This window comes from Lysinibacillus sp. NPDC097231, assembly GCF_044761885.1.
In the GTDB taxonomy this organism is placed as follows: Bacteria; Bacillota; Bacilli; order Bacillales_A; family Planococcaceae; genus Lysinibacillus.
Genome location: NZ_JBIWDH010000022.1, coordinates 1 through 57,671, shown reverse-complemented (window position 1 = coordinate 57,671; position 57,671 = coordinate 1). Strand labels below are relative to the sequence as shown.

The following is a 57,671-nucleotide window of genomic DNA, read 5'->3' as shown; positions in this document are numbered from 1 at the left end:
GGATTTCCATTTCTACTAATTCTAATAATTCTTCGTCATCAACCATATCACATTTGTTCATGAATACTACTAAGTATGGAACACCTACTTGACGAGATAAAAGGATATGTTCACGAGTTTGTGGCATTGGGCCGTCAGCAGCAGATACTACTAAGATACCGCCGTCCATTTGTGCAGCACCAGTGATCATGTTTTTAACATAGTCAGCGTGTCCTGGGCAGTCAACGTGTGCATAGTGACGAGTATCTGTTTCATATTCTACGTGAGAAGTATTGATTGTGATACCACGTTCTTTTTCTTCTGGAGCGTTGTCGATATCAGCATATGACTTAGCTTCCCCACCCATTTTTTTAGAAAGAACTGTTGCGATAGCAGCAGTTAAAGTTGTTTTACCATGGTCAACGTGTCCGATTGTACCAATGTTAGCATGCGTTTTAGAACGGTCGAATTTTTCTTTAGCCATTAGAGATAGCCTCCTCAAAATTGTATAATTATATTTTTTTAAAAATTTTATAGAATGAATGCTGATGGTAGACGGGCCCATCCACCATCTTGCAATCATAGCTTACAAAATTAGTTATACTTTATGCAAGATGAAAATTCAATTATTCACCTTTATTTTTTTTGATAATTTCTGCTGCAATTGATTTTGGTACTTCTTCATAATGATCAAATGTCATTGAGAATACACCGCGACCTTGTGTAGCAGAACGTAAAGTTGTAGCATATCCGAACATTTCAGATAGTGGAACCATAGAACGTACTACTTGTGAGTTACCGCGAGCATCCATACCCTCAACGCGTCCGCGACGAGAAGTAATGTTACCCATGATATCACCAAGATATTCTTCTGGAATTACAACTTCAACTTTCATCATTGGTTCTAAGATAACAGCGTCACATTGTTTCGCAGCTTCTTTAAGAGCCATAGATGCAGCAATTTTAAACGCCATCTCATTCGAGTCAACGTCATGGTAAGAACCGAATACTAATTTCGCTTTAATGTCGATTAGTGGGTATCCAGCAACTACACCGCGCTCAAGAGAGTCACGAAGACCAGCTTCTACTGCAGGAATGTATTCACGAGGAACTACACCACCAACGATAGCGTTTTCGAATTCAAAGCCTTTACCTTCTTCATTTGGAGAGAACTCAATAGTTACGTCTCCGTATTGTCCACGACCACCAGATTGGCGAGTGAATTTACCTTGAACTTTTGCAGAGCTACGGAATGTTTCACGGTAAGATACCATTGGAGCACCTACGTTAGCTTCTACTTTAAATTCACGGCGCATACGGTCAACTAAGATATCAAGGTGAAGTTCACCCATACCAGAGATGATTGTTTGACCAGTTTCAGTGTCAGTATGAGCACGGAAAGTTGGATCTTCTTCTTGTAGTTTTGCTAAAGCTTGACCCATTTTATCTTGGTCTGCTTTAGATTTTGGTTCTACAGAAAGAGAGATTACTGGTTCAGGGAATTCCATTGATTCAAGAATAACTAGGTTTTTCTCGTCACATAGAGTATCACCAGTAGTAGTATCTTTAAGACCTACTGCTGCTGCGATGTCCCCTGCGTATACTTTAGAAATTTCTTCACGAGAGTTAGCATGCATTTGTAGGATACGACCTACGCGTTCACGTTTACCTTTAGAAGAGTTTTGTACGTATGAACCAGATTCTAAAGTACCTGAATACACACGGAAGAAAGTTAATTTACCTACGAATGGGTCAGTCATTACTTTGAATGCAAGAGCTGAGAATGGCTCATCATCTGAAGAATGACGTTCTAATTCCTCGTCACCATCAACATCAGTACCTTTGATTGCTGGTACATCTAATGGAGATGGTAAGTAATCGATAACTGCATCTAACATTGGGCGTACGCCTTTATGTTTGAATGCTGTACCACAGATTACTGGGTAAAATTCTACTGCGATCGTAGCACGACGGATAGCCGCTTTAAGTTCAGCAACAGTAATTTCTTCGCCTTCTAAATATTTTTCCATGATTTCTTCATCAACACTTGCAACAGCATCGATTAATTTTTCACGGTATTCTTCAGCTTGTGCGCGGTGTTCTTCAGGAATTTCTCCTTCAGTTACTGCAGTACCTTTTTCGTCGCCGTAGAAAGTAGCTTTCATTTCAACTAAGTCGATGATTGCAGAAAACTCATCTTCAGCGCCAATAGGTAATTGAACAGGGTGAGCGTTTGCTTGTAAACGTTCATGAAGAGTTCCTACAGAATATAAGAAATCTGCTCCTGTTTTATCCATTTTGTTAATGAATACAATACGTGGAACACCGTATGTTGTAGCTTGACGCCATACAGTTTCAGTTTGAGGCTCAACACCAGATTGAGCATCAAGTACTGTTACAGCACCATCAAGTACGCGTAATGAACGTTCTACTTCAACTGTGAAGTCTACGTGTCCAGGAGTATCGATGATGTTTACACGGTTGCCTTTCCATTGGGCTGTTGTTGCAGCAGAAGTGATTGTAATACCACGTTCTTGCTCTTGCTCCATCCAGTCCATTTGAGAAGCACCTTCATGAGTTTCACCGATTTTGTGAATCTTACCAGTGTAATAAAGGATACGCTCAGTTGTTGTTGTTTTACCAGCATCAATGTGAGCCATGATCCCAATATTACGAGTATTCTCAAGTGAGAATTCGCGTTTCATAGGAAATTTCTCCTTCCATATTGGGGTAACGACTGTATAAAAAACCTTGTGTTAGCCAATTAGCCAACACATAGGTTAAATTACCAGCGGTAGTGAGCAAATGCTTTGTTCGCTTCTGCCATTTTGTGCATATCTTCACGTTTTTTAACTGATGCACCAGTGTTGTTTGAAGCATCTAGGATTTCGTTAGCTAAACGCTCTTCCATAGTTTTTTCACCACGAAGACGAGAATAGTTAACTAGGTAACGAAGACCTAAAGTTGTACGACGTTCTGGACGTACTTCAACCGGTACTTGGTAGTTAGAACCACCAACACGGCGAGCGCGTACTTCAAGAACTGGCATTACGTTATTTAGAGCAGCTTCGAATACTTCAATTGGATTTTCACCAGAACGTTCTTTAACAATTTCGAACGCACCGTATAAAATCTTTTGAGAAGTACCTCTTTTACCATCAACCATCATTTTATTAATTAAACGAGTTACTAGTTTTGAACTATAAATTGGATCTGGTAACACGTCACGTTTGGAAACAGGACCTTTACGAGGCATGTGTTTTCCTCCTTTCGAATAGTTATCGATTATTTTAAATTACCTTGGATATTTATCGCTCAAATTTCAAATCTGCTAGCAAGATTTAAAATTTGTGATAGCTTATCTAAGGCTCATTATTTAGCAACGCTATATAATGTTAAATTATTTTTTTTCTTTAGGGCGTTTTGTTCCGTATTTAGAACGTGATTGTAAACGACCGTTTACACCAGCTGTATCAAGAGCTCCACGTACGATATGGTAACGAACACCCGCTAAGTCTTTTACGCGTCCGCCACGGATAAGAACAACACTGTGCTCTTGTAAGTTGTGGCCTTCACCTGGGATATAAGCTGTAACCTCGATTTGGTTAGTTAAACGTACACGAGCGTATTTACGTAACGCTGAGTTTGGTTTACGAGGTGTCATTGTACCAACACGAGTACAAACACCACGTTTTTGTGGAGATTTAACATCAGTTAAAGATTTTTTAAATGAGTTATATCCTTTATTTAACGCTGGTGATTTTGATTTCGTGATTTTAGATTGACGAGGCTTACGTACTAATTGGTTAATTGTAGGCATCGGTATTTCCTCCCTTCATTTATTCCTTGTTAATACCACACATCCAGGTGGTTCATTTTTTGGGTAAAAACAAAGTCTTTGTGTTTTATACACAAAAACTACTGTACAGCAATAGCAACTACTGCAGCTCCCACATGGATTCCACAGGCCTTGCCTAGTTCCTTTTTGGACTCTACAAGAATAACTGGTATCCCGATTTCTCTCGCGAAAGATATGGCCGAATCGGTTACCCAATTGTCTGCATCGAGTGCCACAAAAAGTTCTTTCACTGAACCAGCTTGCATTGCTTTTACTGCTTGCTTTGTACCTATGATTGTTTGACTAGCCCTTACTTTATCATAAGACATTTTCATATCCTCCGAAGTACAGACAGTTAACTATCAACCTTCAATATATTATCATTACCAATTCTGACTGTCAACTAATATCTTTAAAAAGCCCGAAGAGATGATTAAAACACATCTCTTCGGCACTTATTGTATTGATTATTCAGCTGAAACTAGATCTTCTGTGTCAAGCTCATCTTTTTCAATACGGATTTGACGGTATCTTTGCATACCAGTACCTGCAGGAACAAGTTTACCGATAATTACGTTTTCCTTCAGACCAAGAAGTTCATCACGTTTACCTTTAATAGCTGCATCCGTTAACACACGAGTTGTTTCTTGGAATGATGCAGCAGATAAGAATGATTCTGTTTCAAGAGAAGCTTTTGTAATACCTAGGATAACAGGACGGCAAGTTGCAGGGTTTTTGCCATTTAATACAGCATCTGCATTCGCTTCTGAGAATTGGTGGATATCTAGTAATGAACCCGGTAATAATTCTGTATCACCAGCTTCAATTACACGTACTTTACGAAGCATTTGGCGAACCATTACCTCGATATGTTTATCTCCAATTTCTACCCCTTGCATACGGTATACTTTTTGTACTTCTTTTAACAGATATTCTTGAACTGTTGAAACGTCTTTAACTTTTAATAATTGTTTTGGATCGATAGAACCTTCTGTCAATACCTGACCACGTTCTACAAAGTCGCCTTCTTGTACTTTCAGACGTGCATTGTAAGGTGCCGCGTATTTACGTGTTTCTACTTCACCCTCAATTGTAATTTCTTTTAGACCTTCACGGATTTCAGTGATGTCTGAAACTGTACCTGCGATATCAGAAATAACTGATTGACCTTTAGGATTACGAGCTTCAAAAATCTCTTGGATACGTGGAAGACCTTGTGTAATATCATCCCCGGCAACCCCACCTGTATGGAATGTACGCATCGTTAACTGTGTACCTGGTTCACCGATTGATTGAGCCGCAATAATACCAACTGCTTCCCCAACTTCAACCTCTTCACCTGTTGCTAAGTTCATGCCGTAACATTTTTTACATACGCCATGTTTTGTATTACATGTAAATGCAGATCGAATTGTTACTTCTTCAATACCTAACTCAGTAATGATACGAGCGATATCTTGGTCGATTAAACCGTCTTTTGCTAAAATCACTTCGCCTGTTTCTGGATGAGAGATAGTTTTCTTCGTATGACGACCAACAATACGTTCATCTAACGCTTCAATTAACTCTGTACCTTCCATTAACGCACCGATTGTTAAACCACGGTCAGTTCCACAGTCGTCTTCGCGGACAATTACATCTTGTGCAACGTCTACTAAACGACGAGTTAAGTAACCTGAATCGGCAGTTTTTAGGGCTGTATCGGCAAGACCTTTACGAGCACCATGCGTAGAGATGAAGTATTCCAATACTGTTAAACCTTCACGGAATGAAGATTTAATTGGAAGTTCGATGATACGACCAGCCGGGTTGGCCATCAGACCACGCATACCTGCTAACTGTGTAAAGTTAGATGCGTTACCACGGGCACCTGAGTCAGACATCATAAAGATTGGGTTTGTTTTCTCAAGCGATTTCATAAGCTTTGATTGAATTTCATCTTTCGCAGCACTCCAGCTTGAGATAACTCGATCATAACGCTCATCTTCAGTGATGAAACCACGACGGAATTGCGCTTGAACTTTATCTACTTTTTCTTGAGCTTCAGCTAAGATTTCACCTTTATCTGGTAATACGACGATGTCAGATACACCTACAGTAATACCAGCGCGTGTTGAATATTTGAATCCTAGGTTTTTCATACGGTCAAGCATTTTAGATGTTTCAGTAATGTGGAAACGTTTAAATACTTCAGCAATGATATTTCCTAAGAATTTCTTACGGAATGGGTTTACAACTGGTACTGATGCAAAGTACTTGCGTAGTACAGCTGTACGTTGTGCATTAATTTTACCTTTTTCATCAAGCCCATTATAAGCCGCATCTGCTTCAAGTTCTTTTAATGTTTCTTCATCAATTGTTAAATTCACAAAGAATTTATCTGGAGTTTCTTGCTCTAAGTTGAAATCAGTTGGCTCATTAATGTATGGGAATGATTTAGGCAAGATTTCGTTAAAGATTACTTTACCAACAGTTGTTAATAGGAACATATTATTTTGTTCTTCCGTAAATGTTGGGTTGTTTAACGAACTTGCTTTAATCGCAATACGAGTATGCAAGTGAACATGACCTGTATCATATGCAATTAATACTTCGTTTGGTCCGTAGAAAATTGTTCCTTCGCCGCGAGCTGCTTCACGCTCAAGTGTTAAGTAGTAGTTTCCTAATACCATATCTTGAGATGGTGTTACAACCGGTTTACCGTCTTTCGGGTTCAGGATATTTTGTGCAGCAAGCATTAGAAGACGAGCTTCTGCTTGCGCTTCTGCTGATAATGGTACGTGAACCGCCATTTGGTCACCATCGAAGTCAGCGTTATAAGCTGTACATACTAATGGGTGAAGACGAATAGCACGGCCTTCAACTAGTGTTGGTTCAAACGCTTGAATACCAAGACGGTGAAGCGTTGGTGCACGGTTTAGTAGTACTGGATGCTCACGAATTACGTCTTCTAAAACGTCCCATACGTCGTTGTTTAAACGCTCGATTTTACGTTTAGCAGATTTAATGTTATGAGCAAGACCACGTTCAACTAACTCTTTCATTACAAATGGCTTGAATAACTCAATTGCCATTTCTTTTGGTAGCCCACATTGGTACATTTTTAAGTTTGGACCTACTACGATAACCGAACGACCAGAGTAGTCAACACGTTTACCTAATAAGTTTTGACGGAAACGACCTTGTTTACCTTTCAGCATGTGTGAAAGTGATTTTAATGGACGATTACCAGGACCTGTTACAGGACGACCACGACGACCGTTATCGATTAATGCATCAACAGCTTCTTGTAACATACGTTTTTCGTTTTGAACGATGATGCTTGGAGCACCAAGGTCTAGTAAACGTTTTAAACGGTTGTTACGGTTGATTACACGACGATATAAATCATTTAAGTCAGAAGTTGCAAAACGACCACCATCTAATTGCACCATCGGACGAAGCTCTGGTGGAATAACTGGTAGTACATCTAAAATCATCCATTCAGGAGAGTTACCAGAGTTACGGAATGATTCAACAACTTCAAGACGTTTAATTGCACGTGTACGACGTTGACCTTGTGCTGATTTCAATTCTTCTTTTAAAGAATGAGTTTCATCTTCAAGATCAATTTTGCCTAGCAATTTCTTAATTGCTTCCGCACCCATAGAAGCTTCGAATGTGTTTCCGAATTTTTCACGATACGCACGGTACTCTTTTTCAGAAAGCAGTTGCTTACTTTCTAAGTTTGTAGCACCTGGCTCGATTACAACGTACGATGCGAAATAAATTACTTCTTCTAATGCACGTGGGGACATATCTAAAATAAGACCCATACGACTAGGAATACCTTTGAAGTACCAGATATGAGAAACTGGTGCTGCTAATTCGATGTGGCCCATACGTTCACGACGAACTTTAGCGCGTGTTACTTCAACACCACAACGATCACAAACTACGCCTTTGTAGCGTACACGTTTGTATTTACCACAATGACATTCCCAGTCCTTTGTTGGACCGAAAATACGCTCACAGAATAAACCATCTTTTTCTGGTTTTAATGTACGATAGTTAATTGTTTCAGGTTTTTTGACTTCACCGTATGACCAAGAACGAATCTTGTCAGGAGAAGCTAAACCGATTTTCATATATTCAAATTCATTAACGTCTATCAAGGAGCCTACCTCCCTTTAGTATAGGTCTTTATAAAGACTCTTTACGCAGCTCGATAATCGTTTTGCAAAGATCATATCTCTTTGGAAAAAGATTAAAATAGAATAAATTATTGAAAAGAAAAACCGGACAGGGCGTTGAATCCTGCCCGGCTAATTTGAAAAATAAATTTGACCATATTCACAAAGAATGTGAACAAACGTTATCCATTATTCAAAAGACTCTACTGGCTCTTCTACTGTATCTGGCTGTGGTGCAATGTTAAGCGCATCAGCTGGTTGAAGATCTTCTTCTTCATCTAAGTCGCGAAGCTCTACTTCTTCATCATTGACTGTTAACATTTTCACATCCATACCAAGAGATTGTAGTTCTTTAATCAATACTTTGAATGATTCAGGAACGCCTGGCTCTGGTACACTTTCACCTTTAACGATTGCTTCGTATGTTTTCACACGACCAACAACGTCATCGGATTTAACTGTTAAGATTTCTTGAAGTGTGTAAGCAGCACCATATGCTTCAAGTGCCCATACCTCCATCTCACCAAAGCGTTGTCCACCGAACTGTGCTTTACCACCAAGTGGTTGTTGAGTAACAAGTGAGTAAGGACCTGTTGAACGTGCGTGTAGTTTATCATCAACCATGTGAGCAAGTTTGATCATATACATGATCCCTACTGATACACGGTTATCGAATGGTTCACCTGAGCGTCCATCATACAGGATTGTTTTACCATCACGGTTCATACCTGCTTCTTCCATCGTTTCCCAAACATCTTCCTCATTGGCACCATCAAATACTGGTGTTGCCATATGAACACCTAAGTAACGAGAAGCCATACCTAAGTGTAGCTCTAAAACTTGTCCGATGTTCATACGAGAAGGTACGCCAAGTGGGTTTAACATGATATCAACAGGAGTACCGTCTGGCATGAATGGCATATCCTCTTCCGGTAAGATACGAGAGATAACCCCTTTGTTACCATGGCGTCCGGCCATTTTGTCCCCAACGCGAATTTTACGTTTTTGTACAATGTAAGCACGAACTAATTGGTTAACACCTGGTGGTAATTCATCGCCATCTTCACGATTAAATACCTTCACGTCAAGAATAATACCGCCGGCACCATGTGGTACACGTAATGAAGTATCACGAACTTCACGAGCTTTTTCACCGAAGATAGCATGTAATAGGCGTTCTTCAGCAGTTAATTCTGTAACCCCTTTAGGTGTTACTTTACCTACAAGAATATCTCCATCGCGTACTTCTGCACCAATGCGGATGATACCACGTTCGTCTAAATTACGAAGTGCATCTTCCCCAACGTTTGGAATATCACGAGTGATTTCTTCAGGTCCTAATTTTGTATCACGAGACTCTGATTCATACTCTTCAATATGAACAGATGTATAAACATCGTCTTTAACAAGGCGTTCACTCATGATAACAGCATCCTCATAGTTAAAGCCATTCCAAGTCATGAACGCAACAAGTACGTTACGCCCAAGAGCAAGTTCACCTTTTTCCATAGAAGGACCATCTGCTAAAATGTCACGAGGTTTCACACGTTCGCCAACCTTTACAAGTGGACGTTGGTTGTATGAAGTACCTTGGTTAGAACGAATGAATTTTTGTAATTTATATTTTGTTAAATCGCCTTTAACCTCTTTACCGTCAACGACTTCAATACGACGAACATGGATCGAGCGAGCTTCAACATGCTCAACAATACCATGATATTTTGCCACTACAGCCGCACCTGAGTCACGCGCATCAACATGTTCCATACCAGTACCAACGAATGGTGCTTCTGGGTTAAGAAGAGGAACCGCTTGACGTTGCATGTTGGCACCCATAAGTGCACGGTTAGAGTCATCGTTTTCTAAGAACGGGATACATGCAGTCGCAGCCGAAACGACTTGTTTTGGTGAAACGTCCATGTAGTCCATTTGAGCCTTATTGAATACTGTATTATCCCCACGGAAACGACCTACTACTTCGTCCTTAGCAAATGTACCATCAGGATTTAACAGTGAGTTCGCTTGTGCTACATAGTAGTTATCTTCTTCGTCAGCTGTTAAATAATCAATCTGTTCCGTTACTGCACCTGTTTCGTGGTCAATACGACGATAAGGTGTTTCAATGAATCCAAATTTATTAACTTTGGCAAATGAAGATAATGAGTTAATTAAACCGATGTTCGGACCCTCTGGTGTCTCGATTGGACACATACGTCCATAGTGAGAATAGTGAACGTCACGTACTTCGAAGCCAGCACGCTCACGTGTTAAACCACCAGGCCCTAATGCAGAAAGACGACGTTTATGCGTTAACTCTGCTAATGGGTTTGTTTGGTCCATGAATTGTGATAACTGAGAGCTACCAAAGAACTCTTTAATTGACGCAATCACTGGACGAATATTAATTAATTGTTGTGGTACGATAGCAGCCGTATCGTTAATAGACATACGCTCACGTACTACACGTTCCATACGAGATAAACCGATACGGAATTGGTTTTGTAACAACTCACCAACAGAGCGTAGACGACGGTTACCTAAGTGGTCGATATCATCTGTTGCCCCTACTTGGTAAAGTAAGTTGAAGAAATAACTTACTGAAGATAAAACATCAGCAGGTGTAATATTCTTCACTTCTTCATCAATGTACGCATTACCAATAATATTGATTTCTTTTTGCGCTTCATCTTTTGGTGCATAAATTTTAATAGATTGGATTGTTACATCATCCTCAAGCACCCCACCTATTTGTGATAAAGTGCGGTAACCGAGTCCTTTTGATGAATCTTCAAGGTACGGTAAGATTTTATCTAAAGTACGGCGATCAAGGACTGTACCTTTTTCTACTAAAATTTCGCCTGTTTCTGGGTCTACAAGCGTTTCAGCAATCGTTTGGTTAAATAAACGATTTTTGATGTGAAGCTTTTTATTCATTTTATAGCGACCAACATTCGCTAAATCATAGCGTTTCGCATCAAAGAAACGAGAGTATAATAAACTCTTCGCACTTTCAACTGTTGGTGGCTCACCTGGACGTAAACGTTCATAGATTTCTAAAAGTGCTTTTTCTGTACTTTCAGAGTTATCCTTTTCTAACGTATTACGTAGATACTCGTTGTCACCGATAATATCGATAATTTCTTGGTCAGAACCGAAACCTAATGCACGAAGTAACACTGTTACTGGTAGCTTACGAGTACGATCAATACGTACATATACTACATCTTTGGCGTCAGTTTCATATTCTAGCCACGCACCGCGGTTTGGAATAACTGTAGCTCCGAAACCTTTTTTACCGTTTTTATCAGTTTTATCATGGAAATACACACTTGGCGAACGAACTAATTGTGAAACGATAACACGTTCAGCACCATTGATAATGAACGTACCTGTCTCTGTCATTAACGGGAAATCACCCATAAAGACATCCTGTTCTTTCACTTCGTCTGTTTCTTTGTTGTAAAGACGTACTTTCACACGTAATGGAGCTGCGTAAGTAACATCTCGCTCTTTACACTCATCGACATCATACTTAGGATCACCTAATGAATAATCGATGAATTCTAATGAAAGATTACCTGTAAAGTCCTCGATCGGCGAAATGTCACGGAACATTTCACGTAAACCTTCTTCAAGGAACCACTCGTAAGACGCCGTTTGAATCTCAATCAGATTTGGAAGCTCAAGCACCTCTTTAATACGCGCAAAGCTTCTACGCTGGCGGTGTTGTCCATACTGAACTAGTTGACCTGTCAACTCATTCACCCCTCAATAAAGCGATATTAGGTCTTTGCAAAATCATACAAATAGTGTATGATTTCGAAAGACAAAAAGAAAACGAGTCTTCAAAAAGATCTCATTTTCGGTTAACTAAACTATCTTGGCAAGTGTACCCATATTAAAACAAACATATACAAAAAGGGCACACGACCTCAAAATAATATTTTTGCATTGTATCATATTATCATAGCCGATTTGTCAAGTCAATATTTTATACATATTTCATTTATTTTTTTGCACGTATGATCCAATATCCTTTTTTCTTCTCGACAACATCGACTTCTAAAAACTTCTCTTCTAAGTAACTTACCGTTGATGGAGCACCCTGCTTCTTCTGAATCACTACCCACAGCTCTCCAGATGTCACTAGTTTATCGTAAGCACCATCGTAAAAACGGAAAATTGTATCTTTTCCTGCACGAATCGGAGGGTTGGTTAAAATAGCCGCAGCCTTCGCATCATTATCCACCATCGATAGTCCGTCACTTACAAATATTCGTACATTTTGAACTCCGTTTACTTGCGCATTCTTTTGCGAAAGCGCAACTGCACGTTCGTTAATATCCATCATAAAAACAGTACGTTCTGGATTTGCTTTGGCAATAGACAATCCAATCGGCCCGTAGCCACAACCCACATCAAAAATTGCACCGTCAATTTTAGGCATTTCAAACGTATCTATTAATACACGGGATCCAAAATCTACTTCGCTTTTACTAAATACACCCGCATCCGTTTCAAAAGAAAACGTATGCCCAAGTAACTTAAATGTCCAGTGACGAGGTTTACTCTCAGCTTGAGGTTTATTTGTATAATAGTGATCTGACATTTTCATGCCTCCTCAGAATGAAGAAAAAGCTCGCCACAAATGACGAGCTTTCTTTTTGTATGAAAGTAATACGAGATTACTTAACTTCTACAGATGCGCCAACTTCTTCAAGTTTAGCTTTGATTTGTTCAGCTTCATCTTTAGAAACGCCTTCTTTAAGAGCTTTAGGAGCGTTATCTACAACTTCTTTAGCTTCTTTAAGACCTAAACCAGTGATTTCACGAACCACTTTGATTACTTTGATTTTTTCTGCACCAGCAGATGCTAATACTACGTCAAATTCTGTTTTTTCTTCAGCTGCAGCAGCACCGCCAGCAACTACTGCTACTGGAGCAGCAGCTGTTACACCGAATTCTTCTTCGATAGCTTTTACTAAATCGTTTAATTCAAGAACTGTCATAGCTTTGATAGCTTCTAAGATTTGCTCTTTATTCATTATAATTTCCTCCTAATTGGATAACGTTTTGTTTTTGCGGGTCAGGCCGCAGAAGTTATAGTACGTAAGGAATTACGCACCTTGTTCTTCTTTTTGTTCTGCAACAGCTTTTGTTGCAAGTGCGAAGTTACGCACTGGAGCTTGAAGTACAGATAAAAGCATAGAAAGAAGACCTTCGCGCGATGGAAGTTCTGCAAGTGCTTTAACATCTTCAACAGAAGAAACTGTACCTTCGATAATACCTGCTTTAATTTCTAAAGCTTCATTTTTCTTAGCGAACTCGTTGATGATTTTAGCAGGAGCTACAACATCTTCATTTGAGAACGCAATGGCGTTAGGACCAACTAATACGTCGTTGATTCCTTCAAGGCCAACAGCTTCAGTAGCACGACGAGTTAATGTGTTTTTGTAAACTTTGAACTCAACGCCAGCTTCACGAAGTTGTTTACGAAGCTCTGTCACTTGCGCAACATTAAGACCACGGTAATCCACAACTACTACAGAAGCAGCATTTTGGAATTTTTCAGTAATCTCTTGAACTTGTACTTGTTTGTTTTCGATTGCTTTGCTCATGATGACACCTCCTATAAGAATGGGTCATTTATACCGACAAAAGAAAAGCCTCTGGGTCAAAATAGACACAGAGGCTGAAAGTCATCATCTTTAAATAAGAATCCGAATTCCGCTGTCCTCGGTAGGAACATTAAGTGACAAGTCACTCCTACTGTCTACGGTACAAATGGATGATTCACAACAGCAACCATCATATCATAGATACTAATTGCCGTCAATAAATAAATTTATATAAAAAATTTAATTATTTTACTACTACGTTTGAAGCGTCAATTTTAACAGCTGGACCCATTGTAGTTGTAATGTTTACAGATTTCATGTAAGTACCTTTAGCTGCAGCAGGTTTTGCTTTTTGCACTACCTCAAATACAGTTAAGAAGTTTTCCACTAATTTTTCTGCAGGGAAAGAAACTTTACCGATAGGAGCGTGGATGATACCAGCTTTATCAGCGCGGTATTCTACTTTACCAGCTTTAATTTCTTCGATAGCTTTTGTTACATCGAAAGTAACTGTACCAGTTTTAGGGTTTGGCATTAAACCTTTAGGTCCTAATACACGACCAAGTTTACCAACTTCACCCATCATGTCAGGAGTTGCTACGATTACATCGAAATCAAACCAACCTTGTTGGATTTTTTGGATGTATTCTGCATCGCCTACATAGTCAGCACCAGCTGCTTCAGCTTCTTTAAGTTTTTCACCTTTAGCGAATACTAATACGCGTTGAGTTTTACCAGTACCGTTTGGTAGCACTACTGCACCACGGATTTGTTGGTCGTTTTTACGAGTATCGATTCCTAAACGGAAAGCAACTTCTACAGTAGCGTCGAAGTTCACTGTACTAGTTTTTTGAGCAAGTTCGATTGCTTCTTGTGCACCGTATAGTGTGTTACGGTCGATTAATTTTGCTGCATCTTGCAGTTTTTTACCTTTTTTAGCCATTATATATTTCCTCCTTGATTGTGGTTATAACGGATTTTACCTCCCACGAATAAAGGTTGCGCGTTCACAAAGAAACTCCGCAACCTTCCAAAAAACAATACATCATCAAGTAACTGGGATTAGTCTTCGATAACAATACCCATGCTTCGTGCAGTACCTTCAACCATTAACATAGCAGCTTCCACTGAAGCAGCGTTAAGGTCTGGCATTTTAGTTTCAGCGATTTCGCGAACTTTATCACGTTTAACCGTTGCCACTTTTTTACGGTTTGGTTCACCTGATCCAGATTGGATACCAGCTGCTACTTTAAGTAAAACTGCTGCAGGTGGAGTTTTTGTAATGAAAGTGAATGAACGATCCTCGAATACTGAAATTTCAACCGGAATAATAAGACCAGCTTGATCAGCAGTACGCGCATTGAATTCTTTACAGAATCCCATGATGTTCACACCCGCTTGACCTAATGCAGGACCAACCGGCGGAGCTGGGTTTGCTTTACCAGCAGGAATTTGAAGTTTAACAACTTTAATAACTTTTTTAGCCACGAGACACACCTCCTTAAGTCCGTGATGTGGTAATTGGGTTGCCCCTCCCACTCAATATCTGTCTGTCAGCTAAGTGCCGATAACATTAAAATTATCATTACAGACGTCAAACCAAAGTATGACAGTCTGACCTATGAAATAATACCACTTTTAATTTTTTTAAGCAAGTAGTAATTAACAAAATCTGCGACATACGTCTCAGACATACCATAATTCAGTTACTAGAACTATATTTTCTGCATTTGCTCAAAATCTAGTTCCATAATTGTTTCACGACCGAACATATCGACAGAAACTTTCACTTTTCCTTTTTCCGTGTCAATTTCTTCAACACGTCCTTGGAAGTGAGCAAATGGCCCTTCTAATATTTCTACTGCTTCTCCAACAGAAATATCAACCTCAACAACTTTGTCCGTCATTCCCATTTGTTGTAGTAGACGATCTGCTTCCTCAGGTAATAAAGGTGTAGGTTTTGCACCACCGCCTGATGAACCGATAAAGCCTGTTACACCTGGCGTATTACGCACAACATACCACGAGTCATCTGTCATGATTAGTTCTACTAAAACATAACCTGGGAAGACTTTTCGCATCATCGTACGCTTTTTCCCATCCTTCATTTCTGTTTCCTCGTGTTCAGGCACGATAACACGGAAAATCTTATCCTGCATACCCATTGTTTCAACACGTTTCTCTAGGTTTGCTTTTACACGATTTTCATACCCTGAATAAGTATGAACAACATACCAATTTTTCTCCATAACTACTAGGACTCCTCGTCCGTCCCTCCCTTACAAATAAGAGTGAAAATGAATCACGATATGCTAAACGCATCCTTTACTCTTTTCACAAACTACTCATTAGAAAAACATAGCTTTCGCTAATAGCCTAGCGAAAGCCCGATGATATATACCCAAACTAGCATAGTCATCTATCACTACCCTCATACTATACTTGGTAGCAGACTTATCATAATGAGAATATTTTACTGCTGTTCACTTCATAAAACAAACGAAAAAACCCGTTTATTGTATGGACGGGCTATTTTCAGAAGTATTAACATGCTATTTACTAAATTATAAATCTAAGTACCAGCGGAATAATGATGAAATACCTAAATCTACTAACACAAAAAATAAAGCCATAATTACAACAGTTGAAATTACAACGACTGTATATTTCGTCAGTTCTTTACTTTTTGGCCAGCTTGTTTTGCGCATTTCCGACATTACGTCGCTGAAAAAGCCTTTAATCTTTCCCATTCTAGCCTAACCTCCGAATCAATCATATCTGTCTATTTACAAATTATTTTATAGCGTTTGTTTATGCACTGTATGTTCATTGCAATGCGAGCAATATTTTTTTAATTCGAGGCGCACAGTTGAACCTTCTTTAGCAGGCAACGTGTAGTTTCTCGATCCACATTTTTCGCAATTTAGCACGACTTTCTTTGCCATATAATCACCCTTTTGGCACTTTGTCTTTTAAAGACTAACACCTATATTTGTCAATGTCAACAAGGGCATAAGCGCTAGGACATTTCCTCAAGAACTAAATGTCGCTCTAATTTACGCTTTACTCTTTGCAAAGCATTATCAATAGATTTCACATGGCGATTTAACTTTTCAGAAATTTCATGATAAGACTGTCCATCTAAGTATAGAGCTAACACTTGTAGCTCCAATTCACTTAAAATCTCACCCATCTTTTCTTCTAAATAACCAAACTCTTCCCTATGAATCATTAATTCTTCTGGATCATCCATAATAGCGCCTGTTAACACATCCATTAATGTACGATCTGACTCTTCATCAAATATAGGCTTGTCCAAAGAAACATATGAATTTAACGGTATATGCTTTTGTCTTGTTGCTGTTTTAATAGCCGTAATAATTTGTCTTGTAATACATAGTTCAGCAAAAGCTCGAAAAGATGCTAGCTTATCACCCTTAAAATCACGAATTGCTTTATACAAACCAATCATGCCTTCTTGGACAATATCTTCCTTATCTGCACCAATCAAAAAATACGATCTTGCCTTTGCTCTTACTAATAAACGATATTTCGTAATTAAATAATCCAACGCATCTGTATTACCTTGATGCACCATTTCAATAAGCTCTTCATCATTGAATCGTTCAAAATCTTGTGTCACTTGTACAATACTATTTTTAAACATGGTATCACCTCAGCCACAACAGATAATTAGGAACAGTATAACGGAATTGGAAAATATGCGTCAATCAATCATTTCATGCCACGTCGCCATTTTTCGAATGCTAAAGCAACATCTGGCTTTAACTCTATGCGAGAAGGCGGCTTGCTATCCTGTTTTCGCTTCACATCATGTGTAATATTATGTTGGATAATGCTCATATCAATCTCTAGCTCTCTTGCCGATTTCCGCAGAGCACCATTACCAAAAATAACGCTTTGCTCTGCCATATCGGAGGTTGCTACGTGAATCTGTACATTTCTAGCCTTTAGTTCATGTGTCATTTTTTCAATGCGCTCATCTGCTGTTTCGTTTTTTCGTGTATAAATGACTTGGACATCGTTCTCCATATAAGATTGCTCTACACCTGGCACAAGATGCGCGTCGAAAACGATAATTACGCGCCACCCCATAGCTGCCTTATATTCAGCCATAAGCTCAATTAATCTCCTACGTGCATCTTCAAAATTTGTATCACGTAATGGGCGCAGCTCTTTCCAAGCCCCAATCATATTATAACCGTCAACAAGCAAAATGTTTTTCATGACTAATCATTCGCTTCTTGACGTTTACGATACACTTCATACATTAAGAGTGCAGCAGCTACTGATGCATTAAGCGATGTGACATGCCCAATCATCGGCAAATGATATAAAAAGTCACATTTCTCTTTTAATAAGCGACTCATTCCTTTACCTTCACTACCAATAATAATTGCAAGTGGTAATGTAGCATCCATTTTGCGATAGTCTGCAGAACCCTTAGCATCTGTACCTGCTATCCATACACCTCGTTCTTTTAGCTCATCTACTGTCTGAGCCAAGTTATTAACGCGTACTACTGGTACATGCTCAATTGCTCCAGTTGAAGACTTTGCCACTACAGCTGTCAAACTTACTGAACGACGTTTCGGTATAATAATACCGTGTGCACCGATTGCATCAGCAGTTCGCATAATAGACCCTAAATTATGCGGGTCTTCTAGCTCATCTAAAATTAGGAAAAATGGATCTTCCTGTTTTTTTGCCGAAACTGCAAATAAATCCTCTAGCTCTGCATATTTATATGCTGCAACAGAGGCAACAATTCCTTGGTGATTGGCATTTGATAATTGATCTACCTTTTTTTTCGGGACAAATTGAACAATGACACCACGTTCTCTTGCTAAATCTAGTAGTTCATTAACCCCTGATTTTTTTACACCTTCAGCAATCCATACTTTATTCATATCGCGGCCAGAACGAAGTGCTTCTAACACTGGGTTTTTACCGGCAATAATTTCACCATTTTGCTCTACCATTATTTTGACACTCCTTTTGATTCCTCGATTATTTGAATAGCGTATGCAATAATCTCATAAACGCGTTCTAGTTCATTTAATAAATATAAGCTACCTAGTATTGCCTCAAATCCTGAGCTATTACGGTATGTTTGAACATCTGTATTTTTTGGCACAGAGCCGGATTTGGCATTGCGTCCACGACGAAACACAGCCAATTCCTCCTCTGTTAAAAAGTTTTCATCGATCATTCGATGAACAATCATAGATTGCGCCTTTGCTGACACATAACGTGTCGCTTCTTTATGAAGTGTATTTGGTTTGACACGGCCAGCACGTAGTAAATGCTCTCGCACCTTTTGTTCTAAAACTGCGTCTCCCATATAGGCTAACGCTAGTGCATTCAATTGCTTTACATCTTCGTTGCGGAGTTTATCCAAGTTACTTACCCTCGTTTCCATCTAGTTCCTTGTCGAGTATCTTCTAAAATGATACCTTGCGCTTGCAAATGGTCACGGATTTCATCTGAACGAGCAAAATCACGGTTTTTACGTGCTTCTACGCGTTCCTGTAAAAGTGCTTCAATTTCTTCGTCTAATAGCTCATCTTCTTTAGCAAATTCAATACCTAAGACGTCACCTAACACCTCAAAAATTTCAACAAAACGCAATAATACTTTCTCATCTGTGTTCATTTCATTTAAATAAATATTGGCAATACGCGCCAATTCAAATAATACGGAAATAGCATTGGCTGTATTAAAGTCATCGTCCATTGCTTCTTCAAAAAGAGCTTTTTGTTCAGTAATTTTTTCAAGCCACTCTTCTGAATGATTGCCTAAGCTCGTTGTCGCCGTTAAGCGGTGCTTGACATTGTTGTAGGCTGTTTGAATTCGTTCTAAACCAGATGCAGCTGCATCGACTAAATCTTTTGCAAAGTTAATCGGATGACGATAGTGCACTGAAAGCATAAAGAAGCGTAATATTTGTGGGTCAATTTGTTTGCGAATATCATTGACAAGTATAAAATTACCAAGAGATTTGGACATTTTTTCATTATCAATATTAATATACCCATTGTGCATCCAATAACGCGCAAATGTCTTATCATTATGAGCTTCAGATTGAGCAATTTCATTTTCATGATGCGGGAATGTTAAATCTTGCCCTCCAGCATGAATATCAATAGTATCTCCCAGATGCTCACGCGCCATTACCGAGCATTCAATGTGCCAACCCGGACGACCTTTTCCCCAAGGACTTTCCCAGAAAATCTCACCTGGTTTGACAGCTTTCCATAAAGCAAAATCTAATGCATCATCTTTTTTCTCGCCTGCTTCAATACGAGCACCAATTTTTAAATCATCCACCGATTGATGAGATAATTTACCGTAGCCATTGAATTTACGAGTTCGGTAGTAAACATCACCAGCCGACTCGTAAGCGTAGCCTTTATCGATTAAAATTTGTATAAATTGAATGATATCATCCATATGCTCAGTGACGCGTGGATGTACATCAGCCTTCTTGCAGCCTAGCGCTGTAATATCTTCAAAATAAGCAGCAATAAAGCGCTCTGTTAATTCATGAACTTCTTCTCCAAGCTCGTTAGCAGCCTTAATAATTTTGTCGTCCACATCTGTGAAGTTCGAAACAAACTTCACATCATAGCCTTTGTATTGAAAATAACGACGAACTGTATCATAGACAATTACAGGGCGTGAATTCCCAATATGAATATAGTTATAAACTGTCGGACCGCAAACGTACATTTTTACTTTACCTTCTTCTAGCGGTATGAAGGTTTCCTTTTGTCGTGTTAATGAGTTATAAATTTGAATACTCATTGTGCTTCTCTCTCCTTTTGTAAGCGTTCGACCTGTTGTTGCAATTCTACAATCTGCTTCTCGAAAGCTTGACAACGTTCTTCTACAGGGTCAGGTATATTTTGGTGATCTAGCTTTTTCTCTAGACGAACTCCATCCTTAATCACTATTTTACCAGGAATACCGACAACTGTAGCATTTGGTGGCACTTCTTTTAAAACAACTGAACCTGCACCAATTTTACTATTCTCACCAATTGTAATAGAACCTAGCACCTTTGCACCAGTCGCAACTAGCACATTATCTTCTAATGTCGGATGTCGCTTTCCTTTTTCTTTCCCTGTACCACCTAAAGTTACACCTTGATACAATGTGACATTATCACCAATCTCACAAGTTTCACCAATCACAACGCCCATCCCATGGTCAATAAAGAAACGTCGACCAATTTTCGCGCCAGGATGAATTTCAATTCCAGTAAAGAAGCGACTAATTTGTGAAATGGCACGAGCTATAAAATAAAAACGCTTTTTAAAGAACCAATGTGCAACTCGGTGTGCCCACGTAGCGTGCAGACCTGAGTATGTCAACACAACTTCAAGTACACTACGCGCAGCTGGATCATTCTCAAAAATTGTTTCTACATCTTCCTTCATTCTTTTAAACACGAAAAACTCCTCCTTTCCGGTTTTGATCCGCCTTGATCCTTTGGAACTTTCACACAATCAACAGCATCCTTGGCCTTTGAAATTGTAGCTAACGTTGTTTCGCTTCAGAGTTAACTGAGTAGAATTGATCTATCAATTTCGCCTTGGCGTAATAGCGTCCGGATTTTGAATTGTGCCCAGGCCTGCACGAGGGCCGACACGATGTCGGTCATTTCGGTAAAGCCATAGGACGTGGCGTTCTTAGACTGAGTTCCTCTATTTCAGTAGGTGTTTGGACAGCCACTGAAAAAGTAATTAAAGTCTTCTGTATCTGCGCATGCTTTCGCGATAAAACATTTGCTGAATGAAGATAAAATAAAAAACGCCCCTATCATCCCTAAAAGGAATGACAGAGACGCTAAATTTGCGCGGTTCCACTCTGATTGAAGGCATAGCCCCCCACTCTGGACGTTCTATAACGGGAACGAATCGATAAAGCCTACTATTGTTCAGCTTTATGCTCAAAGGTGCATTTCAGTTTTGCCTAGGCTCAGACCACTTTCAGCCGGTGATGGTCCTCTCTTTAGAGCATGCGCCACTTACTTCTCCTTATCAACGCTTTCTCAATGTAAATACATTTTACAACTAACTAATAAATTGTCAACAAAATTCTATTTATTGTGCAAATCTCCCTACACGGTCAATTGTCTTCTCTTTACCGATTAAGCAAATTGCGTTAGGAAGCTCAGGGCCATGTGTTTCACCCGTTGTCACAACGCGAATTGGCATGAATAAATTCTTACCTTTGTGACCTGTTTCTTTTTGAACAGCTTTAATAGCGGCTTTGACAGCATCCGGTGTAAATTCTTCTAAACCTTCAAGCTGTGCTTTAAATGCTGCCATTACTTCTGGTACCTGTTCACCTGCTAAAACTGCCTTTGCTTCATCATCATATTCAATATGATCATTAAAGAATAGGCTAGATAGTTCTACTATTTCAGCACCGAAGCTCATTTGGTCATGATAAAGTGCAATTAAATCCGTTGCCCATGCATGCTCTTGTGCCGTTAGCTCTGCTGGTAATAAGCCTGCTTTTTGTAGGTGTGGTAAAGATAATGACACAACTTCTTCTAAAGATAGCTTTTTAATGTATTGGTTATTCATCCATGTAAGTTTTTGCTTATCAAACATAGATGGTGATTTTGAAAGACGTTTCTCATCAAAGATTTTAATAAATTCTTCTTTTGAGAAAATCTCTTCTTCCCCTTCAGGAGACCAGCCAAGTAATGCAAAGAAGTTGAACATTGCCTCAGGTAGGTAGCCTAAATCTTTATATTGTGTAATGAATTGAATAATGGATTCATCACGTTTTGATAACTTTTTACGGTTTTCATTAATGATTAATGTCATATGACCGAAGCTTGGATACTCCCAGTCGAATGCATCAAAAATCATCATTTGTTTTGGTGTGTTTGATAAATGCTCTTCACCACGGAATACGTGTGAAATTTCCATGAAGTGATCATCTAATACAACCGCATAGTTATAAGTTGGGATACCGTTTGCTTTAACAATTACCCAGTCACCAATGTCTTTTGATTCAAATGAGACTTGTCCACGTACTAAATCCTCAAACTCATATGTTACATTTTCAGGTACGCGCATACGGATTGTATAAGGTTCACCAGCAGCTTCTTTAGCCGCAACTTCCTCTGCTGATAAATGACGACAAGTGCCATCATACGTTGGGGCTGCTACACCTCGTGCTTTTTGCTCTTCACGAGATGCTTCTAATTTCTCTGAAGAACAGAAACATTTATAAGCTACACCTAGCTCTAAAAGCTTTTCAGCATGCTCTTTATAAATATCAAGACGCTCCATTTGACGATAAGGTGCGTACGGTCCACCGATATCAATAGACTCATCATATTCAATACCTAACCATTTTAAGTTATCTAACTGAGATGCTTCTCCGCCCTCAACATTACGTTCAATATCCGTATCCTCAATACGTACGATAAACTTACCGTTATGATGTTTTGCATATAAATAGTTGAATAACGCTGTACGCGCTCCACCGATATGTAAGTAACCAGTAGGGGATGGCGCGTAACGAACACGAACTTCTTTCGCCATAATTAAAAGCCTCCTAAATTTTCGATCAAAAAATTGACTTTGTTCATTTTACCACTCTGATACAGGAAATAAAAGCGTTGAAAGCCTGCTTTTACTTCTTAATCAAAAGAATTGTAGCCATTGCTGCAATACCTTCCTCGCGACCTGTAAAACCTAAACGCTCAGTTGTTGTTGCCTTGACATTCACTTGTGAAGGCTCTGCATGAAGTAATTCAGCAATACGATTTTGCATTTGCTCAATATATGGTGCCATTTTCGGGCGCTGTGCCATAATCGTACAATCCACATTTCCTAGAACATAGCCTTTATCCTCAACAATTTTCCAAATATGCTCTAATAATTTCGCTGAATCTGCATCCTTAAATGCTGGGTCTGTATCCGGGAAATGTCGGCCGATATCTCCCTCACCAATAGCCCCTAATGCTGCATCTGTCACAGTATGTAATAATACATCTGCGTCTGAATGCCCTACTAATCCTTTTTCATGAGGAATTGTTATACCACCAATAATTAATGGACGTCCTTCTTCAAATGCATGAACGTCAAATCCTTGTCCAACTCGAAACATATGCTATTGAGATTGTCTAATAAGTGAATCAAAACAGAAAAATCCATCAACAATAGGCTCATTACCTTCCTTACTTTTACCATAGATGATGCGCATCTTTACAAAGCTCTATTCAGCTTATAAGGCAGTCTCATTCACCTTCTTTCACTTTTATATTTACTCTATATTATACCCTCACATTTAACATATTTCCTAGGAAATTGAGCCGTTAGTAAATAGTGTGCTTTTTCATTGGCTGAAATGTAAAATCTCATCAGCAATTTATAATGCTGATGAGATTATTAGTTCATTATTATAATGTTTCCAAAGCACGTTTACGTAATATCGCTTCCCCGAAAACTAAATCCTCTTGGGTAGTCATCTTCACATTTTCGTAGCTACTTTCTACGATATGCACTGCATGTCCGAGACGTTCAACTAGCATTGCTTCATCGGTACCAAGGAAGCCCACTTTCTCAGCTACATCCTCTGCCTCCACAATCAAATCGAATTGAAATGCTTGTGGTGTTTGAATCATCCATAAGCTTTCACGATCAACCGTCTCTTCAATAACACCATCACGTACCTTTTTCATCGTATCCTTCGCGCGAACACCCGCAATCGCGGCTCCAAAGTCATGCGCACTTTGTACAAGATTCGCAATAATACCATGAGTAATGAACGGACGCGCCGCATCATGCACAAGCACAATGTCGACCTGCTCCATTTCCTTCATGCACGAATGCACGGAATGCTGTCGCTCAGCACCACCATCAGGCAAGCCTTTAACCTTTGAGATTCCATATTTCCCTAGCATTTCTTGAATAAAGGCCCGTTCCTCTGGTTTCACAGCAAGCCAAATACCTGTACATTGACTATCCTGTTCAAATACCTGCAGTGTATGGATGAGAATCGGTTTCCCTGAAAGATTTAAAAATAACTTATTTTGCCCCGCTCCCATTCGCTTTCCGCTTCCCGCTGCAGGCAATACAACTTCATATTGCATTTTTTTCACTTCCTAGTCATCCTTTGGTTTAGCAAAAATCATACGACCTGCTGATGTTTGCAGAACACTTGTAACGGTCACCGTAATTGCCTGTCCTATATAGCTACGTCCACCTTCAACAACTATCATTGTGCCGTCATCTAAATAAGCCACTCCTTGATTATGCTCTTTCCCATCTTTAATGACCATCACTTGCATATCCTCACCTGGAATAACTACCGGCTTCACTGCATTTGCTAAATCATTAATGTTTAGTACCTTCACTTGGTGTAGCTCACAAACTTTGTTAAGGTTAAAGTCGTTCGTTACAATCTGTGTATCGTTACCCATTTTCTTCGCAAGACGTACTAATTTTAAATCAACCTCTTGCACATCCTCAAAGTCCTCTTCCGTAATCTCAACCTTTGTCATACGTTCATCTTGTAATTTTTTTAAAATATCTAAACCACGACGACCTCTTGTACGTTTTAACGTATCCGAAGAATCTGCAATATGTTGGAGTTCAGTAAGGACAAACTGAGGTACAACTAATATACCTTCTATAAAGCCTGTTTCTGAAATATCTGCAATACGACCATCGATAATAACACTCGTATCTAACAGTTTATAGCTTCCTTGTTCTTCTTGAGTCTCTATACCTTCTGCTTGTTTCTTCTTCGTATGGTTACTACGTAATGTAAATAGCTGAATTAATTCATCCCGCTTTTTAAAACCTACACGGAACCCTAAATAACCGAGTACAAATGACAGGATAATCGGTATAACCCCTGTAATGGCTCCCAATTTAACACTATCAATAGCAAACCCTAAAAAATATGCAACGATCAATCCAATTATAAGACCGAGCGTACCGAATAATAAATCCCCAACAGGTACCTTAAATAGCACCTCTTCCATCCAGCTAATGAGCCTCACAAAATAATCGGAAAAGGCAAACGATAATGTAAACAGTATAATTGCTCCTAAAGCAACTGATACGTAAGGATTATCAAGCCAAGGATTAGATGATAAATGAAGCAATTTGTATAATGGCGGTAAGAAAACAAGGCCTAAAGCTCCTCCAATCAGTAAAAAAGCAATTTGAACAAATTTTTTCATAAGCTGTCACCTCCCATTCTTAAATATAATTATACATAGTTTACTGTAGAAAATCTTTCATGAACCCATCAAATTACCGTTAATTTCCCTTCTTTATTATCGATAATTTTTAGTCATCGAAAGAGTTAAAAATAATTTTGAAGATAAATATCTATCCAAAATAAGAAGCCCCTTTAGTGGCGTCCGATGAGCCATTATACGAGCCTTATTGTCAGACGTTATCTAGGACGCGCATCCCCCTTTTCGAGTTTCCGCCTATAATCCACGAGCTCCTAAATAAAAGTGCATGTCAGAGCATTATCCAACATGCACAAACTTATTTATAGCTCTCTAAAGCAGGCATTTAATGCATCCTTTATCGTTTCTACTCCGACTATCTCAATACCTTGGGGAAAATCCCAACCGCCAATATTAGAAGCTGGAATGAAGGCCCGTTTAAAACCGAGCTTCGCTGCCTCAATCACACGCTGTTCAATACGAGACACACGACGCACCTCTCCTGTCAAACCTACTTCCCCAATAAAACAATCTGTTGCTCTAACGGCTTGGTCCTTAAAGCTTGAAACAATGCTTGTCAGCACGGCCAAGTCAATTGCAGGTTCATCAAGCTTCACACCTCCAGCAACTTTAATATACGCATCCTGTGCCTGTAGCATGAGACCCATTCTCTTTTCAAGGACTGCCATTAACAGTTGCACACGGTTTTGATCGACACCTGTTGCCATACGTTTGGGATAATTAAAGCTTGTAGGTGTTACAAGCGACTGAATTTCAACAAGAATCGGCCGTGTACCTTCCATAGAAGCAACTATCGTTGACCCTGCTGCCCCCTGTGAACGCTCCTGTAAGAACAACTCAGACGGATTTAAAACTTCCTTTAAGCCCCCTTGAAGCATTTCAAATATAGCAATTTCATTTGTAGAACCAAAGCGGTTTTTTTGGCTACGTAAAATACGGTGATTATGGTGTCGTTCCCCTTCAAAATACAACACAGTATCGACCATATGCTCCAAAATACGTGGCCCTGCAATTTGACCCTCTTTCGTTACATGGCCAACTAAAAAAATAGCGATTCCTTTTGTTTTTGCAATTCGCATTAGCTCTGCCGTACATTCACGTACTTGTGATACACTACCAGGCGCACTCGTTACCTCAGGATGAAAAACAGTTTGAATAGAATCGACAATCACAAACTTCGGCTGTACATCATCAATGGTCTGATTTAAAAACTCTAAATTCGTCTCAGAATAGATATAAAGCTCCTGCGATATCACCCCTAAACGCTCAGCACGCAGCTTTGTTTGACGGATTGATTCCTCACCAGAAATATAGAGCACGCGATGCCCCTTATTCGATAGTAACGCTGATACTTGTAGTAATAACGTCGACTTCCCAATTCCAGGATCTCCCCCAATTAATACAAGGGAACCCGGCACGATGCCCCCACCTAGCACCCGATTGAGCTCACTCATTTCAGTTGCAACTCGTGATTCCTCAGCAGCTTCAACCTGTATAATTGGGAGAGCCTTTTGGGTAACTGTAGCAGAATGTTGAAATGCCCCACGAGGCCCTTTAGCTACGACCTCAACTTCCTCAACCATCTTATTCCATTCCCCACATCCTGGGCATCTTCCCATCCACTTTGCAGATTCATAGCCACAGCCTGTGCATACAAATTTCGTTTTCTTCTTAGCCAAATTGAATTCACCTCGAATATTTGTTCTTATATTTATTGTACATAAAAAAAGACAGCTTGGCACTATAGCCTTGCTGTCCTTTTCAAATGAAACGCTATGAAGAATTACTTTGAAGCAGAAACTTCTTCTTTTTTCTTCACAACAAATTCATCATTTACATAATCAATGATCACTTGGTTGCCCTTTTCTACATTACCTTTCAGTAGTTCTTCCGATAAACGGTCTTCTACTTGTTTTTGTAATGCGCGACGTAGTGGGCGAGCACCATATTGAGGATCATAGCCTTCCTCAGCAATTTTCTCAAGTGCTGCATCTGTTAACTCTAACGAGATGTCTTGCTCTTTTAGACGTTTTGTTAAAACATTCGCCATCATCGCTACGATCTCTTTTAAATGTTCTTTTTCTAGTGAGTGGAAGACGATCATTTCGTCGATACGGTTTAAGAATTCTGGACGAAATGCTTTTTTCAATTCTTCCAGCATTGTACCCTTCATATCTTTATACTTCGTATCAGTACCACCTACATTGAAGCCAAGGTTTTTCTGATATTTTAAAGCATCCGCACCAACGTTTGATGTCATAATAACAACCGTGTTGCGGAAATCCACCACTCGACCTTTAGAATCAGTTAAACGGCCATCTTCAAGTACTTGAAGTAAGATATTGAAAACGTCTGGATGAGCTTTCTCAATTTCATCTAGTAATACTACAGAATATGGTTTACGACGAACCTTTTCTGTTAGTTGACCGCCGTCATCAAAGCCTACATAGCCTGGAGGTGAACCAACTAAACGTGAAGTCGAATGTTTTTCCATGTACTCAGACATATCAACACGAATCATTGCGTCCTCATCGCCAAACATAACCTCAGCTAATGCTCTAGCAAGCTCTGTTTTACCAACCCCTGTAGGGCCTAAGAAAATAAATGAACCAATTGGTCGTTTCGGATCTTTCAAGCCAGCTCTTGCTCGGCGAATGGCGCGAGAAATTGCCTCTACTGCTTCTCCTTGACCTACAACTCGTTTGTGTAACTCTTCTTCAAGCTGTAATAGCTTAGATGATTCTTCAGAAGCAATTTTTGAAACTGGAATTCCCGTCCACATAGATACTACCGCTGCTACATCATCCACTGTAACTTTTGATTCGGCTTTACCCTGTTCTTCCTTCCAATTTTTCCTTGTAGTTTCGATTTCATCTTTTAGCTTTTGCTCAGTATCTCTTAATGACGCTGCCTTTTCAAATTCTTGACCTGAAACAGCTGCATTCTTTTCAGAGCGTACATTTTCAAGCTTATCTTCAAGTGCTTTTAAGTTTGGTGGCACCGCGAATGAACGTAAGCGTACTTTAGAACCTGCTTCATCAATCAAATCAATCGCCTTATCTGGTAAGAAGCGATCAGAAATATATCGATCACTCATTTTTGCTGCCGCTTCAATTGCTTCATCTGTAATTTTCACACGATGATGAGCTTCATAACGATCACGTAAGCCATGAATAATTAGAATCGCTTCTTCTACGGTTGGCTCATCAACTTGAATTGGTTGGAATCGGCGCTCTAGAGCTGCATCCTTCTCAATATATTTGCGGTACTCATCTAGTGTTGTCGCACCGATACATTGAAGCTCACCACGAGCTAAGGATGGTTTTAAAATATTTGATGCATCAATGGCACCTTCTGCCCCACCTGCACCGATTAATGTATGCAATTCATCAATAAATAAAATAACATTGCCTGCTTGGCGAATTTCATCCATGACTTTTTTCAAACGATCCTCAAATTCACCACGGTATTTTGTACCTGCAACAACTGTCCCCATATCAAGTGTCATGACACGTTTATCTCGAAGAATTTCTGGTACTTCATTATTGATAATTTGCTGTGCTAAACCTTCAGCAATAGCCGTTTTACCGACACCTGGCTCCCCAATTAATACAGGGTTATTTTTTGTACGGCGTGATAGAACTTCAATCACACGTGTAATTTCCTTGCTTCGGCCTATGACAGGATCTAAAGTACCTTCACGAGCAATTTGCGTTAAATCACGCGCAAGACTATCTAATGTAGGCGTATTAGCAGCCTGTGCAGCTTGTTGACCAGATTGGGCATTGTCATTATTACCCAATAACAATAGTACTTGCTGACGAGCTTTGTTTAACCCTACACCAGCATTATTTAATACTCTAGCCGCTACACCTTCACCTTCACGAATAAGTGCTAATAGTAAGTGCTCTGTTCCAATATAAGAATGACCTAGCTTGCGAGATTCATCGACTGATAACTCAATTACCTTTTTAGCTCTTGGTGTATAGTGAACAATTGGGCCAACATCTTCTTTACCTTTTCCAACTAGTTCTTCAATACCTGCTTCAATCATTTGAGGACTAATATCAATAGCTTCTAACGCTTTTGCAGCAATACCCCCGCCTTCACGAATAAGCCCTAATAGAATATGCTCTGTTCCAATTGATTCGTGTTTCCAACGAATTGCCTCTTCCTGTGCAAGTTGTAATACTTTTTGTGCGCGTTGTGTAAAACGATTAAACATCATATGAATCCTCTCCTTTTCCCCCAATAATAGGCTTACTCATATCTTCACGAAATAATGCTTCTCGAAGCATTTTCGCTCGTACGCGATCACGATCAGCAGGCGGTAAAACCTCTCCTGCATAATGCTGTAAAAATCCAGGTTGCATACTAACTACACATTCGTTTAAAGTTGTCGCTTTAATGCCCTGTATCAATTGTAAATCTACTCCTAAACGTACATTGGATAGGCAGGTAGCGGCCTCTTCGCTCGTTAAAATTCGAGCATGCGTTAAGGTTCCTAAAGCACGGTATACGCGATCTTCTAGAGCAAGCTCTGCCTTTTCCACTAATTTGCCCCTCGCAACCCGTTCTTTTTGAATAATTTTTTCAGCGACGCTTTGAATGTCCGCTAAAATATCATCCTCTGTTTTTCCTAGTGTAATCTGATTCGACACTTGGTAAACATTACCTATATTTTCACTACCTTCGCCGTATATTCCCCTTACTGTCATTCCTAATCGTGTCATTGCATTAATGATTTGATTCATCTGACCTGTTAGCGTAAGGGCTGGTAGGTGCATCATGACAGATGCTCGCAAACCAGTACCAATATTCGTTGGGCAACTTGTTAAATATCCAAAAGTATCACGAAATGCATAGGGCAAAGCTTTTTCTAAGATACGATCAATTTTGTTGGCATGTTCATATGCCTTTAAAAGTTGAAAACTCGCTGTCATACATTGAATGCGTAAATGATCCTCTTCATTCACCATAATACTAACTGATTCATCATCAGATAAAAGCATGGATCCAACTTGCTCTTTTTTTGCCAGCTGAGGACTAATTAAATGTTTTTCTACAAGTATTTGACGTTGTAAAAATGTTAAATCCTTGATAGCAAAATAAGAGTAATTTTCTTGAAGTTTCATGCTGTCCTTTATTGCATGCGTAACAGCCTGTTCTACCTGCAATGCCTCATTTTCTGTAAAGACTAATGGAAAACGATATCCGTCTAAATTTCGAGCAAGGCGAATGCGTGTACTAATGACAATATCCGAATAATCGTCCTCTACGCTCATCCATGTTGGTGTAGCCTGCTCTAAAAACGACTCAATCATCACGACACATCACCACCTTCAAATTGTAACTGCTTCTCAAGTTCCTTTACTTCATCACGAAGTTTTGCTGCCTCTTCAAATTGTTCTTCATCTACAGCAACTTTCATACGTTTACGAATATCTTCAATTTGCTTCTTGATGACATAAACATTGCTTCTGGCCCCAGGCATCTTGCCTATATGCTGAGGACCAGCCTGTATACGATTAAAGAGCTTTGGTAAGTGTTCACTAAAAGTGTCATAGCAGCTAGGGCATCCAAATTTACCTTCTTTTAAAAACTGTTTATACGTAAATCCACATTGTGGACACGTTTGCGGTTGTGGTTGTGCCTGTTGTTTTTCATCCACTTTTTGTTGCCATGAGGGTGAGCCAAACCAATTGGATAGTAATTGTTGAATAGATACCGGCTCTTGTTTAAATTCCGCATGAAATGGATGGAACTGCGAGGCGCAAACGTCACAATAATGGTGCTCGACCTTTTGACCATTTTGAACTTGTGTTACGGTAACTGTCGCATTACGCTGCTTGCAATGTTCGCAAATCATTTCCATCACCTCTCTACTTTTGCTGTTCATATTTAATCGTTGTTAGCATCGCTCGTAATATTCTTGCTCGAATGTTATCCCGTAAAGGGAGCTGCAAATCCAATGTTAAGCGATCAATTGCCGCTAACATTATTTTCGCTTCTCGCTTCGAAATTACCTGCTCATCAATTAGTCGATAAACTAAATCTTCTGCCATGGTTTGCGATGCCCCATCTTCTATTTGCCTGAGAACATCCTCAATTAGGTCAATTTGTGAATTCGCACGGACACGTAAAATTCGAATGTATCCACCACCACCACGTTTGCTTTCAACAAGGTAACCTCGTTCGGCAGTAAATCTTGTATTAATCACATAATTTATTTGTGAGGGTACGCATTGAAATTTATCTGCAATTTCACTACGTTTTATTTCAATATGCCCTTCTCCACCTAATTCAAGTACTTGCTTTAAGTAGCCTTCTATGATGTCTGATATATTACGCACTTTAGGAATACACCTCGCTTACTCCACTGACTTTGACTATCTTTGACTATCTTTGAGTATATTATACAAAACGCTTGAAAATAATTGCAATTATTTCGCACACTGAAAAATTTCGGGATCTACTTATAACGATAATGTACCCTTTTTGGCTATAGAAAAAACGCAAGTATATGCAACTAGCATATACTTGCGTCTATAAATTTTATACCCAACGACCAACAATTGGGTAACGCCAAGGCTCATCAGATAAAGCCTTCACTATACCGATAATTGGTACAACAAATAACATGATCCCGAAAATGATTAAAAACGGTATGCCAATTAAGATAACGCTTAAAGCAGCTGAAATTCCAAATAAAACCCACATCACAACTTGGAACAACAACGCTTGGACGGAAATTGCTTTTACCTCTTCATCCGAACTAATTAAGAAAAATATAATCGGTACTAACCATGGCGCAAAAAATGCACTTGCGTGTATGATTACTTTAGACCATTTAGTTTCCACTTATATCAACCTTTCCTTTTTAATTTTGCTTTTGTTTTATGTACTACTATTTACGGAACTGTACCCTAAATAGTTTCAACATAAATTAGATTTAAAAAAAAATTTTTTTGAAAGGCATGTGATACGTGATGAAATTTAATAACACACTTGCAAGCGAATATGAAAAAGGTATTCGACGCACGCTACCTAGCTACGATGCTATGCTACGGTTAGCACAAACCTTTTACCAAGCTACATTACCCGACAATGCTGATTTTTTAGTGGTTGGCTCAGGCAGTGGCAATGAAATTTTACAGTTTGCCGAGAATAGGCCATACTGGTCATTTGTTGGTATGGATCCCGCTGAAGCCATGCTACAAATTGCCAAAGAGCGTTTAAAATCTTTACCTAATAATATCTCTTTATATCAGGGTACTATACTAGATACTAAGCTACCCTCAGCGAAGTTTGATGCAGCTAGCTGTATTCTAGTGCTTCATTTTATCAATGACGATCAAGAAAAACTTGCAACATTAAAAGAAATAGCAAATAATTTAAAGGCTGGTGCGCCATTTGTTATTGTTTCTAAATACGGGCAACTTGGCTCTGTTGAAACGGAGTTACAATTTGATTTATGGCGGGCTTATTGGCTGCAGCATACTAAGCTATCACCATCGGAGGTAGCAGATATGGAGAACACTATACGTTCCCTTTCATATATGCGCGAAGAGGATATTTTAACACTGCTCCAGCAAGCAGGATTTACAAAACCGTCTAGATTCTTTGCCACTACTTTATTTGGTGGTTGGATATGCTATAAAGAGGATTAACATTTAACTTCTTTCAGCGGATGTCGTTGTTCTAAAGACAAACAGCCTTAAGGATAAAATCAACAGAATTGAGGTGAATGCTGTGATACGCACAATCGGAATTACGAAAGACCAACAACTTTTAAAGGAATTTCCTCTTGAGGACATACACAAAAATCAATTTGAGTGGTTTTGGGTCGATTTTGATTGCCCAACACCTGAGGAAGAACTACAGTTAGATACATTTTTTCATTTCCATCCACTCGCTATAGAAGACTGCTTAATGCGTTTACAGCGGCCAAAACTCGATTTTTATGATGATTTCCATTTCTTTGTTATTCAAAGGGTTAACGAAGAATTAGCAGCAGAGGAAGTTAATATTTTTGTTTCTAATAAATTTATTGTTACATTCCATAAAAATGTTGCACCCGAAATAGATAGAGTGCAACAAATGTTCGAGAAACAGCCAAAGAAATGGGAACGAGGCACAATTTATTTAACGTATCAAATAATCGATAAAATCGTTGATAGCTATTTCCCACTTGTCTATAAGATTGAGGATCATTTGAATGCACTTGAAGATGAGCTTACCTATCAGAGTAACCTTCATGCCATGAAAACTGTGTTCGAATTCCGTAGTGATTTGCTAGACCTACGACGCACCATTTTACCAATGCGGGATCTATTATATCGTATCCTAAACTCTTACCGATTTTCACTAAACAAATCAGAAAGAGCTTACTTCGGTGATATTTACGATCATTTACTTAAGCTGGCTGAAATGATCGAATCCAATCGTGAGCTGACCGCTGACATGCGTGATAGCTATATGGCGATGAGTTCCAGCCGTATGAATGGGATTATGATGACCTTAACAATTGTTTCAACAATCTTTATTCCTCTAACATTTATCGCGGGTGTTTATGGGATGAACTTCGATAATATGCCTGAGCTCCATGGCCAGTATAGCTACTTTATTGTGCTCGCTATTATGATTCTGATCGTTCTATTTATGCTAGCAGTCTTTAAATTTAAAGGCTGGTTCAAATTATTTAAACCTTAAAAGCGATAGTTTATTGACACAATACAAAAAGAATTTGTTAGCTTCCACAATTACTTGATGGAGAACTAACAAACTCTCAGGGATCTTCGATTTCACCATATAACCGGCATCTTAGAAATTTTTCTGGGATGCCTTTTCAATTTCAATAGGGCCCGCGATCATCAATTTTATTTTCACCTTGCTGCGGGAATAAAAAGTATGCAAGTACCCCAGATACTAATGTTGCGCAGATAGTTATTAATAGTTGATCTACGTCTGGCACCTCAGCGTAGTAGTTTTTCAGCATATATACTGAGCCAATTGCTACAATTACCATAACCGGAATGACAAATTTGAAACGCTTCTTTTCCATGCAATACCTCCTCAAAAATAATTTCCGTTCATTTATAAAGCTAAACAGTTCGTATTTTACAGGTTTCCTATTGTAAATTCAATTCACCTATTACCTTTTCAATAGTCTATTTCATGACTTTTACCTTCTTTCAGCGGGTGTCACAGAATCAGAAAGGAGTTCACATAGGATGTTAGCCTAAAATCATCGCATCCATGCGATAACGGCTAACGGACCTGCATCGGTAAAAACTCCACGTCCTGTGGCATTACCGAAATGACCGACATCGTCAGCCCTCGTGCAGGCCTAAGCACAAAGCCGATTCCTGACGCAATTATGCAAAAGGCATAATTGATTCGACAATCATCTGTGGTGCTCATAAAAAAAATATAGAAATAAACTAAAATTTTAACCAAAAATACTGCAAAAAATAGTAGAATAGACTAAATACCATATATTACTCAAATTAACAAACGCATCAATCCAATAATAGGCATTAAGTTTACTTTTATATTTAATATGCATTTATAAAGAATGGAGCAAACAATAATGAGTTGGTTTACAAAAAAGAATGATTCTAGCTACTCAATTACTTTAACGCCTGAAAATTACAAGAACAATGTTCAATTGGATGTTTCCAATCATCCAAAGCTTCAAAAACAATTACAATTATTAGATTTAACACTTGAGGATTTAGCCATCATTAAACAATTGCAACCATTAGCAAAGGATTTAATCCCTGAAATGGTGGATCAATTTTATGCAGCTATTAGTTTGAGCCAAGATTTATTAGATATTATAAACAGAACATCGCAAATCGATCGTTTAAAAGTTACTTTACATAAGCATTTGGGTGATATTTTCGAAAGTCATATTAATGACTCTTACATTAATGAACGGAAAGCAATTGCCGAGGCACATGTTCGAATCGGTCTACAATCGAAGTGGTATATTGCCTCATTCCAGTCATTAACTTCGACATTTACAAACTTTGCAAACAAATTGGATATATCGAAGCATGACGCAATTCGTGCTATCAACGCCTTCTGTAAAATCATTAATTTCGAGCAACAGCTTGTCATCGAGGCCTATGAACGGGAAGAGGAACGTATTCGTACAGCAGCTGATGAAACAAAATATGCTCTTGTTACTACCATTCAGAAAACGGCAGAGGAGCTCAATGCAATTAGTGAAGAAACAGCAGCTTCTTTATTAGTCATCTCCTCTCAGACAGATGATATCGCTGTAGCAACAAAGCAAGGTTTAAGCTTTGTTGCCGATACACAGGAAAAATCAAGACGCGGCCAGCAACAGCTACAACAGCAAAATGATTTAATACAGATCATTTTACAAAGTGTCAACAGTCTCGAAGTTACGATGAACCAATTGCGCACATCTTCCCAAAAGATTTCGGAAATTGTAGGACTTGTAACAGGTATTGCCGATCAAACTAACCTATTGGCACTAAACGCTTCTATTGAGGCTGCTCGTGCTGGTGAGCATGGTAAAGGCTTTGCAGTAGTTGCAGACGAAGTTCGTAAACTTGCAGAAGAGACTAAAAATGCTGTACAAAATGTTTCCCATCTCATAAAAGAAACAGAAAGTAATATTACAACTATGTCGAATTCTGTTTTAAATGTCGATCAAAAAATTCAACATAGTGTAGATACGCAAGAAAGCTTATCCAATTCATTTAATGATATCGCAGATGCGGTTTCTGGAATTCAACAGCAGTATGTAAATACATCAAGAGATATTTCTGCAATTTCTAATTTAATTACCGAGTTGTCACAAGGAGCTACACTTGTTTCTTCTTCATCTGACTCACTTATTAATGTGGTCAATGAATTAAATATGTAGAAACATAAAAGGGAGATTGACTGTACTGTACTACGTCAATCTCCCTTTTCCTTTAATGTGGTAATGCACGTTTTTGTTTTCGATGCTCTCGGCGCGCAGGTCCCGTTTCAAACAGACGCTTTTCTGCATCTGTTTCAGGATAAATTGCGGGAACTGGCTTAGGTTTACCATCGTCATCTACTGCGACCATTGTTACAAAGGATTCCGTGGTTAATTTCTCCTCGCCAGTTTCAATATTCCGTGAAATAACTCGAACATAGACTTCCATAGAAGAACGCCCTGTTGATGAAACAATACTTTCTATTTCTAAAATGTCCCCTACATGTGCTGCTGATAAAAAATCAACTGAATCAATAGAGGCTGTGACCACATGCCCTTTTGCATGCTTCATTGCTGTAATAGCAGCAATTTCATCAATATAAGCTAACACTCTTCCACCAAAAATGGAATTGTGATTATTTGTATCTGGCGGTAATACGAGACGCGTTTGAACAGTACGTGACTGGTTCATTGGTACAGCGTTGTTTGACATAGTTCTTGCAACTTCCCTTCATGAATGTTCTTTCGTCATCGTATCGCAGAAAAAGAATGGATGCAAATTAGAATGATTTTTTCATTGTAATAAACTTCATATCTGTCATTTCCTCGATAGCCCACTTAATGCCTTCACGTCCATAGCCACTCATTTTTACGCCGCCATATGGCATATTATCAACCCTAAATGTCGGAATATCATTAATTATGATAGCGCCAGCCTGTAATTCATCAGCCGCACGTAATGCATCTTCTAACACATTCGTATAAATTCCGGCATTTAATCCAAGTTCCGACTCATTCACTAGTCGAATAGCGTCGTCTAATGTTTCATATGAAACAATTGAGACGATTGGCGCGAAAGTTTCCTGACAAACAATCTTCATATCAGCTGTCACATTCGTCATAACAGTTGGCGTTAAAGTACGTTCTGTGAAAGTCCCTCCTGTTGCGACTACCGCACCTTGTGACTTTGCTTCTTCAATCCATTGACGAATACGATCAACTTCTTTTGAATTTATCATTGCACTAACATCTGTTTTTGAATCTAGTGGGTCACCTACCACTAATTTCTCTGTCTCAGCTACGAACGCTTGTGTAAATTCATCAATAATAGATGCGTGTACATAAATACGTTGTAATGAGATACAGACTTGTCCAGCAAAATTAAAGGCACCTCCAACACAACGAGTGATAATTTTATCAATCGGTGTCGATGGTTCGACAATTACTGCAGCATTGGAACCAAGCTCTAAAGTAACTTTTCGTAAACCTACCTTTTCTTTAATGCCCATTCCAACCTTACCACTTCCAGTGAATGTCACCTTTTTCACAAGTGGATGAGTTACAAGTGTATCGCTTAACTCCCCACCGCTACCTGTAATAATTTGAAGCGCACCATCCGGTAGACCTGCTTGCTGAAAAATTTCAGCCATCACGATAGAACTTAATGGTGTTTGCGTCGCTGGCTTTAATACAACCGTATTACCAACTGCAAAGGCAGGACCTAATTTATGTGCCACTAAATTAAACGGAAAATTAAATGGTGTAATGGCTGATATTACACCTAGCGGTTCACGCTTTGTCCAGCCAATACGATCTCCTGCCCCAGGTGCAGCATCCATCGGAACCGTTTCACCCTTTGGCTGCTTAGCCCCCTCTGCAGCAAATTGATAAGTCGCTATTGTGCGTTCTATTTCGGTTAATCCTGCTGATATTGGTTTTCCTGCCTCTAAGGCCAAAATTTCAGCAAATTCCTCTTTACGTTGTCGCATAATGTCGACTACTTTATATAATATTTCGGCACGTTCGTAGGCTGTTGTTTTTTTAAACGTTTGGAATGCCTCCTGTGCACCTTCTATTGCTCGCTCAACATCTGAAATTGACGCCTTCGCTACTTTTGCGACAACCTCACCACTAAAAGGTGATTTTAACTCATATGTTTCCTTTGCGTCCTGCCACTGGCCATTAATCCAAAGCTTTGTTTCCTTCATCCTTCAATTGCACCTCCAAATAATATGTTCTTCTTTATTTTATCACGAAGAACTTGAATTAGATGCTACAGCAGCTGCAGTCACCGCTCCTATCATCGCGGCCTGTTGTGCTTGAATTAATAATTCAATGGATGACATGATTGTCATTGATAAGGATTGTTGTATTTTCGCCATTTCATGAATAGCAATTTGGATGGCCATAAATAACACAAATTCACGATGCCATTTCAATAGTTTCATACCCTTTAGCTCGTGGTATAAATCCATAATCTGTTGTAGCTGGGCTTGATTCACTTCAAGAATTGCTAAAAAGCCAAGTAATGGATAGTGCATCGTTTTGACCTTAACATCCTGTTTTTTTAATGTATCACGGATTGTCACCACACTCGGTACTAAATTACTATCAAATTGAGGTGATAAGAATGTTAGTATCTGCGATAGCCATTGTAGTTCGTTCCCTGCATTAAAGTTATATGTACGTAATTCCTTATAATAACGATTCATTGTTTCTGCACGGAGAACAACGTCATCAGATGGGCTACTTAACAATACTGCATACGGAATATCGTCGAAGGATGTTAAAAATCGATGATGCTCGCGGATTGCTTCAAATAATGCACGTGCTGCCTGTGCGTGGGCACGCTTCCCACCCTCCTCTTTAGTTAAGAACTGAGCACCTATAAAAGTAAAATTCCCACTCCTAAATTTTGCTTCCTTCATTATCCTTACGTTTGTCAGCAAATTATTTACCGCTTGTTCAGAATCCTCTTGTTGCATCAAATTTGCAGCAATACTATAGCCTACAGCTGTCCTTAATGGGGACATCCATGACGACTGTTTTTTCATTTCTTGTAATACTTCTTTATATTTAACGGTATCAAAGGCTTTTCCTGACGCCACATATGCACTAGCAATTGCTAACACAATTTTACGATCAACCGTCCATCCTACAGCTTTTGAGACCTCTTCTACTGTTTTTGTAAATTGATTTTCAATCATAGCAAAATCCATTGTAAGCACACTCCTTTTTCATATTTACGTAACATACAGTTGTAAAGATTCGCTCTGCTTGTAACAATTAACATAAAAAGTAAACTTAATTTAATGTATGTTACTAGATTTTATATGGTTAAATAGAAATAACTTATACAGAATGGAGGTATTTAAATTGATTGAAAGGACAAGTAGAAAATCTTTATTCGCTGTGACCTTACAAGATCGATTACAGTTATATTTATTTTTACGTAACTCTGCTAGAAATGTAGCCTTACATACACTTTTCCAGAAAAATTAACACATAAAAACAGCGGCAAAAGTATTGCCGCTGTCCCATAAAGCTGATCAATTATGCCTCGGCATAATAGTGTCCGGAGGCTTTGGGCCAACGTGATGTTGGTCACTCAGTCGTTGCCACAGGACGTGGCGTTCTTAGACTGAGTTCTTCTATTTCAGCAGGTGTCTTTTGTACCGAAAGCGTAGCGACAGGTACAGGTGTTGGGACACCCGCTGAAAAGTAATCTAAACCCGCATTGATCGCAACCACCTATAGAGATAGGAGACTTCAGATGAAAGAAGTTAAATTAACTTTAATTCCTTTAATTCCTCTGATGAAAAGGCCCTTGATCTTGTTAAGAATCGTTTACCTTCAACGCCTTCAAGTGAGAACATACCACCTCTACCATCGACAACATCCAAGATTATTTGTGTATGCTTCCAATAATCATATTGATTTTTATGCATATAGAAGGGAGCACCACCAATCTTTCCGAGGCAAACATCTTGATCTCCTAACAGTAAATCGCCTTCTGGATAACACATTGGTGAGGAACCATCGCAGCACCCACCTGACTGATGAAATATAACTGGTCCATGCTTTTCTTTCAATAATTTGATTAGTGCTAGCGCTTCTTCCGTTGCTAAAACACGCTCGACCACGCTCATGCACCTCCCTACTAATTAGAAGAAACCAAGTTTATTTTCGCTGTAGCTAACTAATAAATTTTTCGTTTGCTGATAATGCGATAACATCATCTTATGGTTTTCACGACCAACACCCGACATTTTATAGCCACCAAACGCTGCGTGTGCAGGATAAGCATGGTAGCAGTTTGTCCAAACGCGACCTGCTTCAATACCTCGACCGAAGCGGTAAGCAGTATTCATATCACGTGTCCATACACCTGCACCTAAACCGTATAATGTGTCATTTGCAATTTCTAAAGCTTCCTCTTTTGTTTTAAATGTTGTTACAGCAACAACTGGTCCGAAGATTTCTTCTTGGAAAATACGCATTTTATTGTGCCCCTTGAAGACAGTTGGTTTAATGTAATAGCCCTTTTCAAAGCCTGCTCCTACATTATTCTTCTCTCCTCCAATCAGACATTCCGCACCCTCTTGCTTACCAATATCCAAGTAAGAAAGAATTTTTTCCATTTGTTCACTTGAAGCCTGTGCACCCATCATTGTATTCGGATCAAGCGGATTTCCGACTTTTATTGCTTCTACACGCTGTAATACGCGCTCCATAAATTTATCGTAAATGGATTCTTGAATTAATGCACGAGAAGGACATGTACATACTTCACCTTGGTTTAGAGCGAATAATACAAAGCCCTCAACTGCTTTATCTAAAAAGGCATCGTCTTCATCCATAATATCTTCGAAGAAAATATTTGGTGACTTTCCGCCCAATTCTAATGTAACCGGAATAAGGTTCTGTGAAGCATATTGCATAATTAAGCGACCTGTTGTTGTTTCACCAGTAAAGGCAATCTTACCGATACGTGGATTCGATGCTAGTGGTTTCCCTGCTTCTAAGCCAAAGCCATTAACAACATTAAGCACGCCCGATGGCAATAAATCTTCAATTAATTCAACGAGCACCATAATTGAAGTCGGTGTTTGCTCAGCTGGTTTTAACACTACACAGTTTCCAGCTGCAAGTGCAGGTGCTAACTTCCAAACAGCCATTAGAAGTGGGAAGTTCCAAGGAATAATTTGACCTACTACCCCAATTGGTTCATGGAAGTGATAAGCAACCGTATCATTATCGATTTGGCTTACTGCACCTTCTTGTGCACGTAAAGCCCCGGCAAAATAACGGAAATGATCAATGGCAAGAGGGATATCTGCATTTAATGTCTCACGTACCGCTTTACCGTTTTCCCACGTTTCAGCAACAGCTAGCTTTTCTAAATTTTGTTCAATACGGTCCGCAATTTTAAGTAAAATGTTTGCACGTTCTGTTGCGGATGTTTTTCCCCATGCATCTTTTGCGGCATGTGCTGCATCGAGTGCAAGTTCGATATCCTCAGCAGTTGAACGCGCTACTTGTGTAAAAACTTGTCCAGTAACAGGAGTAACATTGTCAAAGTATTGACCCTTCACTGGGGGTGTCCATTCTCCGCCAATATAATTTTCATATTTCTCTTTGAATTGAACTACCGACCCTTCAGTGTTTGGAAATGCATAAACCATTTTACTTCTCCCCTTTACACAAAATAATGAGAAAACATCTACAAAAATCACTATTTTATATCGAAATAACAGTATTTTTATAGAAACCCTCTTACACAATATATTGTCAGAAACGAAAAATAATATCAACTTTTTTAAAATTTTCTCCAAACAATTTATTTTTGCTAGAAAAGCTTCTAGGATTCACGGTGAGACCAACGATAATGTATACTTAAGAATAATATATATGTATAGGAGAACAGTATGCGGATTAATAAATATTTAAGTGAAACAGGCATCGTATCCCGTCGTGGCGCAGATAAGTGGGTAGCAGAAGGTAAAGTAACGATTAATGGAGAACTCGCTACAGTTGGCAGTCAAGTTGAGGCTGGTGATATGGTTTGCGTTGATGGAAAAGAGGTAAAAAAAGAAGAACAGCTCGTATATATTGCCTTGAACAAACCCGTAGGCATTACAAGCACAACTGAACAACACATAAAAGGAAATGTTGTTGATTTTGTCAATCACCCCCTACGAATTTTTCATATTGGGCGTCTTGATAAGGAATCAGAGGGACTATTATTACTAACAAATGATGGTGATATCGTCAATAAAATATTACGTGCAGAAAATCATCACGAAAAAGAATATATTGTCCAAGTTGATAAACCTATTACAGATCAATTTATAAAAAAAATGGGGGCTGGTGTAGATATTTTAGATACTACGACCTTGCCTTGTTATGTTGAAAAAATATCTGATAAAGTCTTTAAAATAATTTTAGAGCAAGGTTTAAATCGTCAAATACGTCGTATGTGCTCAGCTCTTGGCTATTCCGTTAAGCGTCTACAGCGAATTCGTATTATGAATATTAAGCTTGGGAATTTAAAGGTTGGACAGTGGCGTGATTTAACAGAAAAGGAACGAACAGAACTATTTAGACTACTCAATTACACACCAAAATAAAGCCAATTAAGGGGATAGAACTATGCTTTCAATTCAAAGTACTGAGCAGTTAACAGGAGCACGAATTAGCGGTGATTTTTGGGACTTAGATGAACTCATTAATGCCATTCACAAAATAATAGGTGATGAAAACAAATATTATGATTATCAAGGGGCACGCCAACGGATCCTTAGGATTTGTTATAAACTGCGTCATGCTGCCAAAGGGGAGCATCAACTTGAGTTTGTAAGTAACGGACTCAATAAAAGTATTCTGACCCAGCATGAACTAATTTTCCCAAACAAAAATGCCTATTTCGCAACTGAGGTACTTTGGCCAGAGCTAATTTTTACTGCTATCTCATTAAATGATTTTATTCACCTACACAAAGAGCTAATTGATTCTTCTGAGTGGAATATTGATGTTGCCGCAATCCGAAAATTCCAAGCAGCGGTTGCCGATTGTCTGGAGCAGGAGCTTAATGAAGAAGAATACTTAGTTTTTTTAAGAATGCTACATACTAAAAGTCCATTAACATGCCGTTATGCTACACAGTATGTAGATGTACTAAACCTAGAGTATATTCGATTAAGCATAGAGGAACGTAAAGCTCATTTAGCCTCCTATGCCCTGCGCTTAATGCTTGAAGACGACGAATATGAAGCGCTAAAATCACAGCTTATGGAAGCTGCGATTACTACCAAAAAGGCATTGCACGAAATTGAAATCAAGGCCAATTACCCTGAAAAAATACTTTGGTAAATATGAAGTGCCGTCTCAAATAAAGTGTGAGACGGCTACTTTTCTTCTATCTGCTGAAATAAGTTAAATTGACTTGTAAGCCATTTTTCGAATAACTTCCTCGTGCTGTGGGTAATTAGCTAAAAGCTCATCTTGTGTAAACAATTCAAAGTCTTCAAAATCAAAGCCTGGTGCAACCATACAGCCAACTAAACTAAATGTTTCTGCTTCCTCTACGGATGAGCCAAATATAGTATTCTTCGGTACAGCTATTTGTGGCACTTCCCCTGCTTCAACATTTAATCCAAGCCTTTTCGCCTCATATGTACCATCTGGGAAAATCATATGGACTGTTAACGGACTTCCAGCATGATAATACCAAAGCTCATCTGATTTTAAACGATGCAAATGAGAGATATCCTGTGACCTTAGTAAGAAATAAATACTCGTATAAATTGGTCTTTGTACTTCCCTCACAGCTATATCCTCTGATGCACGAAACGAAGATATATAATACCCTCCCTCTGGATGCTCTGCTAATTTCAACTTTTCTATAAAATATTGTGCTGAAAATTTCATAACCTCACTCCTTTCGTCCACCTTACCAAATAATAAAGGACCAATGCCACTGCCCGTCTATCTATGCCCTTCAATAACACGAAAAAAGCATCTCAACTTTCGAGATGCTCTTCCTTTTACAAACCACCTAAATAAGCAGCCTTTACTTCTTCACTTTCTTGTAGCTCTTTAGCTGTACCTGATAGTACAATACGCCCTGTTTCCAATACGTACGCACGATTGGCTACAGATAGTGCCATATTTGCATTTTGCTCAACAAGCAACACGGTTGTACCCTCTTTATTGACTTGCTCAATAATATTAAAAATATTTTTTACCATGAGTGGGGCAAGACCCATTGAAGGCTCATCCATCAATAGCAATTTCGGTTTTGCCATTAATGCTCGACCCATCGCAAGCATTTGTTGCTCACCACCAGATAAAGTGCCTGATTGCTGCTTGCGTCGCTCCAAAAGTCTTGGGAATAGCTCAAATACATGATCCATATCCTTTTTTATGCCAGCTTTGTCATTACGAAGATATGCCCCAAGCTCCAAGTTTTCTTCTACCGACATATTGGCAAAGACACGACGCCCCTCTGGAACATGCGAAATACCTGATTTTACAATTGTCTGTGCAGCCTTCCCTGCAATAGAAAAGCCTTCATATTCAATGATGCCACCCTTTGGTTTTAATAATCCTGATAATGTTTTTAATAACGTACTTTTACCAGCACCGTTCGCACCGATTAACGTAACAATTTCACCCTCGTTTACTTCTAAAGAGAGGCCCTTTAATGCCTGAATGTTCCCGTAAAACACATCTATATTTTGTACTTTTAGCATTAGCCGATAACCTCCTCGCCAAGGTAAGCTTCTATTACCTTTGGATTGTTGCGTATTTCTTCCGGTGTCCCGTCAGCTATTAATTGACCATGATCGAGCACGTAAATGCGTTCACAAATCCCCATGACTAAGCTCATATCGTGCTCAATTAGTAGAATTGTTAGGCCAAATTCTTTACGAATAAATGCTATTAATTCCATTAAGTCATGTGTTTCCTGTGGATTCATCCCCGCTGCTGGCTCATCTAATAAAAGCAGCTTTGGTTTAGCAGCTAAAGCACGGGCAATTTCTAGGCGGCGCTGCATTCCATATGGTAAATTTTTTGCTAGCTCATCCTTATAAATATCTAAGCCAAAGATCTTTAAAAACTCAATGGATTGATACTCCATTTCTGCCTCACCTTTAAAGTGATTCGGCAAACGGAAAATGGAGGACCACATGGAGTGCTTCGCCAGTGAATGGTTCGCTACCTTTACATTATCTAAAACAGACAGCTCTTTAAATAAACGAATGTTTTGGAACGTACGGCTAATACCTTTTTGTGTTACTTGGTATGGCGCAAGCCCATTTAGCTTCATACCAGCAAATGTAATAGTGCCTTCAGTAGGCATATAAACACCTGTTAGCATATTAAAACTGGTTGTCTTACCGGCTCCATTAGGCCCTATAAGACCGACTAATTCCCCATGATTAAGGTACATATTAACGCCCTGTACCGCCTTTAAACCACCGAATTGAATGCCCATATTTTCAACATTGATAAGAAGGTTTCCAGTCATTATTTTGTACCTCCTTTTTTACCGAACTTAAATAGATCCGTAATTTCTTTTGTTCCCATCAAACCTGTTGGACGATAAAGCATTACGACTATTAATACTAAGCTGTAGATAATCATACGTGTTTCTGGGAAGTTTGCTAGGTAAGCCGAAACCAGCGTTAAGAAAATCGCAGCAATCACTGAACCTGAAAGACTTCCTAAACCACCAAGAACTACATAAATTAAAATATCAAATGATTTTAAGAAACCGAAAGTTGTCGGTTGAATAATATAAAAGTTATGTGCAAAGATGGCCCCTGCAAGACCAGCAAAGAAAGAACCAATTGCGAAAGCTACAACTTTATAGTAGGTTGTGTTAATACCCATTGCATCTGCCGCAATTTCATCCTCACGAATCGAAATACATGCGCGTCCATGGCGAGAATTCGTAAAGTTCGAGATGACTAGAATTGTTAGAAAAACACCTATGAATGCATATGTCCAATTGGATAAATATTTAACCTGCATCCCTGCTGCGCCACCAACATAGTCCGTATTTAAAAAGATAATACGTATAATCTCCGCAAAACCAAGTGTAGCAATTGCTAAATAGTCACCCTTTAATCGTAGCGTAGGAATACCTACAATTAAACCAGCTACTGCTGCTGCCAACGCTCCTAAGAAAATGGCTAATGGGAATGGAAGCATCAGCTTAGTTGTAATAATGGCAGAAATGTATGCCCCTACTGCTAGGAAACCGGCATGCCCAATTGAGAACTGACCAGTAATACCGATAACAATATGCAAGCTGACCGCTAACATGATGTTAATACATATTGTAATCAACATATTTTGGTAGTAAATATCGAGAACGTTTGTTGAAATAAGCATTTGTACAACTGCATAGATGACTAGCGCTAATACGGCATAGCCCCAGAAAACTTTAGACTTTTTCATAATTACCGCTCACCTACACTTTCTCACGGGCATTTTTACCAAAGATGCCCGATGGTCTGAAGATTAAAATTAAAATTAAAATAACGAATGCCGCAGCATCGCGCCATAAAGAGAAGCCAAGTGCACTTACTAATGATTCCACAACACCTAATAACATGCCGCCAACCATAGCGCCAGGAATAATACCAATACCACCTAGTACAGCCGCGATGAACGCTTTAACTCCTGGAATAACGCCCATTAATGGATCGATTTTCGTATAATAAACACCAAAAATAACACCTGCAGCACCCGCTAAAGCTGAACCAATTGCGAAGGTCGCTGAAATTGTATTATCTACGTTAATACCCATTAAACGTGCTGCATCGGCATCATGGGAAACTGCTCGCATCGCTTTCCCGATTTTAGTTTTATGTACGATGAATTGTAAAAGAATCATCAGTACAACTGAGACAGATAATATTAAAATTGATATACTACTGATTTGAACACCGAAAACATCAAATGTTTTATTAGTAAAGACTTCCGGATATGCCGCTGGTTGCGCACCTCTGAAGAAAATAGTCGTATATTCGATTAATAGCGATACACCGATTGCCGTAATTAAAGCTGCAATACGCGTGGCATTTCGTAAACGCTTATAAGCAATACGTTCAATTAAAACACCAAATATTGCACAGACTGCCATCGCTAATAATAGTGCCGGGAAGAAGCCAAGTTCCCATTTAGCGATTGCGTAAAAGCCAATAAATGACCCAATCATGAAAACATCACCGTGGGCAAAGTTAATCAGCTTAATAATCCCGTATACCATCGTATACCCTAACGCTATTAATGCGTAGATACTACCTAGTGAAATACCATTCACAAGTTGCTGTATCCATTCCATGAGCGTTCACTCCTTTTATTTTTTGAAAAATGAAAAAATAGGACGTACTTCTACATGTTATTATTGTATGTAGAATAAATTGTGTCCCTCATAAAAAAGTTTTTTTATTTCCTAATGCTAGAATCTATGTGCTTGATAAAAAACATAAAAAAGGAAGGCGTGTTTACCCGCCTCCCCTTGCCTACGAAACATTAAGGATTAACTTTAGAGTTGAACACTTGTTTACCGTCTTTAAATTCAAGAACTGTTGCTGTTTTAATTGGGTTATGTTGTTTGTCAACTGAGAAAGTACCTGTTACTAAAGAAAGATCTTTTGTATCAGCTAATGCATTTTTAATGGCTTCTCCATCAGTAGAGCCTGCACGTTCAATTGCATCAGCGATGTAGTAAATTGTGTCATAGCCTAATGCATTAAATGCATCTGGTGCTTTATCGCCGTTCGCAGCTTTAAACGCTTTAACGAAGTCTTGAATTTTTTGATCTTGGTCTTCCGCAGAGTAGTGGTTTGTAATGTACGTGTTATTCAACGCTTTCGCACCAGCTAGCTCTACTAATGTTGGTGAATCCCAACCGTCAGCTCCCATCAGTGGAACATCAATACCCATTTCACGAGCTTGTTTAACAATTAAACCAACCTCTTCATAGTATCCAGGGATAAAAATGAAGTCCGGGTTCGCGGCTTTAATATTTGTTAATTGTGTACGGAAGTCCGCATCCTTCGCTACATAGGCTTCTTCTTTTACAACTTTACCGCCATTCTTAGTAATTGTATCTTTAAATGATTTTGCTAAACCTTTAGCATAATCAGATGCATTGTCCGCAAAAACAGCTACGTTTTTCGCTTTTAATTCACCAGTAGCAAAGTTTGCTGCTACAACCCCTTGGAACGGGTCGATGAAGCAAGTACGGAATGCATATTCATTTATGGAACCATCTTCATTTACTGTAATGTTAGGTGCTGTACCTGAACCAGTTACGATTGGAATTTTATTATTGTTGGCAATTTGAACAGTCGCAACTGTATTACCAGAAGTTGCAGGAGCTAGCATCGCTACTACTTTATCTTGTGTTGCTAGTTTAATAGCCGCTGCAGTAGCCTCTGAGTTTTCTGATTTGTTATCTACTTTAATAAGCTCAATTTTCTTTCCGTCGATACCACCATTGTCATTAATCTCTTTCACAGCAAGTTCTGCGCCTACTCCGATTGAAGAACCGTAAGAAGCTACGTTACCTGAAAGCTCTAAGTTTGCACCGATTTTAATAGTATCGCCGTCAGATGAACCACCACCTGATGATGATGAGCCTCCTCCTGAACTTGAACTATCACCGTTACCACAACCAGCAAGAACACCCGCAAGTAATGAAGACGCAATTAGAAGTGAGCCGAACTTTTTAAGCTTTTTGTTGTCTTTCATAATTATATTCCCCCTGAAATTTCTCAAATGTTAGATATTTCTGATAATTATAAACAATTATATCTGTTTCCTCAATAGCAAAAATAATTATTTATAACTATCTAAACGTAAATCAAAATATTATTCATCTAAGCCTTTTACATTGTAAAGCATTCTTTATATTTAGTCTAGAGTGATTTTTCAGTATAATTAGTTATTTAAGAATTATCTATCAATTCGCAGTATATATTAGTACAAAACAATTAGTATGGATTGTTTTTTTACGAAACACCTTACAAAAAGAAGTCCTTTTTCCGAAAATTGAAAGATATTTAATATCTAAATCTCCCAAAATGTTCATAAATAGTCATTATTCCAAAGCTTATTAAAGGTCAAATAATTACCTATATTTACTTTAATTCCCCGGGTAATAAAGGATGTCATTATTAACCGTTCTCTTTTTCGCCATAATTCTAAGCTTAATCGCTCTAGATAGGTTAAAAAGTTTGTAGAGCATTTAAAAAGCTTAGAGATGGGATGTCCCCACTTCTCTAAGCTTTTTTCAATGCAAATACACATAGGCGTTCATTAATATTTTTTTCATTTTCTAGATGAACCTCAATGATTAATTCAAAAGGTGTCCCCTGATGTAGAAACTGCAAATAATCATAAGATGGATAGTATAAAATAATATGAATATCACGCATATATTGCTCATAAGATTTCCAAATATTATGAATGACTGTACGGAAAATATGGATTGAAAACGGATTGAAAAAGAAGAAAACATTGTCGCATGGTTGAATCGTATAGTCTTCCGCTATTGAATGAATAAAAGAAATGGGAGCTTGAGCATTATTCTTTTGGAGATAGCCCTTTTTATTATCCTCAGCCTCTGCATAAAAACCTGCATCCATTTCTATCCCAATCGTAGGAATATGAAATTTATGTTGTACATAGATAGGTACTCTGCCTTTTCCGCATCCCATATCTATAAACACTGGATTCTGGGGCATTTCATACTCTGAAAATAATTGTTCTAATCCGACATACGGTGTTGGCTCATAACGATGATAGTGTGCTAATTTAGGAAAACCATACTGTTCACCAACAGTATTAATATGTAAAAGCTTATCAAATTGATGTTCATTCATAATAATAGACTCCTTAAAAAAGAATGCTTTATTTTAGCACGACAAAAAGCAAATACCATACCCAAAAGTCTTTGGATATGGTTATTTTTTAACGACCTCTTCGCTTAAATTTAAAAACAGCAAAGAGCGCAATTAATAAAATAGCAAGAGAAGCTATTGCTGTAAGCACTGTATTTTTATCAATTACAGTTGCTTGATTTAATTGTTCATTACCTTGGTTAGGCATTCCCATAGGACCACCATTTGGCCGTTTTCCCTGCATATTGCCGTCTTGATTAAACTGCGGAGCTTGTGAAGGATCAAAATCCTCAGGTAATTGACTTGGATCAAAACCATCAGGCATAGGGTTGCCGTTCATATCACCATTGTCATTAGCATTAGGCATTCCCATATTACCTTGTGATGTTGACGCTTCCACAACAAGTTCACCTGACAGCTGCTTTAAAATAGATGCAGAGCGCTGCTTAGCAAATTCAGGGAGACTGTTTCCTCCTTCAATAGCTTCTAAAAATTGCACTGTCGTAGAGAATTTCGTAGGATCTGCTTCCACATAAGTTGTTAATAACACTGCTAATTTTTTAGTAATGCTCTGGATATTTTCTTCTGTTAAGTAATTAGTAGCCACTTCTTCTAAATAGTCTTCATATTTAGTACGATACTCTTCATTTGATAGTAAGGCATTCAATAGCGGTCGATCCTCTAATGTTATACCAGATACAGGGGTAGTCACACTAAAATTAATAGCGCTATCTGACATAAGATCGCCGGACATCCCCATCGCCATATTGAATCCACCCTGATTTCGGTTACCATTAGGCTGTCCACCTTGCTGTTGTTGAACAACATTATTCGGAAACTCCATGTCAGGTTTGTCTGATTGCTCATTTGTCTTTGCATCTTCTGGTGTTTTTATATTGGCATTGGCTGGGACTTGATTATTGCCACCCATTCTATCGCCTCCACCAAAACCACCAACACCAAAGCCACCAAAGGACATATTATAATCCCAAGGTATAATCGAAAACACACCGTTATCCTCATACAAATAGTAATTGTGTTTCATAGTTCCCTGATAACTATCAAGACTTACAAGTGCGGTATTCATAGCAAAATAACGTAACATTTCATCGACATCAATATATTTTTCAATATCGCCACCATTATTGATGGCTTTAAGCATATCAATGAACTTTGATTGATCGACATTGCCTTCATTCGTTTTTAAACCAATTCCCGTATAATCAGCAATATCATCACTAATATATTTTAAATCACTGCCTATCCCATCTGGCTTAAACAAAAATCCATTATTAGAGCCGTAGTTATTTGCCAGGAATGTTTCGTCCACCGCTTCTACCCCTAAAAATAGACCACGATCCTCACCATTCACTGTGACATACATATATGAATGAGCGGGTGTAGGTAATCCCATTTGTTCCATGAGCTCATAAGAAATATATTCTCGCATTAATGTTGTATCACTGAAATTATTGTTTAAATTTAATTTTTTCAAGCCATATAAGCTTTGTGTATCGTCATAGTAATCAAAATCGATTTTTAAGCTATATCGATCCGAGTCGCTACTTACAACAGAGTTTAGTGACGAACTTCCTTTCGTACGAATTGCTACACTCTCTATTCTCTTACCATTGACCGTGATATTGGCTTGCTTTAACTCCTTATCTGTCGCATTTTCTAGCATATCTGCCCAATCTTCCTCGGCAATTTCAATATCTACCGTTGTTACTTTATTTTCATTAAACACAATATTCTCATAAGAAAACTCAGTATTCTTGGTTTCAATGCCTACGTTGGGAAGTACAGCATATAGTACGACAAAGAGTAGTAGTAGAATTGCCATACAGAGATAGACAACCCTTGTTTTAATCATGATTTGCACCTCTCTTCGCAGTTTAAGTCGCTAACTAAGCCGTGAAATTACCATCATAACTAAGCATAACTGCAGATTTCACTCCTGGTACCTTTGTAAGATTGTCCATTAGCTTGGCATCATTTTGCTTCACACGAATTTCATAGGTTGTTTCGATTTCATCATTTTGCATAATGGATTTTGATTTTAAAGCAAATTTTTTAGATTGTGCGGCAATAATACGCTCTACTGCCTCGCAAGCCATTTCTTCTTCAAATTTCACAATTAATAGATATGGATTTTCCACAGTAATTTTGTTCACAAAGATAAGTAGCACAAGACCAATTAAAACGGCACCAATAATAACAAGTGGAATAAATCCTGCTCCACAAAGAATTCCTGATACGATTGCCCAAAAAATATACACTAGATCCATTGGGTCTTTAATAGGTGTACGGAAACGCACGATTGATAGCGCACCAACCATACCAAGCGATAACAGCACATTTGAACTGATCCCCATAATCACAAGCGCTGTCGCCATTGTCATAATAAGTAGTGAAATATTAAAAGAATGGGAGTAAATCACGCCGTTAAAGGTCTTCTTGTAAACAGCGTAAATAAAAAGCCCCACAAAGAAAGCTACTACTAAACCAATAATTGAATCTATTAATGAAAACGAAGTTGTTTTTTCTAAAAAGTTGGATTTAAAAATATCATTAAATTTGATTGTATCCATTGTTCATTTCTCCTTTTTATAAATTAGCCGTACATGCGACTAAGCTGATATTTCGAATAGGCCTCAGCACGTGTATCTACTGATTGTAGTAAGTACTTAATAATGTCTGGCAAGTACTCATCATATTTCACTTCTAAAATAACTAGGTTTGGCTCCAAGACATCCACCATTGGCAGCTTCGGATTAAACATATCTGTATTGCGAAGGCTTGACTGTACCTTGCTATCAAAAGTGACACGAACATTTCCAAAGGGATAGATATAAGCTTCACGCTCGTAATCGACAACTGTCATTGGTTTCAATTGGCTATATTTCATTTCCCGATGTAAATCTTGAATTAACGCTCGTTTGTCTTCCTGCATCCAAGCGATATCTCCACTACGTATTTTTTCATATTCCTTTTGAGTCATGGCACACTTCGTTTTAAAGGTTAAATTGTTACGTTTACTTTTCCGCTCGAGATTTACAATAGCTGAGGATTTGCCATAAATACGGACCCGATATTTATCTCGATTAATATAACCCTCTTTTTTCTCATTCAGAACCTTGTTTTCAAAATTATCGAAGTATGTGCTGCGAATTAGATACTTACCATTCGTTCCTGCATGCTTGTCTAGCTGCATCACATGCTGTAGCTTAGTTTTTAATAACGCATAATCGGGATAGGAGATTGCTTGCTTAATCTCCTTTCGACCGTTAGGGTTGAATGAAGAAAGTATAGGCATATTGTTCACTCCTTACATTTTTTCGATTTTGTATTGCTCTTGCTTTTCGGCGAGCCAAGACTCATATTCTTCATTTATGTGCTCCTCAAGTAAAGTCGTATAAACATCATCTTTTACATCCTCGAATACAGCTTCTTCTGCCGGTACTTTATCGGTTACTTTAATAATGTGAAAACCTTCATAGGTTTGAACGATATCACTAATGCCACCTTTTTCAAGGGCAAATGCAGCTTCCTCAAACTGTTCATCCATTTGACCGCGACTAATATAACCTAATTCGCCACCGTTCTCGCTTGTTGCTGAATCTATTGAATATGTCTTTGCTAGGTCTGAAAAATCCTCTCCAGCTTTTACTTTGACCAACACGTCTTTTGCAGTTGCCTCATCTTCTAATAAAATATGACTTGCTACGACCTCTTCCTTTTGTCCATAGCTATCCTTGTTGTTTTCAAAATATTGGGCTACTTCCTCATCCGAAAGATCAATGCTTGCTGCAATAACATTTTTTGTGAGCTGATACATGCGAATATTTTCCTTTACACTCTGCTCTGTCAGTCCATTTGCCTCTAGTGCAGCCTGTAAGGATTCCTCTCCACCATATGATTCCTCTAACTCCTTATACTCCTCTTCAATAGAGTCATCAGATACAGAAACGCCTACTTTTTTCGCCTCTAGCTCAACAATTTTATTAGTAATTAATGTATCAAGCACATCTGCACCATATTGTTCACGCAATGCGTCATCTAGCTCTGTTTGTAAAATCTTTTCACCATCAACCTTCGCCACGTAATCGTTATTTGCACCACAACCAGCTAATACCATTAATAATGCAGCTGGCAAGATCAGCATGCGGAAGAACTTTTTGTTTGTGGTCATCCTTTATCTTGTCCTTTCTTTTTAGTTTCTCGTTTACACTGTTCACTATAATGATCTAATGTGTCAGTCAGATGTCAGCTTTACAATTCTTTCAAAAAATCTTTACAAATAAAAAGCTACCACGCCTTTTATAGCGTAGTAGCTTTTTTCAATGATAATTCAAAACACGTTCCAGATGGATCACTTTCTTGCAATCGTAAATCACCACCAATTGATTGTGCCATCATTTTACTTAATGATAATCCTAGACCTAATCCACGGACAGCATATTTTTTATTTTCTCCTCTAAAAAAGCGTTCAAAAATAAACGCCTGATCTTCTTGTGGAATACCGTGACCAGTGTCCTGTACAGTCATCGAAACTGTGTCGTCCTTCTCCAATAATGTAATCGTAACAATCCCTTCCTGCATAGCCTGCTTTGCATTTGTTAATAGATTCGTCACTACTTGCTGCACACGTACAACATCAGCCTGTACGTTTACTGATTGTGGGAGAAGATGCGTTTGAATTTTTACAGTTTCATCATCCTGTACGACCTCCCACTGTGTTACTGCATCACGTACTAACTGATTAATATTTACAGCTTCAAGCTTTACGGGGATTGCATCAACAGCGAAATGATTAAAAGCTAGTAAATCGCCAACCATAGTCTTCATCTTCGTCGTCTCTACCAGCGCCAGTTGAATAAATTCACTGGCGTCCTGTCCTGTAACGACACCATCCTTCACTGCCTGTAATAATCCGCTAATTGATGTGACTGGTGTTTTTAGTTCATGTGTGACACCTGCTAATAATTCTGTTCGCGTCTTTTCTAATTGTTCTAGTCTATTCGCCATTTCCTTAAAGGACGTAACGAGCTCATAAATTTCTTCTTCTTTATTATTCTGAGGCAAATCAAACGTATAGTTCCCCTCTTGGACTTGTTTGGCGGCTTCAGCTACTTGTTTAATTGGATGCGTTAAACGCTTCGATAATAAATAAACAGCACCCCAGCCTAGTACAGCAAGTGCTCCGATAAGTAATGCCAGTTGCCCGTATGCTTGGTTAACCTTTGTTAGATTTCCCTTTTTCTCTAGCACTAGCACCCATCCAACCAATTTGTTGTCTTTTTCAATTTTCCTTTTTACGACATATTGAGCGGTTGATTGTCCTTCATTCATTTTAGTTATTTTCTTTGTACCTTCTTCACCATCTAGCAAGTCTTTAACATTTTTTGGACTTCCAGGTGGAATTGGTCGGTTACTAGTTAATATATTGCCCTCCGTATCTACAACATACAAAATGGGATCAATTTCTCGCATAGTAAATCGTTCACGATCCCCAATAAAACCTGGAATAGCGCCCATAGGACCATTTAGACCTGAAGTATCTGTTAGACGATATAAAGTCTCGTCTGCTAAAAACTCCATTAATTCAAGCCTATTTTGAAACGTTGTATGACGAATCCATGCCGCAGAAATAAAAGAAATAATGGCTAGGCCTACAAAAAGCGTTAATAAATAGCGACTTGTCCAGTAGTTAAGCAATGATACTCGCTTATTTTTTTTGAACACTTAACTGATACCCCAATCCACGTAGTGTCTTTATTTCTCCCTCTGTTTCATCCCATTCATTAAGAGCTTTGCGTAGTCGCTTCACCGCTAAATCCACTGCTCTATCGCTACCATCATATTCCCAACCCCAAATTTGATCAATTAACTGATCACGTGTAAATGTTTGGTTGGGGTTCTCTGCTAAAAATAAAAGCACCGATAAGTCTCTAGGAGTTAAGATGATTTCTTCCCCCTTAAGTAACACTCGATGGGCCTTCATATCAATCTCTAGCTGACCGAAGCGCTTTATATCTGAAGATTCATGGCCCTCAGCACGTCGTAATACCGCCTTTACTCTTGCTACCACTTCGTCTGCTATAAATGGCTTTGCAATATAATCATCCGCACCTCGATCGAAGCCCTCTAAACGGTAATTTACATCGCCTAAAGCTGTAAGCATAATAACGGGACAAGAGCTAATCTCTCTAATTTCCTTTAAAATAACCCAACCGTTCTTCTCTGGCAACATGACATCAAGTAACATTAAATCGGGCTGCACCTCTTGAAACATGGCCAATACCTGACCACCATTAAAACATTGCATAACATCATAGCCCACTTTTTTCAAATATGCTTTCAAAACCTGACTGATTGCATATTCGTCTTCTACTACTAAAATTTTTGCCATGTTCTTTCACCTCGTCACCAGCTCATTCATGTTTTCATTGTATCATCAGATTATGTCAGTTGAATGTCAGGATTTGCTCATTCTTGTCTCCACACACCCAGCTATTTGTAATTTTCATTGCTATTCTATTGACAATGTCTTCCTACGCCAATTATCATTGATTGCGAATGATAATCAATGATAATTCATTCAAATAGAGGATTTTTACTATTCAGAAAATGATTAGGGGGTAAAAGCATGATTATTGTTACAAATCGTATTCAAGTTAAACCCGGCTTTGCTACAAAAATGGCACCGAATTTTACAAAGCCAGGACCACTACAACAGTTTGAAGGCTTCCATAAAGTAGAGGTGTTAGTTTCAACTGATGATCCGACTTATGACGAAATGAGCGTCAATATGTACTGGGAATCCAAGGAGCATTTTCAAGCTTGGCGTAATAGCGATGAATTCGCTGCTGCTCATCACCGTCCAGCACCAGGCTCTGAGGGGGCAAAACCTGAAAATAGCCCAATTATAGGCAGCAAAATAGTAATAGCTGAATTAGCTTCTTCCATTGAAGCATCACACTAATTCTCAACATGTATACCCTATTCCCACTAATTATGAGGCAATGGGATAAAAACTAAAGTATCTTCTGATTCTATCTAAAAAGAGGCTGGGACAAAACCTCAAGAATTAACAAAGAAGCCCGGGGAATTTTACGATCAGTAAAATTCCCCGGGCTTTGTATTTGAACATATAAATT

General features: G+C 38.7%; 57 protein-coding genes and 2 other annotated features (1 of these 59 running past the window's edge). Of the genes, 7 read left to right on the top strand and 50 right to left on the bottom strand.

Features of this window, described 5'->3' with window-relative positions:
• The 31 genes from tuf to ACIQXF_RS14015 form a co-directional block, all read right to left on the bottom strand.
• Positions 1–463 carry the start of an elongation factor Tu gene (gene tuf, locus ACIQXF_RS14165; protein WP_402783783.1) on the bottom strand. It extends 725 nt beyond the left edge of the window, so 463 of the gene's 1,188 nt are visible here — the first part of the coding sequence; the start codon lies at positions 461–463; the stop codon falls past the left edge of the window.
• A gap of 142 nt (positions 464–605) precedes the next feature.
• Complete coding sequence (gene fusA / locus ACIQXF_RS14160) at positions 606–2,684, bottom strand: elongation factor G (RefSeq protein ID WP_402783781.1); 2,079 nt, start codon at positions 2,682–2,684, stop codon at positions 606–608.
• An 80-nt stretch (positions 2,685–2,764) separates the two neighbouring features.
• Positions 2,765–3,235, bottom strand: a complete 471-nt coding sequence (gene rpsG / locus ACIQXF_RS14155; protein WP_010860612.1) for a 30S ribosomal protein S7 — start codon at positions 3,233–3,235, stop codon at positions 2,765–2,767.
• Positions 3,236–3,379: 144 nt separating this feature from the next.
• A complete protein-coding gene (gene rpsL / locus ACIQXF_RS14150; protein ID WP_010860613.1) occupies positions 3,380–3,799 on the bottom strand; it encodes a 30S ribosomal protein S12 in 420 nt (139 codons plus the stop codon).
• A gap of 98 nt (positions 3,800–3,897) precedes the next feature.
• Positions 3,898–4,146 carry a ribosomal L7Ae/L30e/S12e/Gadd45 family protein gene (locus tag ACIQXF_RS14145; RefSeq protein WP_402783779.1) on the bottom strand — a complete coding sequence of 83 codons (249 nt, stop codon included), beginning with the start codon at positions 4,144–4,146 and terminating at the stop codon, positions 3,898–3,900.
• 138 nt (positions 4,147–4,284) lie between these two features.
• Positions 4,285–7,971 (bottom strand): DNA-directed RNA polymerase subunit beta', encoded by a 3,687-nt coding sequence (gene rpoC, locus ACIQXF_RS14140; protein ID WP_402783777.1) that lies wholly within the window; start codon positions 7,969–7,971, stop codon positions 4,285–4,287.
• Between the two features lie 207 nt (positions 7,972–8,178).
• Positions 8,179–11,754 (bottom strand): DNA-directed RNA polymerase subunit beta, encoded by a 3,576-nt coding sequence (gene rpoB / locus ACIQXF_RS14135; protein ID WP_402783775.1) that lies wholly within the window; start codon positions 11,752–11,754, stop codon positions 8,179–8,181.
• A 241-nt stretch (positions 11,755–11,995) separates the two neighbouring features.
• Positions 11,996–12,598, bottom strand: coding sequence for a class I SAM-dependent methyltransferase (locus tag ACIQXF_RS14130; protein WP_402783773.1), 603 nt, complete (start codon positions 12,596–12,598; stop codon positions 11,996–11,998).
• Positions 12,599–12,674: 76 nt separating this feature from the next.
• Positions 12,675–13,034, bottom strand: coding sequence for a 50S ribosomal protein L7/L12 (gene rplL / locus ACIQXF_RS14125; RefSeq protein WP_010860618.1), 360 nt, complete (start codon positions 13,032–13,034; stop codon positions 12,675–12,677).
• 72 nt (positions 13,035–13,106) lie between these two features.
• Entirely contained in the window at positions 13,107–13,607 is a 501-nt protein-coding gene (rplJ, locus tag ACIQXF_RS14120) for a 50S ribosomal protein L10 (RefSeq protein WP_402783771.1), read from the bottom strand.
• Positions 13,608–13,639: 32 nt separating this feature from the next.
• Positions 13,640–13,786: a sequence feature (ribosomal protein L10 leader region), on the bottom strand.
• 65 nt (positions 13,787–13,851) lie between these two features.
• The gene (gene rplA / locus ACIQXF_RS14115; RefSeq protein WP_402783769.1) at positions 13,852–14,550 is read right to left on the bottom strand and encodes a 50S ribosomal protein L1; all 699 of its coding nucleotides are present in this window, start codon (positions 14,548–14,550) and stop codon (positions 13,852–13,854) included.
• A 119-nt stretch (positions 14,551–14,669) separates the two neighbouring features.
• The gene (gene rplK / locus ACIQXF_RS14110; protein ID WP_004233593.1) at positions 14,670–15,095 is read right to left on the bottom strand and encodes a 50S ribosomal protein L11; all 426 of its coding nucleotides are present in this window, start codon (positions 15,093–15,095) and stop codon (positions 14,670–14,672) included.
• 227 nt (positions 15,096–15,322) lie between these two features.
• Positions 15,323–15,856 (bottom strand): transcription termination/antitermination protein NusG, encoded by a 534-nt coding sequence (gene nusG, locus ACIQXF_RS14105; RefSeq protein ID WP_402783767.1) that lies wholly within the window; start codon positions 15,854–15,856, stop codon positions 15,323–15,325.
• Between the two features lie 315 nt (positions 15,857–16,171).
• Positions 16,172–16,357: a preprotein translocase subunit SecE gene (gene secE / locus ACIQXF_RS14100; protein ID WP_205446172.1), complete on the bottom strand. Its 186-nt coding sequence runs from the start codon at positions 16,355–16,357 to the stop codon at positions 16,172–16,174.
• Positions 16,358–16,405: 48 nt separating this feature from the next.
• Positions 16,406–16,552, bottom strand: a complete 147-nt coding sequence (gene rpmG / locus ACIQXF_RS14095) for a 50S ribosomal protein L33 (protein WP_402783764.1) — start codon at positions 16,550–16,552, stop codon at positions 16,406–16,408.
• 74 nt (positions 16,553–16,626) lie between these two features.
• Positions 16,627–17,274: an RNA polymerase sporulation sigma factor SigH gene (gene sigH / locus ACIQXF_RS14090; RefSeq protein ID WP_049662792.1), complete on the bottom strand. Its 648-nt coding sequence runs from the start codon at positions 17,272–17,274 to the stop codon at positions 16,627–16,629.
• A 68-nt stretch (positions 17,275–17,342) separates the two neighbouring features.
• Positions 17,343–17,855, bottom strand: a complete 513-nt coding sequence (locus tag ACIQXF_RS14085) for an NYN domain-containing protein (RefSeq protein ID WP_402783762.1) — start codon at positions 17,853–17,855, stop codon at positions 17,343–17,345.
• A gap of 2 nt (positions 17,856–17,857) precedes the next feature.
• Complete coding sequence (gene rlmB / locus ACIQXF_RS14080) at positions 17,858–18,610, bottom strand: 23S rRNA (guanosine(2251)-2'-O)-methyltransferase RlmB (RefSeq protein ID WP_402783760.1); 753 nt, start codon at positions 18,608–18,610, stop codon at positions 17,858–17,860.
• Complete coding sequence (locus ACIQXF_RS14075) at positions 18,610–19,029, bottom strand: Mini-ribonuclease 3 (RefSeq protein WP_483869732.1); 420 nt, start codon at positions 19,027–19,029, stop codon at positions 18,610–18,612. Before ACIQXF_RS14075 ends, rlmB begins: the two co-directional genes overlap by 1 nt.
• Positions 19,030–19,034: 5 nt before the next feature.
• Positions 19,035–20,435: a cysteine--tRNA ligase gene (gene cysS, locus ACIQXF_RS14070; RefSeq protein ID WP_402783757.1), complete on the bottom strand. Its 1,401-nt coding sequence runs from the start codon at positions 20,433–20,435 to the stop codon at positions 19,035–19,037.
• Positions 20,432–21,082 carry a serine O-acetyltransferase EpsC gene (gene epsC, locus ACIQXF_RS14065; protein WP_402783755.1) on the bottom strand — a complete coding sequence of 217 codons (651 nt, stop codon included), beginning with the start codon at positions 21,080–21,082 and terminating at the stop codon, positions 20,432–20,434. Before epsC ends, cysS begins: the two co-directional genes overlap by 4 nt.
• A gap of 387 nt (positions 21,083–21,469) precedes the next feature.
• Positions 21,470–21,686: a binding site (T-box leader), on the bottom strand.
• Between the two features lie 50 nt (positions 21,687–21,736).
• Positions 21,737–23,197, bottom strand: a complete 1,461-nt coding sequence (gene gltX, locus ACIQXF_RS14060) for a glutamate--tRNA ligase (protein ID WP_402783753.1) — start codon at positions 23,195–23,197, stop codon at positions 21,737–21,739.
• A 91-nt stretch (positions 23,198–23,288) separates the two neighbouring features.
• A complete protein-coding gene (ispF, locus tag ACIQXF_RS14055; RefSeq protein ID WP_370044013.1) occupies positions 23,289–23,765 on the bottom strand; it encodes a 2-C-methyl-D-erythritol 2,4-cyclodiphosphate synthase in 477 nt (158 codons plus the stop codon).
• 292 nt (positions 23,766–24,057) lie between these two features.
• Positions 24,058–24,750, bottom strand: coding sequence for a 2-C-methyl-D-erythritol 4-phosphate cytidylyltransferase (ispD, locus tag ACIQXF_RS14050; RefSeq protein WP_402783809.1), 693 nt, complete (start codon positions 24,748–24,750; stop codon positions 24,058–24,060).
• Between the two features lie 12 nt (positions 24,751–24,762).
• Entirely contained in the window at positions 24,763–25,848 is a 1,086-nt protein-coding gene (locus ACIQXF_RS14045) for a PIN/TRAM domain-containing protein (protein ID WP_402783751.1), read from the bottom strand.
• Positions 25,849–26,168: 320 nt separating this feature from the next.
• Complete coding sequence (gene radA, locus ACIQXF_RS14040; protein WP_402783749.1) at positions 26,169–27,545, bottom strand: DNA repair protein RadA; 1,377 nt, start codon at positions 27,543–27,545, stop codon at positions 26,169–26,171.
• 104 nt (positions 27,546–27,649) lie between these two features.
• The gene (locus ACIQXF_RS14035) at positions 27,650–30,094 is read right to left on the bottom strand and encodes an ATP-dependent Clp protease ATP-binding subunit (RefSeq protein WP_402783747.1); all 2,445 of its coding nucleotides are present in this window, start codon (positions 30,092–30,094) and stop codon (positions 27,650–27,652) included.
• On the bottom strand, positions 30,084–31,193 hold the full coding sequence (mcsB, locus tag ACIQXF_RS14030) for a protein-arginine kinase McsB (RefSeq protein WP_402783745.1): 1,110 nt from the start codon (positions 31,191–31,193) through the stop codon (positions 30,084–30,086). Before mcsB ends, ACIQXF_RS14035 begins: the two co-directional genes overlap by 11 nt.
• Positions 31,190–31,735 carry a UvrB/UvrC motif-containing protein gene (locus ACIQXF_RS14025; RefSeq protein ID WP_402783743.1) on the bottom strand — a complete coding sequence of 182 codons (546 nt, stop codon included), beginning with the start codon at positions 31,733–31,735 and terminating at the stop codon, positions 31,190–31,192. The genes mcsB and ACIQXF_RS14025 overlap by 4 nt, the downstream gene beginning before the upstream one ends.
• A gap of 13 nt (positions 31,736–31,748) precedes the next feature.
• The gene (locus ACIQXF_RS14020; protein ID WP_402783741.1) at positions 31,749–32,219 is read right to left on the bottom strand and encodes a CtsR family transcriptional regulator; all 471 of its coding nucleotides are present in this window, start codon (positions 32,217–32,219) and stop codon (positions 31,749–31,751) included.
• Positions 32,220–32,421: 202 nt separating this feature from the next.
• Entirely contained in the window at positions 32,422–32,727 is a 306-nt protein-coding gene (locus ACIQXF_RS14015) for a magnetosome magnetite crystal formation protein family (protein WP_402783739.1), read from the bottom strand.
• A 128-nt stretch (positions 32,728–32,855) separates the two neighbouring features.
• Between ACIQXF_RS14015 and ACIQXF_RS14010 the strand changes: the two genes are divergently transcribed.
• Together ACIQXF_RS14010 and corA are read left to right on the top strand one after the other, a co-directional pair.
• Positions 32,856–33,536 carry a class I SAM-dependent methyltransferase gene (locus ACIQXF_RS14010; protein WP_402783807.1) on the top strand — a complete coding sequence of 227 codons (681 nt, stop codon included), beginning with the start codon at positions 32,856–32,858 and terminating at the stop codon, positions 33,534–33,536.
• 82 nt (positions 33,537–33,618) lie between these two features.
• On the top strand, positions 33,619–34,578 hold the full coding sequence (gene corA / locus ACIQXF_RS14005; protein WP_402783805.1) for a magnesium/cobalt transporter CorA: 960 nt from the start codon (positions 33,619–33,621) through the stop codon (positions 34,576–34,578).
• A gap of 142 nt (positions 34,579–34,720) precedes the next feature.
• Here the strand turns inward: corA and ACIQXF_RS14000 are convergent, their stop codons facing one another.
• Positions 34,721–34,930: a hypothetical protein gene (locus tag ACIQXF_RS14000; protein ID WP_402783737.1), complete on the bottom strand. Its 210-nt coding sequence runs from the start codon at positions 34,928–34,930 to the stop codon at positions 34,721–34,723.
• Between the two features lie 528 nt (positions 34,931–35,458).
• On the opposite strand from ACIQXF_RS14000, the gene ACIQXF_RS13995 reads away from it, so the two are divergent.
• Entirely contained in the window at positions 35,459–36,769 is a 1,311-nt protein-coding gene (locus ACIQXF_RS13995) for a protoglobin domain-containing protein (protein WP_402783735.1), read from the top strand.
• Between the two features lie 52 nt (positions 36,770–36,821).
• On the opposite strand, the gene ACIQXF_RS13990 is transcribed toward ACIQXF_RS13995, so the two are convergent.
• From ACIQXF_RS13990 to ACIQXF_RS13980, 3 genes are all read right to left on the bottom strand, one after another.
• Complete coding sequence (locus ACIQXF_RS13990; protein WP_402783734.1) at positions 36,822–37,301, bottom strand: acyl-CoA thioesterase; 480 nt, start codon at positions 37,299–37,301, stop codon at positions 36,822–36,824.
• A gap of 67 nt (positions 37,302–37,368) precedes the next feature.
• Positions 37,369–38,796, bottom strand: a complete 1,428-nt coding sequence (locus tag ACIQXF_RS13985; protein ID WP_402783733.1) for an aldehyde dehydrogenase family protein — start codon at positions 38,794–38,796, stop codon at positions 37,369–37,371.
• A gap of 42 nt (positions 38,797–38,838) precedes the next feature.
• Positions 38,839–39,807, bottom strand: a complete 969-nt coding sequence (locus ACIQXF_RS13980) for a DUF4003 family protein (RefSeq protein WP_402783732.1) — start codon at positions 39,805–39,807, stop codon at positions 38,839–38,841.
• A 365-nt stretch (positions 39,808–40,172) separates the two neighbouring features.
• Between ACIQXF_RS13980 and ACIQXF_RS13975 the strand changes: the two genes are divergently transcribed.
• On the top strand, positions 40,173–40,313 hold the full coding sequence (locus ACIQXF_RS13975) for a hypothetical protein (RefSeq protein WP_402783731.1): 141 nt from the start codon (positions 40,173–40,175) through the stop codon (positions 40,311–40,313).
• Between the two features lie 58 nt (positions 40,314–40,371).
• On the opposite strand, the gene ACIQXF_RS13970 is transcribed toward ACIQXF_RS13975, so the two are convergent.
• The gene (locus tag ACIQXF_RS13970; protein ID WP_402783730.1) at positions 40,372–40,731 is read right to left on the bottom strand and encodes a DUF779 domain-containing protein; all 360 of its coding nucleotides are present in this window, start codon (positions 40,729–40,731) and stop codon (positions 40,372–40,374) included.
• 21 nt (positions 40,732–40,752) lie between these two features.
• Positions 40,753–42,273 (bottom strand): aldehyde dehydrogenase, encoded by a 1,521-nt coding sequence (adh, locus tag ACIQXF_RS13965; protein WP_402783729.1) that lies wholly within the window; start codon positions 42,271–42,273, stop codon positions 40,753–40,755.
• Between the two features lie 243 nt (positions 42,274–42,516).
• Between adh and rluF the strand changes: the two genes are divergently transcribed.
• Both rluF and ACIQXF_RS13955 read left to right on the top strand, forming a co-directional pair.
• Complete coding sequence (rluF, locus tag ACIQXF_RS13960; RefSeq protein ID WP_402783728.1) at positions 42,517–43,218, top strand: 23S rRNA pseudouridine(2604) synthase RluF; 702 nt, start codon at positions 42,517–42,519, stop codon at positions 43,216–43,218.
• A 22-nt stretch (positions 43,219–43,240) separates the two neighbouring features.
• Positions 43,241–43,960, top strand: coding sequence for a DUF6904 family protein (locus ACIQXF_RS13955; RefSeq protein WP_402783727.1), 720 nt, complete (start codon positions 43,241–43,243; stop codon positions 43,958–43,960).
• A gap of 63 nt (positions 43,961–44,023) precedes the next feature.
• Here the strand turns inward: ACIQXF_RS13955 and ACIQXF_RS13950 are convergent, their stop codons facing one another.
• From ACIQXF_RS13950 to ACIQXF_RS13890, 13 genes are all read right to left on the bottom strand, one after another.
• Entirely contained in the window at positions 44,024–44,518 is a 495-nt protein-coding gene (locus tag ACIQXF_RS13950) for a cupin domain-containing protein (RefSeq protein WP_402783726.1), read from the bottom strand.
• 116 nt (positions 44,519–44,634) lie between these two features.
• On the bottom strand, positions 44,635–45,342 hold the full coding sequence (locus ACIQXF_RS13945) for an ABC transporter ATP-binding protein (protein WP_402783725.1): 708 nt from the start codon (positions 45,340–45,342) through the stop codon (positions 44,635–44,637).
• The gene (locus ACIQXF_RS13940) at positions 45,342–46,121 is read right to left on the bottom strand and encodes an ABC transporter ATP-binding protein (protein ID WP_402783724.1); all 780 of its coding nucleotides are present in this window, start codon (positions 46,119–46,121) and stop codon (positions 45,342–45,344) included. The genes ACIQXF_RS13945 and ACIQXF_RS13940 overlap by 1 nt, the downstream gene beginning before the upstream one ends.
• The gene (locus tag ACIQXF_RS13935; RefSeq protein WP_402783723.1) at positions 46,121–47,056 is read right to left on the bottom strand and encodes a branched-chain amino acid ABC transporter permease; all 936 of its coding nucleotides are present in this window, start codon (positions 47,054–47,056) and stop codon (positions 46,121–46,123) included. Before ACIQXF_RS13935 ends, ACIQXF_RS13940 begins: the two co-directional genes overlap by 1 nt.
• A 13-nt stretch (positions 47,057–47,069) precedes the next feature.
• A complete protein-coding gene (locus ACIQXF_RS13930; protein WP_402783722.1) occupies positions 47,070–47,945 on the bottom strand; it encodes a branched-chain amino acid ABC transporter permease in 876 nt (291 codons plus the stop codon).
• 191 nt (positions 47,946–48,136) lie between these two features.
• Positions 48,137–49,360 (bottom strand): ABC transporter substrate-binding protein, encoded by a 1,224-nt coding sequence (locus tag ACIQXF_RS13925; RefSeq protein ID WP_402783721.1) that lies wholly within the window; start codon positions 49,358–49,360, stop codon positions 48,137–48,139.
• Between the two features lie 530 nt (positions 49,361–49,890).
• Positions 49,891–50,493, bottom strand: coding sequence for a class I SAM-dependent methyltransferase (locus tag ACIQXF_RS13920; RefSeq protein WP_402783720.1), 603 nt, complete (start codon positions 50,491–50,493; stop codon positions 49,891–49,893).
• Positions 50,494–50,581: 88 nt separating this feature from the next.
• A complete protein-coding gene (locus ACIQXF_RS13915) occupies positions 50,582–52,384 on the bottom strand; it encodes a CotH kinase family protein (RefSeq protein ID WP_402783719.1) in 1,803 nt (600 codons plus the stop codon).
• A 34-nt stretch (positions 52,385–52,418) separates the two neighbouring features.
• Positions 52,419–53,102: a DUF4956 domain-containing protein gene (locus ACIQXF_RS13910; protein ID WP_402783718.1), complete on the bottom strand. Its 684-nt coding sequence runs from the start codon at positions 53,100–53,102 to the stop codon at positions 52,419–52,421.
• A gap of 23 nt (positions 53,103–53,125) precedes the next feature.
• A complete protein-coding gene (locus tag ACIQXF_RS13905; protein WP_402783717.1) occupies positions 53,126–53,827 on the bottom strand; it encodes a polyphosphate polymerase domain-containing protein in 702 nt (233 codons plus the stop codon).
• 12 nt (positions 53,828–53,839) lie between these two features.
• Positions 53,840–54,703, bottom strand: a complete 864-nt coding sequence (locus ACIQXF_RS13900) for a peptidylprolyl isomerase (protein ID WP_402783716.1) — start codon at positions 54,701–54,703, stop codon at positions 53,840–53,842.
• A 128-nt stretch (positions 54,704–54,831) separates the two neighbouring features.
• On the bottom strand, positions 54,832–56,256 hold the full coding sequence (locus ACIQXF_RS13895) for a HAMP domain-containing sensor histidine kinase (RefSeq protein ID WP_402783715.1): 1,425 nt from the start codon (positions 56,254–56,256) through the stop codon (positions 54,832–54,834).
• Positions 56,240–56,923, bottom strand: a complete 684-nt coding sequence (locus tag ACIQXF_RS13890; protein ID WP_402783714.1) for a response regulator transcription factor — start codon at positions 56,921–56,923, stop codon at positions 56,240–56,242. The genes ACIQXF_RS13895 and ACIQXF_RS13890 overlap by 17 nt, the downstream gene beginning before the upstream one ends.
• A gap of 237 nt (positions 56,924–57,160) precedes the next feature.
• On the opposite strand from ACIQXF_RS13890, the gene ACIQXF_RS13885 reads away from it, so the two are divergent.
• On the top strand, positions 57,161–57,496 hold the full coding sequence (locus ACIQXF_RS13885; RefSeq protein ID WP_402783713.1) for a heme oxygenase: 336 nt from the start codon (positions 57,161–57,163) through the stop codon (positions 57,494–57,496).
• Positions 57,497–57,671: the final 175 nt, after the last annotated feature.

Bases quoted from the DNA above. Each gene is read 5' to 3' on its own strand.
- rplA (WP_402783769.1), bottom strand. From the start codon at position 14,550: ATGGCTAAAAAAGGTAAAAAACTGCAAGATGCAGCAAAATTAATCGAC.
- ACIQXF_RS13915 (WP_402783719.1), bottom strand. From the start codon at position 52,384: ATGATTAAAACAAGGGTTGTCTATCTCTGTATGGCAATTCTACTACTA.
- ACIQXF_RS14035 (WP_402783747.1), bottom strand. From the start codon at position 30,094: ATGATGTTTAATCGTTTTACACAACGCGCACAAAAAGTATTACAACTT.
- ACIQXF_RS14010 (WP_402783807.1), top strand. From the start codon at position 32,856: ATGAAATTTAATAACACACTTGCAAGCGAATATGAAAAAGGTATTCGA.
- ACIQXF_RS13945 (WP_402783725.1), bottom strand. From the start codon at position 45,342: ATGCTAAAAGTACAAAATATAGATGTGTTTTACGGGAACATTCAGGCA.
- ACIQXF_RS13925 (WP_402783721.1), bottom strand. From the start codon at position 49,360: ATGAAAGACAACAAAAAGCTTAAAAAGTTCGGCTCACTTCTAATTGCG.
- ACIQXF_RS13935 (WP_402783723.1), bottom strand. From the start codon at position 47,056: ATGAAAAAGTCTAAAGTTTTCTGGGGCTATGCCGTATTAGCGCTAGTC.
- ACIQXF_RS13905 (WP_402783717.1), bottom strand. From the start codon at position 53,827: ATGCCTATACTTTCTTCATTCAACCCTAACGGTCGAAAGGAGATTAAG.
- ACIQXF_RS13940 (WP_402783724.1), bottom strand. From the start codon at position 46,121: ATGACTGGAAACCTTCTTATCAATGTTGAAAATATGGGCATTCAATTC.
- cysS (WP_402783757.1), bottom strand. From the start codon at position 20,435: ATGAGTATTCAAATTTATAACTCATTAACACGACAAAAGGAAACCTTC.
- ACIQXF_RS14000 (WP_402783737.1), bottom strand. From the start codon at position 34,930: ATGGAAAAGAAGCGTTTCAAATTTGTCATTCCGGTTATGGTAATTGTA.
- ACIQXF_RS14085 (WP_402783762.1), bottom strand. From the start codon at position 17,855: ATGAAAAACATTTTGCTTGTTGACGGTTATAATATGATTGGGGCTTGG.
- ACIQXF_RS13950 (WP_402783726.1), bottom strand. From the start codon at position 44,518: ATGAAATTTTCAGCACAATATTTTATAGAAAAGTTGAAATTAGCAGAG.
- rlmB (WP_402783760.1), bottom strand. From the start codon at position 18,610: ATGGTAGAGCAAAATGGTGAAATTATTGCCGGTAAAAACCCAGTGTTA.
- ACIQXF_RS13920 (WP_402783720.1), bottom strand. From the start codon at position 50,493: ATGAATGAACATCAATTTGATAAGCTTTTACATATTAATACTGTTGGT.
- rluF (WP_402783728.1), top strand. From the start codon at position 42,517: ATGCGGATTAATAAATATTTAAGTGAAACAGGCATCGTATCCCGTCGT.
- rplL (WP_010860618.1), bottom strand. From the start codon at position 13,034: ATGAATAAAGAGCAAATCTTAGAAGCTATCAAAGCTATGACAGTTCTT.
- gltX (WP_402783753.1), bottom strand. From the start codon at position 23,197: ATGGCGAAAGAAGTTCGTGTTCGTTACGCGCCATCCCCTACTGGTTAC.
- ACIQXF_RS13985 (WP_402783733.1), bottom strand. From the start codon at position 38,796: ATGAAGGAAACAAAGCTTTGGATTAATGGCCAGTGGCAGGACGCAAAG.
- ACIQXF_RS13930 (WP_402783722.1), bottom strand. From the start codon at position 47,945: ATGGAATGGATACAGCAACTTGTGAATGGTATTTCACTAGGTAGTATC.
- ACIQXF_RS14145 (WP_402783779.1), bottom strand. From the start codon at position 4,146: ATGTCTTATGATAAAGTAAGGGCTAGTCAAACAATCATAGGTACAAAG.
- rpsG (WP_010860612.1), bottom strand. From the start codon at position 3,235: ATGCCTCGTAAAGGTCCTGTTTCCAAACGTGACGTGTTACCAGATCCA.
- ACIQXF_RS13910 (WP_402783718.1), bottom strand. From the start codon at position 53,102: ATGGATACAATCAAATTTAATGATATTTTTAAATCCAACTTTTTAGAA.
- nusG (WP_402783767.1), bottom strand. From the start codon at position 15,856: ATGGAGAAAAATTGGTATGTTGTTCATACTTATTCAGGGTATGAAAAT.
- fusA (WP_402783781.1), bottom strand. From the start codon at position 2,684: ATGAAACGCGAATTCTCACTTGAGAATACTCGTAATATTGGGATCATG.
- sigH (WP_049662792.1), bottom strand. From the start codon at position 17,274: ATGTTTAAAAATAGTATTGTACAAGTGACACAAGATTTTGAACGATTC.
- ACIQXF_RS14130 (WP_402783773.1), bottom strand. From the start codon at position 12,598: ATGTCAGATCACTATTATACAAATAAACCTCAAGCTGAGAGTAAACCT.
- rpsL (WP_010860613.1), bottom strand. From the start codon at position 3,799: ATGCCTACAATTAACCAATTAGTACGTAAGCCTCGTCAATCTAAAATC.
- ispF (WP_370044013.1), bottom strand. From the start codon at position 23,765: ATGTTTCGAGTTGGACAAGGATTTGACGTTCATGCATTTGAAGAAGGA.
- ACIQXF_RS13990 (WP_402783734.1), bottom strand. From the start codon at position 37,301: ATGTCAAACAACGCTGTACCAATGAACCAGTCACGTACTGTTCAAACG.
- ACIQXF_RS14025 (WP_402783743.1), bottom strand. From the start codon at position 31,735: ATGATTTGCGAACATTGCAAGCAGCGTAATGCGACAGTTACCGTAACA.
- ACIQXF_RS14045 (WP_402783751.1), bottom strand. From the start codon at position 25,848: ATGAAAAAATTTGTTCAAATTGCTTTTTTACTGATTGGAGGAGCTTTA.
- ACIQXF_RS13980 (WP_402783732.1), bottom strand. From the start codon at position 39,807: ATGGATTTTGCTATGATTGAAAATCAATTTACAAAAACAGTAGAAGAG.
- adh (WP_402783729.1), bottom strand. From the start codon at position 42,273: ATGGTTTATGCATTTCCAAACACTGAAGGGTCGGTAGTTCAATTCAAA.
- ACIQXF_RS13900 (WP_402783716.1), bottom strand. From the start codon at position 54,703: ATGACCACAAACAAAAAGTTCTTCCGCATGCTGATCTTGCCAGCTGCA.
- rpmG (WP_402783764.1), bottom strand. From the start codon at position 16,552: ATGGCAAAGAAAGTCGTGCTAAATTGCGAAAAATGTGGATCGAGAAAC.
- rplJ (WP_402783771.1), bottom strand. From the start codon at position 13,607: ATGAGCAAAGCAATCGAAAACAAACAAGTACAAGTTCAAGAGATTACT.
- ispD (WP_402783809.1), bottom strand. From the start codon at position 24,750: ATGCAATATGAAGTTGTATTGCCTGCAGCGGGAAGCGGAAAGCGAATG.
- secE (WP_205446172.1), bottom strand. From the start codon at position 16,357: ATGGGAAAGATTAAAGGCTTTTTCAGCGACGTAATGTCGGAAATGCGC.
- ACIQXF_RS13885 (WP_402783713.1), top strand. From the start codon at position 57,161: ATGATTATTGTTACAAATCGTATTCAAGTTAAACCCGGCTTTGCTACA.
- ACIQXF_RS13995 (WP_402783735.1), top strand. From the start codon at position 35,459: ATGAGTTGGTTTACAAAAAAGAATGATTCTAGCTACTCAATTACTTTA.
- ACIQXF_RS13955 (WP_402783727.1), top strand. From the start codon at position 43,241: ATGCTTTCAATTCAAAGTACTGAGCAGTTAACAGGAGCACGAATTAGC.
- ACIQXF_RS13890 (WP_402783714.1), bottom strand. From the start codon at position 56,923: ATGGCAAAAATTTTAGTAGTAGAAGACGAATATGCAATCAGTCAGGTT.